Raw genomic sequence first — 57,671 nt, 5'->3', positions numbered from 1 at the left:
TGAACTTTTTGATGATGAAGTAGATTCAATTCGTTGGTTTGATCCACTCACCGGTAAGATGGTGCGCAAAGTACCACGTGTTACGATTTATCCGAAAAGTCATTATGTAACGCCAAAAGACAACTTAACGCGTGCTATTGATACCATTAAGGATGAACTTCAAGACCAGCTTAAGTTCTTCCGTGAACATGACAAGTTGCTTGAGGCTCAGCGTATCGAACAGCGTACTCGTTATGATTTGGAAATGATGCAGCAGTTAGGTTATACCAATGGTATTGAAAACTACTCTCGTCATTTATCAGGCCGTCCAGCAGGTGAAGCACCACCGACATTATTTGATTATGTACCGGACGATGCTTTACTTATTATTGATGAGTCACATGTAACGGTCCCTCAAATTGGCGCAATGTATAAAGGTGACCGTTCACGTAAAGAAAACTTGGTGAATTATGGTTTCCGTTTACCAAGTGCGCTTGATAACCGCCCAATGAAATTTGAAGAGTGGGAACGTATTGTTCCGACCACTATTTTTGTGAGTGCAACGCCAGCCAAATACGAGTTGGAGAAGTCAGAACAAGTGGTTGAGCAGGTCGTTCGTCCTACAGGTTTGATTGATCCTGAAATTGAAGTTCGCCCAGTACTTACTCAAGTCGATGATGTTCTTTCTGAAATTAATATTCGTAAGAACTTAAATGAACGTGTATTGGTGACGACTTTAACAAAACGTATGGCGGAAGATTTAACATCTTATTTAAAAGAATATGGTGTTAAGGTCGCTTATTTGCACTCGGATATTGATACGGTTGAACGTGTCAAAATTATTCATGAGTTACGTACAGGCGTATTTGATGTTTTGGTCGGTATTAACTTACTTCGTGAAGGCTTAGATATGCCAGAGGTTTCTTTAGTTGCTATTTTAGATGCAGATAAAGAGGGCTTCTTACGTTCAGAACGTTCACTTATTCAGACCATTGGTCGTGCTGCGCGAAATGTGAAAGGTAAGGCAATTTTATATGCAGATAGAATTACCGACTCTATGCAAAAAGCAATTGATGAGACAGAACGCCGTAGAGCTAAACAAATCGAGTTTAACGAGCTGCATGGTATTACACCACGTAGTGCAGTCCGTCAGGCCGTGAAAGAAATTGATACGGGTGAAGTGCTTTCAGATGATCAAATTGATGAGAAAATATTGGAGCAGGCACAAGCACTAAGTGCTGATGACCGTCATATTCTTTCTGACCCTAAATTGTTCAGTAAGCATATTACTAAGCTTGAGAAAGAAATGTTAAAGGCGTCTAAAGATCTACAATTTGAGCAAGCGGCTCGTATTCGTGATGAAATCGTTCGTTTAAAAGCGCAAATGTTGCAATAAATGGATACATAACACTACATGATTTGTTTAAAAAACAAGCTACTGTAGATGTTTAAGTTATTTTTGTATTCACAACTAATAGTTGAGGGCAACAATGGCATTTCGAAATAATGTTCCGCAAGCCAGTTGGCGCTTGGCAAAAATTGCATTGGGCGGGATTGTTCTAACTGGCTTAGCCGTTGGAACATATGCCTATGCCCAGCAGAAGCCTTTACCAACTGTCGATAAAGTTGAATTAGACCGTTATTTAGGTGTGTGGTATGAAGTTGCACGTAAACCGGCATTTTTCCAAAAAAAATGTGCTTACAACGTATCTGCAACTTACACTTTAAATGAAAATGGAAATATCGTTGTAGATAATCGCTGCTACGATAATCAGAAGCAATTACAGCAATCTATTGGCGAAGCTTTTGTAGTCAATCCACCCTATAACACAAAATTAAAAGTAAGTTTTTTACCTGAAGCTGTGAGATGGATTCCGGTTATTCGTGGAGATTACTGGATTTTAAAGCTGGATGAAGACTATCAAACTGTTTTAGTAGGGGAGCCTTCACGTAAGTATCTTTGGGTATTATCTAGAACACCACATCCCAAAAAAGAATTGATTGATGAATATCTAAATTATGCCAAAACATTAGGATTTGATATTCGTGATGTTATTCATACTGAGCACAAAGAATAAATAAATTCTGCTTAATAAAAAACCATGTTTTCGCATGGTTTTTTCTTTTTTATAGTGGATAAATCAAGTATTGTATCGCTTTATTTTTCTTAAAGTGTAAAGAGGTTAGTGATGTTAAAAGGCGTGATTTTCTCTGTCATGGCATCATTAACTTTCGGTGTTCTTTATTTCTATACTCAACTACTTGGTCAACTTGATAGCGAACAAACATTTGGGTGGCGTATTATTGCTACTTTGCCATTTTTAACTCTATTTATGTGGTGGAGTGGTGACTTAAGTCATATTAAAAATATCTATCAACGTATTTTGGCAAAACCTTCTTTACTTTTGTTACTCATAACAACCTCGATTTTAACGTCGGTACAGCTATGGCTCTTTTTATGGGGACCCATGCATGGACGTGGTTTACAAGTATCTTTGGGATATTTCCTTCTACCGCTTGTGCTGGTTTTGGCTGGTAGTGTGCTATATGGGGAAAAAATATCAAAATTTCAGTGGGTCGCTATTATTCTGGCAATAGTTGGTGTCGGCCATGAGATTTTTCGTTTAGGGAGTATTGCTTGGGAAACTGCTTTGGTGGCCATTGGTTACTCAGCTTATTTCTTGTTACGCAAGAAAATTAAAACAGATAATTTAGGTGGTTTTTGGTGGGACCTTTTGATCATCATGCCTGTGGCGATTTATCTAACACATACAGGATTATTGCCATATAGTAAATTTTTCGATCAACCAACTCTTGCCTTAGTAATTGCAGGATTAGGAGTACTTAGTGCTATAGGCTTGGGATGTTACATATTAGCAAGTCGTTTTTTACCTTTAGTTGTATTTGGCTTACTTGGATATCTTGAGCCAGTGTTACTTGCTTTAGCATCCTTAGTGCTAGGGGAAAGCATTGGTCAAGAAGAATGGTTTACTTATATTCCAATTTGGTGTGCTGTATTTGTACTTGTGCTAGAAGGTGCATTCCATCTTTATCAGCAGCAGAAAAAAGCCAAAAATTTGCAATTAAATCTCGAAAAATATCAAAAAAGATTAAAAAATGATGCTCATGATTAGAGCAACAGAATCTAAAAAGTAAGAAAAAGCAAAAATTTAGCTGCTTTAAACAATAAGATAATAAAAAATAATTATAGGTATTTTATGAATTTATGATGAATTTTGGGAAAATCTAGTCACTAACGTCAGCTTTTGATTCATTCTTGCTAATAATTCCATTACAATTACGGGGTTTTAAAAATCACGCCTAGATATAATTAATTAGAGGACGTATCTGTGAGCAAAGACACTATCATCGCCCTGCACGCTGAACACCAAGGCCGTTGGAAAAACCGTGAAGAAATCGCGGAACGTATGATTGCATTAATCGGTCAATTATACCGTGAAAAAAATATTGTCGTATCTGTTTACGGTCGCTCTTTAATTAACCGTTCTGTTATTCAAATTTTGAAAACTCACCGTCGTACACGTGTTGTAGATGTTGAGCTTTCTGTAGTAAATACTTTCCCAATTTTAGAAGCTTTAGCAAAAGTTGAAAACATTGGTTCTGCAGAAGTTGATATCGGTAAACTTGCAGTTGAATATAAAGAAAAAGGCGGTGATGTTGACGCTTTTGTTGCTCAAGCAGTTGAGTCAATTAAAGGTAGCGCAACTTCTGAACAACCTAAAGATGTAGTTCTTTACGGTTTTGGTCGTATTGGTCGTATCTTAGCTCGTTTAATCATTAGCCAATCAGGTTTAGGTCGTGGTTTAAGCCTTAAAGCGATTGTTGTTCGTAAGTCTTCTGACGGTGACTTGGCAAAACGTGCTTCTTTACTTCGTCGTGACTCTATTCACGGTACTTTCGCTGGTACAATTTCAGTTGATGAAGAAAACGAAGCAATCATTGCTAACGGTAACTTCATCAAAGTGATCTATGCATCTAGCCCAAGTGAAGTAGACTATACTCAATACGGTATTGAAAACGCGCTTTTAATCGACAACACTGGTAAATGGCGTGATGCTGAAGGCTTAAGCCAACATTTGAAATGCCCAGGTATTGCACGTGTTGTATTAACTGCACCAAGTAAAGGCGAAATGAAAAACGTTGTATTTGGTGTAAACAACTCTGACATCTTAGATGAAGACAAAATCATCTCTGCTGCAAGTTGTACAACAAATGCGATCACTCCAATTCTTAAAGTATTGGATGACAAATATAAAGTTCTTAATGGTCACGTTGAGACAGTTCACTCATTTACAAATGACCAGAACTTAATTGATAACTATCACAAAGCTGATCGTCGTGGTCGTGCTGCTACATTGAACATGGTTATTACTGAAACTGGTGCTGCTAAAGCTGTTGCTAAAGCATTACCTGCATTAAAAGGTAAGTTAACTGGTAACTCTGTACGTGTTCCTACACCAAACGTATCTCTTGCAATCTTAAACTTAACACTTGATAAAGAAGTTGATCGCGAAGAAGTGAACGAATACATTCGTCAAATTTCGATTAACTCTAAACTTCAAGGTCAAATCGGTTATACCAACTCTACAGAAGTTGTATCGAGTGACTTTATCGGTTCTCGTACTGCTGGTGTATATGATGCTCAAGCAACAATTACTTCAGGTAACCGTTTAACTGCATATGTTTGGTACGATAACGAAGTAGGTTATAGCTGCCAAGTATTACGTATTGCTGAACAAATGTGTGGCGTAAGCTATACAAAAATCCCTGCAGAAACTAATGCTTAATTTGATTTAACGTTAGATAAAAGTATGTGACAAAAAGACCCAGTTTAGACTGGGTTTTTTTACAACCGTACAAAATATATGCTGATTATTTTTTAGAAATCAATGAGAATAGGATTTAAGGAACAAAAAGAAATAGTAAGGGATTGGAATTGCAGCAGTTTAAAAGATTATTGATAGTCTTCTTTTTCATCATCATCGCGAATATATGTGGTGTGCTCATCGCCATTTGGGTTTTCAAGCATTTTAATATTTATATTCCGCTGAAAAACCAAGCTGTAGCGATTGATTTACAAGAACCATTACAGGTACAGGTCAAAGTAAAAGATGCTTTAAATGTCGATGTAAAAGGCCGAGTAAATGCGAATATTCCTATTAATGAAAAGTTAACGATACCTTTAACACAGACGTTAACTCCTCGTGTCTATTTCGATAATATGGTGCCAATCAGCACAGTTATTCCTGTAAAAGAAACGTTAAAAGTTGATCAAAGCCTACCGATAGACACCAAAGTTCAAGTCAGAGTATTGGGTAAGGATATTACTTTACCATTAAAAGGGAATATTCCCTTAAAGCTTGATGTACCTATTGATATTCAAGTACCGCTCGATCAAAAAGTTCATTTGAAGTTTGATGCTCCAGTTAAAACGGTTTTAAAAGAAGATCTTCATATTCCACTAAATGCCCAATTAAAAACAAATATTCCAATTCAGGGTAGTTTAAATGTACCTGTAAAAACTGCTTTAAATGCTTCAGTAGATGTCAAAAATACTTTGCCAGTTAAAATTGAGCATGGCGAGTTAAAAATACCTCTATCAAGCATGAGCCTTAATCGTGTTAAAGATGATAATGCTACATCTTTACCTGCACAGAACCAGAATAAGTAGGAAGGTGACTTATGCTGGGTTCAATAAAAAGTACGCTCATCAGTTTCTTTCTGATTATGGTACTCACGGCAATTTTATTTTGGCTCTATTTAAATATACAAGCTTCGGTGGTGGTTTCTGCGCACGAATCAGATATTCGATTACCAGAATCATTAGAAACTAAAATACATGTTGGTAATAATTTACAGGTCCAGTCCATAGGTAAACTAGATACATCAATTGATATTAATCATCAGATTTCGGTGCCTTTAAAGGGGAGATATTTGGCTGATTTAGCGTTTGAAGTTGAGACTCCAATTACAGTAAGTGTTGATTATGCAACAACGCTGAAAGTTGATCAGGTGATGCCTTTGGAAACAACAACCGATTTAATATACCAAAATAAGTTGTTACCTAGGTTTCCACTAAAACTAAATATACCCATCAATCTGGATATTCCATTTCAGTTAAAACGTAGCTATACCATTCCTGTTAAGATTGCTTTTAATGGTCCAGTTTATTTCGAGTTCGATGAATCGGTAAATTTACCGATTAAACACCAATTTAATCCAAGCTTAAAAATTAATGATGCAATGGAAATGGGCAATATCTCAAGCTTTAATGCCATTATGTATAACTCTGTGCAACACACTAAAGCTAATTTAGATATGAAGATGGATTTACCTCTGCGTAATGTACATCCTTAAGGAATAAATACATAAAGAGAGGCTATGTTCTGCTATAAGTTTTTATCAATATAAAAAGTAATAAAATAAGACCTGGGAAAGTAGAATTCTCTCGATTTTCTATTCGAGAATTTTATGAAAATATGGCAGAATAGGCGGTTTTAGAGTTTTTAGAGGATTGGCAAATGCGCTTTGTTGATGAAGCAGTCATTACCGTAGAGGCTGGCGACGGTGGCAATGGCGTAGCCAGTTTTCGCCGTGAAAAATTTGTACCATTTGGTGGCCCAGATGGTGGTGATGGCGGACGTGGTGGAAGTATCTATATTCAAGCCGATGATGATACAAGTACCTTAGTCGATTACCGTTACACCCGTAAATTCCGCGCTGAACGTGGTAAAAACGGTGCAGGTGCTAACTGTACCGGACGCGGTGGTGAAGATGTGGTTTTAAAAGTACCTGTTGGTACAACAATTGTTGATACAGATTCTGGCGATATTATTGGCGACTTGGTTGAAGACGGCCAAAAAATTCTGGTTGCAGGTGGTGGTGAAGGTGGTTTGGGAAATACACACTTTAAATCATCAACTAACCGTGCTCCACGTAAATGTACTACGGGTACTAAAGGTGAATTTCGTGAAATTCGTCTTGAGTTGAAAGTGTTGGCAGATGTTGGCTTATTAGGTATGCCAAATGCTGGTAAATCTACTTTCATTCGTGCTGTAAGTGCTGCAAAGCCAAAAGTGGCAGACTATCCATTTACAACCATGGTTCCAAACTTGGGTGTTGTAGATGCTGACCGTCATCGTTCATTTGTAATGGCCGATATTCCGGGCCTTATTGAAGGTGCGGCAGAAGGTGCAGGTCTAGGAATTCGTTTCCTTAAACATTTGGCGCGTACTCGTATTCTTTTACATATTATTGATGTACAACCAATTGATGGTTCAGATCCAGCTCATAATGCAAAAGCAATTATGAATGAGTTGGTTAAGTTCTCACCTACTTTGGCGAAACTACCAGTTGTTTTAGTGCTCAATAAACTGGATCAAATTGCTGAGGAAAGCCGTGAAGAGTGGTGTCAGCACATTCTAGAGGAATTAGAGTGGACTGGACCTGTCTTTAAAACATCGGGCTTATTAAGTGAAGGTACAAAGGAAGTTGTGTACTACCTGATGGATCAGATTGAACAGCAACGTGAACGCGAAGTTGAAGATCCTGAGTACGCAGCAGAAGTAAGAGCTTTCCGTGAACAACTAGAAGTTGAAACACGTGAACAAACCATTGCGGCAAAAGAAGCATATCGTGCAATGCGTCGAGCACAACGTCTTGAAAGCATGATGGACGATGATGATGATTTTGACGATGATGAAGACGACAATGATGTAGAAAGCATCTACGTTCGTGACTAAAAAACCGAGGAAAACATGATAGAAGTGGTCGATGGGCAACGTAAGCTCAGTGAGTGTAAACGAATCGTTGTTAAAATCGGATCATCTTTACTCACAGCAAATGGGCAGGGGCTAGATCTGGATGCTATTTCGCATTGGGCGAAACAGATTGCAGATTTACACAATGCTGGGCATGAAATTATTTTAGTGTCTTCAGGAGCTGTAGCAGAAGGTATGGTTCGTATGAAGCTTGCGAGTCGACCCACCGATCTACCCAGTTTACAAGCATGTGCCGCAATTGGGCAGATGGGCCTAATTCATACATGGTCTAGCGTGCTTGAAAATCATAGTATTCGAACAGCTCAAGTGTTATTAACACATGACGATTTGGCAGATCGCCGTCGTTATTTGAACTCATGCGATGCGTTGCAGAACTTGATTGACTGGCGTGTTATTCCGGTTATTAATGAAAACGATACAGTCTCTACTGACGAGATTCGTTTTGGTGATAACGATACCTTAGCGGCAATGGTTGCTGGTCAAGTACATGCTGATTTACTGATCATTTTAACAGATCAGCAAGGCATGTTTGACTCAGATCCACGTCACAACCCTGATGCAAAGCTGTTATCAACTGTTCGTGCCATGGATGATGTTTTATTTGAAATGGCTGGCGGTGGTGGTGTACTTGGGCGAGGAGGCATGGTCACTAAAGTCCGTGCTGCCCGTTTAGCGGCTAAGTCGGGCTGTCCAACACTGATCGCTAGTGGTGAAAGTGATAATGTATTGTCACGAGTCATGGCTGGTGAAATGCTTGGTACATTGTTCACGACTGATAAAGACCGTATGACAGCACATCAACAGTGGCTTGCTGCACATTTACAAACAGCAGGTCGTCTGGTCATAGATGATGGCGCGGTTGATGCGATTAAATCTAAACATCGCAGTTTATTACCTGTTGGGGTAAAAACTGTTGAAGGACATTTTGATCGTGGTGATGTGGTTGAATGCGTTGATAAGCAAGGTAAACGTATTGCGGTTGGACGAGTAAACTTTAGTTCTCGTTCAGCTGAAATTATTAAGGGCCTCTCTTCAGATAAGGTTTATCAAGTACTTGGAGAAGCCCGTTCGCTTGAAATGATCCATCGCGATCATATGGCGATTTATTAAGTAGTGATCTACAAAAAAAAGCTCGCTTTATGCGAGCTTTTTTTGTGGTGTTAACGATGGCAAGATTCTATCTTCGCCGACCATAAAAGGGTGGGTGGCAAGGCTCAGCATATCTAAATCTTCTGAGCTATTTCCATAAGCATAAACTTGATAATAATCCTGCAAAGAATATTGTTCATGTATTCTTAACTTCTTTTGTTCACTACTACAATCTGGCGTTGAGTAATAACCCGTCATCATGCCATTTTTTACTTGAGTTTCAGTACAAATTAATTCGATATCGAGTAATTTGCAAAGTGGAGCAAGATAGATATCGATTGAAGCCGAAACTAGTACTACCTGATCACCAAGTAACTGATGTTGTTGTAATTGTGCAAAAATTTCAGGTGAAAGAGTTGAGACGAGTTCTTGTGCATATTCTTCGCCTAATCTTTGCAGCTCAATTGCTGGGGTATTGCGAAACATGCTTCGAAAAAGTTTGGCACGCATCGCATGGGCGGGATAAAAATTAAGATAATAGGCTTGAATCCATGGCAGGATTTTCAAGCCTTGCTTAACTATGTGGCGCTTAGATAACGCATAAAAGATGAACCCTGTAAAACTGTCTTTACTACACAAGGTCCCATCAAAATCAAACAGGGCGAGATTTTTTATTGTCTTATTCGTTTCGCTCGTTGCATACATGATTCATATCGTCCGTTTACGCGGGTTGCATACCAGTTAGTATTATAGTCACGACTTAATTTAGGCCCAGAAATTACCACTTGAGGCATAATAGCATAGATAGGTTCTTTGCCTGTTTTTGCCTTATAGAGTTTAGTTAAGGCAATATAAGTTTGTGTATTCTCAAACTTTTTCTCTTTTTCTAATTTAAGATCATCGCGAAGTTGTCTTGGTGTAATTAAGACATTATTTGCAGTAAATAGTTTCATTAACTCTTTTTCTGACTGACTCTGAACTGCGAGTGGACTACCAGCTTTATCGTAAAGTAGTAAATCACCATCTAAGGTGAGCTCATTATCAGTAAGGGCATCGAGCATGCTTTGAAAAGCAGCATTACGGCTAGAGTACATACCTGAGTTATAATCGGCAAAACGATAAATGGCCTTATCATAGTCTGCTGGGTATACCATCAAGCGATGAATGCCATAATATAGACCACCATATTGCGTATAAAGATCATTTCTAAGGTCTGCAATATTCATGCTAGAACGTTTATGCGCTTTAGCATAATTAATATGAACTTGCATTGAACCCAATGTGGTGATTGGATTCATTTTTTCACCAATATCTTGCCCAACTAGTTTAGCTGCACCAGTTAACGCACTGACATGATAATGTTGAGTCATAAAATCAAAAATTTGACGATAAAGTAAGTCGAGATCTTTTTCAGTTTTGACTTTACGCATCTGACTCATATAGTTGTTGTCAGGAGAGGGTTGGGTTTTCAATACTTCTTCAAAATAACCTGCGACAGTACCACCCACTTTCTGGCCAAGTTTGTCTTCAAACTTTTCATTTAAACGGGTACTGACTTCGTCAACTGCCTTTTTGCCTAGGCCTGGTACTACAGGGTTAGCAACAAAGTTAGATTCCTGATCTACAATCGCGACAATACTACAAACATTTTGTTTGGTTTTAGGAATTTTTAAGTCCTGCATAATATCGTCAATATCTTTAGCCCATGACTCCCGATCATGCACACGTGCTGGAATTAACTTTTTAATTTGCTGACTTTCTAAATCGGGCTCATCATTTTTTGACCACCAGGCTTTATCTCCACAAGCAGCTAAACTCATGCATACGGTGACTACACCGAATGATTTTAATAAAAAACGGGAAGACAACGGTTTGTTCATGGCGAGGAAAGCACCTGCAAAAAAGATGAGCTGATCAAGCGGATGAAGTATACTATGTTGATCATCAATTGTATGAATATATATGTATATTGGTCCCTATCAACTGTCAAATAATTTAATTGTTGCTCCTATGGCCGGTGTAACTGACCGTCCATTTAGAACGTTGTGCAAGTATTTTGGTGCGGGTCATGCGGTCAGTGAAATGATGACTGCTGATAAAACTTTACGGATGACTAAAAAAAGTCTTTATCGTGCTAATTTTGATGGAGAGTTAGCTCCTATCTCTGCGCAAATCGCGGGTTCTGACCCAGAACAGTTGGCTGAGGCTGCTCGCTATCAAGTTGCAAATGGGGCACAAATTGTTGATATCAATATGGGATGTCCTGCAAAAAAAGTATGCAATAAATTAGCAGGTTCAGCATTATTACAAGATGAAGACTTGGTTGCTCGAATACTGGATGCAGTTATTGCAGCAGTTGACGTTCCTGTGACTTTAAAAACTCGTTTAGGATTTTTAAATGGCCAAGAAAATATTTTAAGGGTGGCGAAACGTGCAGAAGAGGCGGGGATTGCTGCGTTAGCATTGCATGGCCGCACACGTGAAGACATGTATTTAAATACAGCGCGTTATGAATTAATCAAACATGTTAAAGAGTTAATCAATATTCCAGTAATTGCCAACGGTGATATTGATAGTCCTGAAAAAGCAAAATATGTACTGGACTATACTGGCGCCGATGCAATCATGATTGGGCGGGCTGCACAAGGTCGTCCATGGATTTTCCGTGAAATTGCCCATTATTTAAAAACTGGTGAGCATTTGGCTGCTCCAAATATTGAAGAAGTCAAAGATGTACTTTTAGGGCATCTGTCTGAGTTATATCAATTTTATGGTGAATATTCCGGATGTCGTATTGCTCGTAAGCATATTGCTTGGTACACCAAAGGCTTACGTTCAAGTAACGAGTTCCGACAAAATATGTATAAAGTTGAAACCACTGCTGAACAAGCATTAGTGGTCGAGAGTTATTTTAATCAATTACTTGCAGAAGGTAATTTGATGAGCGATGTTCAGGTTGAACAAGTTAATTTATTAGCTACTCACTAAAATAAAGCAACCAGTACACGGGCTGGTTGCTTAAAATCTTTATCTATTCATTATCTAACATTTCAACGACGAGTTGATTGACCAGATCTGATGCGCCTAATTCGCGTATTTGTGCAACATTACTTCCTGCCCAAAATGCACCAAAACCATAGTCATGGTGTTTACTCGCAAGAGCATTGAGTTGCTTTGCTAAATCGTAAGCGTATGGATATTCTGGTTGGGCAGGTCGAGTAGGTGAATCGATTTTGGTATGCCAATGGTTGAATAAACCGCGAGCAGGACGCCCAGAAAGGCTCGCGCTAATTTGCGTTACAGGTTCAGTAAATAATGCTTTGCGATATTCAGCAGAAGCATTTGAAGTTTGGCATTGAACAAATGCTGTACCTAGCTGGACTGCAGTTGCTCCTAAGCCCAACATATGTTTGGCTTGTAAACCAGTCATGATACCACCTGCAGCTACAACAGGAAGCTTACAATGCTTCACAATCAATTGGACCAAGTCACTGGTTTTAATCGCTGCATCAAAAGTCTGGTTGAGAATTCCTCGATGTCCACCTGCTTCAATACCTTGAGCAACAATAATATCGATACCGGCTGCCTCAATCGCTTGTGCTTCAATCAGGTTGGTAGCCGTGACCATGGTCAAAATACCAGCTTCTTTCAAAGCTTTAATTTGATGCGGATGCGGAATACCAAAATGGAAGCTCACCGCTTTAGGTTTAGTTTCTAAAACAACATTTAAAAAGTCATCATTGTCTAAAAAACTTGGATAAATACAGTGCAATTCTTGAGGTGGTTGAACACCAAATTTTTCGAAATGAGGACGTAGATATTCAATCCATTGTTTTGCTTTTTCTAGATTAAGTTCTGTAGATTGATGACAGAAAAAATTAACCTGAAATGAGTTTTCAGTGAGTGCTTGAGTTCTTAAAATTTGTTCACGTGCACTTTGTGGAGTATTTGCTCCCAAGCCTAATGATCCAAGGCCTCCTTGATTTGAAACCTCGGCTGCTAGTTCTGGTGTAGAAACCCCTGCCATGGGAGCCAGAAAAATTGGATGTTTAATTGCAAGTTGTTGTAATAGGCTCATTTTATTCACCTCACTTCTTTCACTTCACCATAACGTGAAAATAGAATGAAGAGCAAATAATATTGGCTATTTAATTTTTAAATATTCTAGAGGACTATTTTAAAAATCTTTTTATAAAGGAGTGACGTTAAATAAAGAACCGATCCAGCTTGAAAAAGCCATTGCTAAAATTCCCCATAACGTAATACGTAAACTACCTTTAAGTTTAGATGTACCAGCAAAGTAACTTGAAAGTGCACCTAAAATCGCTAATGAAAGAATTCCTGTGGCTAGGACAGCAGGTATAATCCATTGATTCGGGCTGAGTAATATAGCCAGCATGGGGAAAAAAGCCCCAAAAGAAAATGATGCAGCAGATGATAGTGCGGCCTGTACAGGATTGGCTGCGGTATTTTCATGAATGCCGATTTCATCCCGAGCATGTGCACCCAATGCATCATGAGTGGTTAGCTGCAAAGCAACTTCTTGAGCCAATTCTTTAGATAGGCCTCTAGAAATATAAATTTGAGTTAGCTCATCTAACTCTTTTTGAGGGTGCTTTGAGAGTTCTTTTGCTTCAATCGCTAAATCTGCTTTTTCAATATCTTCTTGAGATTTTACAGAAATATATTCTCCGGCAGCCATTGATGTAGCCCCAGAAATTAGTCCAGCAATGCATGTAATTAATAAAGTATGTGAGTTAGCTCCACTTGCAGCCATACCCATAATTAAACTAGTGACAGAAATAATTCCATCATTGGCTCCTAATACTGAAGCTCTTAACCAACCTGAACGGTGAATTGCGTGATGCTCTGTATGATGTGGAAAAGCCATGTGTTTTGCCTTATAAATGTTTTATAGATGCTATGAAATTTTACAAATTATTGATCAAAAAATATGTCATCATTATAGGGAATTTAGGGATACTAAAGAATAGATCAATAATAAAAATGGAGACTAAACTATTTATATTAAATCATCCTTAACCTAACTTAACGATGTAACTCATTATTTTAAATTATGATATTTATTGATCATTCTAACAAATTACCCTTAATAACTCTAATTTACTGTAGAGGTGATAATGAGAAATAGCAAAACAATAAACTCTATAACGCATTCGATATTACTTATGGGAGTAGTCATTTCTTCAACGGTAGTAAGTGTGTGTTCTGTTTATGCACAAGACCCAGTTACCTCTGAATATAAACCTGGAAATCTCATTTATGATAAATGGGACAGATTCTATAAAATAGAGCAGTCTCAACCTCAAGAAGCAGAAAAAATATTAGTTGAGCTGAGTAAGCTGACCCCTACAGATATTAAAGTCTGGAAAAGCCTTACTTATTTACAAATTCGGCTCGAAAAAAGAGATGAGGCTTTACAAAGTTTAAGACAAGCAAGAGCTTTAGCTCCTCAAGACGACACTTTAAAATTACAAGAAGCATATTTGCTGAATCAACAGAAAAAAAATCGTGATGCACTGGTTTTATTTAAAGAACTAACTTCATCTTCAGATCCAGCAATTGCTGCGAAGGCAACTCAAGCGGTTAAAAATTTAAGTGGAGGTGAGGTTAAGCCATATTTTGGGGATATCTATTTTGCACCCTCTTATGAGTCACGTTATGACGATGTTATTTTTCCTTTAAAAGTTCGGTACGGTAAAAACATCGACAATGGTCGTACTCAAGTCTACGGTTTTCTTAATTTAAACCGTGATACTAAATCTCAAGGTGGAGTACGACCTGAAATTATTGATGAAAATGCAGTTACTCTTGGGGTAGGTGCAAATTATCAACCATGGACTTCTATTCCTGTTCGAGCTTATGTCGAAGTTGGCGGAAGTTATGACTTGATTGATCGAAATCGAAAAAAATTTCGTGAAAGTGTAGTTGGAGGGGTAGCAGGTTATCAAGAGTGGTATTCGCAATCTAACTGTAATCATACACTTTGTTTAGATAATTACTTTACTGACCTCTATGGCAATGTCGCGACTTATTCAAGAGAAGACTATAACGTTATTGGAGATTTGCGCTTACGCACAGGTTTAAATTTATATAAGGGAGACAATGGAACTGTGCAGGCTTATGTGAAATTGCATGGCTTAGCAGACAGTAAAAATGAATATTACAATAATTTATTTGAATATGGGCCAGGGATTTCATGGCAGCCTTTTAACTATCAACCCATAAAACTACGTGTTGAACGTCTATATGGCAACTATTTTAAAGACGTGCCTGTTAATACAAAAGATCATTACAACAATACCCGAGTAGAACTTGTTTTTTATAAGGACTTCTAATAATGAAAAAAAATTTTATTTCGATTGTATTCGGTACTCGTCCAGAGCTAATAAAGCTAGCTCCGGTAATTTTATTAGCAAAACAAGACTCGCGATTTCAGGTTGAAGTTATTTTCACGGGTCAGCATGATGAATTAGTGCGAGATGCTATAGATTTTTTTGGGGTTGAAATTGACCACCGACTTAAAATTATGAATGCAGGACAAAGCCTAAATCAGCTATTAATTCATGGTTTGACACAACTTGAACATGTCTACACCGATGGTCAAAAAAGAGATGCGATTGTCATTCAGGGTGATACTACCACTGTATTAGCTGCTGGGTTAGTCGCATTTTCAATGAAGATACCTGTTGCCCATGTAGAAGCAGGTTTACGTTCTTATGATTTAGATCATCCTTTCCCTGAGGAAGGTAACCGTCAGTTAGTCTCGCGTATTACTAAATGGCATTTTGCTCCGACTGAACAATCAAAAAGAAATCTACTTAATGAGCAAATCAAGCCTTCGTTAATTACAGTGACAGGCAATACAGTAGTCGATGCTGTATATTTAGGCAGAAAGTTAATTTCTGAAAAAGCTGGTTTAAAAAATCAGCTCGAACCTTACGGAATTGAGTTAAAACAAAACGATAAAGTCGTACTTATTACCGCTCACCGCCGTGAAAATTTTGGTGAGGGAATTCAAAATATTTGTAATGCAGTTAAATATTTAGCTAATCATCATCCTGATTTACATTTTATTTGGCCTGTGCATTTAAACCCAGCTGTACATGATGTAGTGCATGATAAGTTTAAAAATCATGCTCAAATTCACTTGGTTAAACCACTTGATTATCCAAGTTTATTAGCCGTCATAAACCGTTCTATCTTCATTTTAACGGACTCTGGTGGTTTACAAGAGGAAAGCCCTTCGTTTAATAAGCCTGTATTAATTTTACGAGACACCACTGAACGACCTGAAGTCGTGGAAGTCGGGGCAGGAGTACTTGTTGGAACAAATCAGCAAAAAATTATTGATGAGGCTGAAAAACTTTTAACAGATTCGCAGCATTACCAAAAAATGGCAAATGTTGAAAATCCGTTTGGTGATGGGCGTGCTGCCCAGCGAATATTAGATGAAATTGCCAGAACTTCTGAATAAAAAGTATTTATTTTGAATTTTCTGATTCACTTATGGTGGCAGGAATGCTGCCATAAGTCAGACGATACCATAAACCGACGATATAAACCGACCAGCGTCCCATATAGTGGGGACCATCAAAAATATAAATTGTTTTGCCTTCATACGCTTTAATCTGAGAAATAATTTCCCAAGGATAGGCTGCTCGAAATTGTCCATTTTTTTTGGTACGAAATGCTTCTAGCACAATAACAGTTTTATCTTTTCCAAGAGTTTGTTCAAGTTGGTCTAAAATACGTCTGGCTTGTTGAGGGGTTCTTACACCGACACCTACACCATCTTGGAAAAAGACACCAGCTTGGCTAGGTAGCCAACTTTTAACCCATAAATTATAATTTTCAGGTTCTCTTTCACCACTATAAATGCTCACCCAAATAGGTGCTGGCAGTTTTTCTAGAACATGACCTAGTGTGCTTACCCTTAACCAAGTTGGATCAGCTTCAACTGGAAAATAGTAACCTTTTAAAGATGCATCATTTTGTTCTTGAATAATTTGTGCAGATTTTTCTCCTAGAGCAACAACATTTGCACGTGCTGCTGGTTCATTATATTCACCAGCTAAACCTAATATGAGATTTTTAGCCCAAGGTTGTTGCTTAATTTTCTGTATATCAATGGCTTTTTCCCACTGTGGGAGGTTGGAGTTTGTCCACCACGATTTAGATTCAACGACTGACCACTGGGGAACAAAAGTGTTGACTCCTAAATAATGCCAGTTTCCTTTTGGAGGAGTGGTATTGTTATCTGGTTGCCAAAAAATTCCTTCGATGATTGGTGGTTGTCCATGATTTTTGAACAACCCCGCATAAGCCACTACACTACATATAATTAAAATAATAAAAGCAGTTATTTTAATTGGTATCTGTTTTCTCATTATTACGTCGTAACCAATACCACAAGAAGATCACTATTATCATAATTGCAGAGATAATCACAACCAGTAAAAAGAATGAAGACTGCTGAACTAATGGAGCTTTTTGATTACCTACAATTAATTTTTGGAGAACATAGATATTGCCGTTTTCTGAAACCAACATTTTGGTCACATTATTTGGAATTTTATGCTGTATTTTTCCCCATAAATGCATAAAGGTGAGTGCACCGGTTTCAGAATCGGTAATCACATCAAAGCGGTTATTGTTATAACTCACAATAAAACCGTTGGCTGCCGCAGGCGCATAAATAATATTTTGATGCATTAAGATTTGTTGCTGATAAATCTCTTTATTTACTCTCACATTGACCGCTTGAGGAGCGTTTGGTGAGAAACGTACCAGATTGAGAGGCATTGGTGCCTGTGTAAGCAGCATATTTTTAGCGACTTGTCCCAAAATGATGGCAATATTTAATGCCCCTGATTGGTCATCAATTGCAATTGTTGGTTTGGTTGCTAATGTCATTGAAAGCGCTGCCACACCATTTTTGAGTTTATGTGGAAGTTTTACCGTTGATTTGGCGGTATCTACCCAAAGTGAACCATGAGCATTTGGTAAACATTGAGAATTTGCAATAACTGAGTTTTCCAGTTTTAAGCTAAAGTTTGTTGTATTTGAAATTTCCTTAGCAAAGATGTTGAACTGTCGGTTTACTGGGTCAGAAGCAAGATCTGCTGTTTTCATACTACCGGCAAGGCCACCATCAAGCCATGCTGTAATACTAGAGCCTTGTAATAAACCACTTTGAATACGAAGTGCAATTTGTCCCTGTAAAATATCAGTAGGCTGCCATACTGCCGGAAAATCAAGGAATAGATTCTTTTCAGCATGGTTGAGTCTGAAGTCATCAATACCTAAATCTGCAAGCGTATCAATTTTTCTAAATTGAGCCCATGCTGGTGGTGAAATTGTAGTGGGAAAAATAGCACTACCTGTATTAAGCTGCTGTACGTATGCCGGATTAATTAGACCATTAATCGCAGCAGTAAGCTCTTGGGCGGTATGGTAAGTGATAGAGAGAGTAGGTACCCCATCTGCAGGTTTTGAAATTTGTACAAACGCTCCATTTTTAAGTGGAGCTGTGGATTTGATCACTTCAATAATAAAGTTTGTTTCAGGATTCAGGTTCGTTTGACCTGAATCAACCCATTCAATAGGAGTTACTGAGCTCCAAGAACTTGCCAAACGAGCTAGCATGGATGCTTCGGTAATTTCCTTACGGTTATATTTTAAAATTCCAACAAATGGGGTAGGACGTCTAGCTTGGGGGTTAAATAGAGCATCTGGTAAATCTTTTAAACGGTATATATTTCGAACAGGAGTAAAGTCGAGTTGAGAATTACTCAAATAGGTTAAATGGTCGATATCTTCGGTACAGAAAGTCTCTTTTGTCTGGTTGAGAGTCGTTGGTTTAGCATATTGTTGAATAATAAAATCTAAACGATGAAAGCCACTTGGACTGGCAGGAATATTGAATTTAAACTGGCCATCACCATTTAAGGTCGTGTTATAGATCAGTTTATCATCATATTTCACCAGTAATGTTGTGTCATTCTCAGTTGAATAGTCACTAGAGAACTGAATATTCTGCCATTCAGCTCCTTTTCCAACATAGAAAAAATGAGGCTCGACTGTATATTTGGTCGAGGTACTTATATCATCAAGTTTCCATGTATATGCATGAGCAGATATGGCAAGTAAAAAACTGGTGCTGGCAAGGAGCACTTGAGCTGTCTGGTAAAGATCGAAAGTCTTTTTCATTTATTTTTTCTCCTTGCTACGTTCTGTTTTGTACCATTGAAGGGAGTTGCCCTGTATTTTATTTTTTAGCATGTCAAATGCGGCTTTAAAGACAATAAATAAGAAGATTTGTGAGTAACTGACGTAAGATAAGACAGAGTAAAAATAGAGTTCCGGTTTAACTTTTTCTAAGGAAAGAGTAAACCACATTTGTGCCACATAGAGACAAAATGAAAGGCCCCACAAGAGCGTAAATGGTCCCGGAACGGAAATACCTGCGATATCAAGTAACCCAAGCGTTAAAGTAATATGACTCCAGAATAGAGCTGGTACGAAAAGGATATAGCACATAATGTTATTCAGAATTTCAATCCCGATTGGGAAAGGTGTTCTAAGTGCTACAGGTAAATATTTACGTGTCACATAAAAGTTACCTTGGGTCCAACGTGAGCGCTGTTTAACAAATACACTTAACGATGGGGGATCTTGTTGCCAACCTATGGCATAGGGAACCCATTTAATTCGTTTTTGTCCAATAAAAATTCGGAAACTCATTTCTGTATCGTCAACTAACGATTTTTCATCAAAACCGCCTAAAGTCTCTAGTGCATCGCGCCAAATGACGTAGTTGGTTCCCATTAATGTTGATAACTCAAAACGTTGCCAACGCCCACCTTGGAAGATCCATTGGAAAAAGATGAATTCAATCGCAATAAAACGAGTCAAAATACTATCTTGCCAGTTACGGGTTCTTACTTTGCCATTTACAGCAACTAACTTTTTGTCTGCCAATAAAGTTTGAGCAAGTAAACGAACGCAATCGGGTTCAGGAGTACTATCGGCATCATAGACAACAATTAGCTCACCTTTGGCATGAGGAAGGCCATTATTGAGGGTCCGTGATTTACCTTTACCGCCCATTCCCTTGGGAACGTTGACAATTTTTATGCATGGATAAATTTTTGCGAGGCTTTCTGCGATTTCAAGGGTGTTATCTTTGGAGCCATCATTGATCAATAAGACTTCATAAGACTCTGCTGGATAATCCTGTTGAGCAATGGCATGCAAAGTGTCTTCAATCACCACGCCTTCATTATAAGCAGGGATCAAAACACTTAAGATGGGCCATCTTTCAGGTATTGGTAAGTTTTGCAGCTCTTTTTCAGCTGTTTTGGAATACTTCCACGCTTGATAACTTAACCATGCCCAAAATGCTTGTGGAATCCAAATACCTAAAAAGCCAAATAAAAACAGGATATCAATTGGAGCCATTTTTACGGACCCTCCTAATAATAGAAGAGATGAGTACTAATAATAGAATTAATCCCACTACTAAGGAGATCCATGAAATATAGCTACCAAATGTACCCAGAAGATCTGGATAAGTTGTTGTTAAAATCAGATCAAGAGGAACTACAACAACACTTAAACCAATAAATATATAACCTATAAGACTCGTATTCACATGTTCAGAAGTACTGGCATAATCAATATTATTAAATTTCCACGAAATACCGAGTTGAGGATAACGAATATTAGATAGGGGTAAGTCGGCAGGAGGATTAATAATAATTTCATAACCTGATACATGGCCGTTAAAGTCTTTGGCCGAATAAAATAAATGCTGACCTTGTCGGATTTCTCTAGATGGTAAAGGGACGGCTGAAGAATTTAACTGGACAATATAACTTCCAGCTGGCTGTGAAATTAAATTTTCATCCCATCCTGTACTTACGAAAGCAGCCATTGGCCTTAAACCAATAGCAGTTGAAAAAGTAGCCTTTGCGGCAAAATACTGAGGTTGTTCAGTTTTAAAAAGCACGATGGGGATAGCACCTTGGCTCACGGCTTCTTTTAATAAAAAATAGTGAGGGAAACCAAATACTTCATCTGGCAAGATAATGCCGGGGCGAACTCCGTTGTGAACAAACTTTTGAAAACTTTCGGAACTAATCTGATCAAGGGTGAAGACAGGCCACCATGTATCTTGATAAGGAAAAAACATGGAAAGATCGTTAGAACTTTGCACTTCAGTTTTTATTTGTTCTGCTTTAATTTCGCAATGATAATATTGCCGATAGAACTGCTGTAGAGTGGCATCTGGATATTGGCTAGATGCAATCACAATTCCACAAATGTTAAGAAGATTAGACATTAATTTATCTCCTCAGGTGGAATTGGAATAATTTTATATTCCACCTCAAGACGCAACGTCATAATTTCTCTTAACTTTTTAATAAAGTCAGGTTCTTGTTCAGTTTTTTGCTGACGAATCATAATACTGTATATATTTTCGAGATCATCATCTGCAAACTGAAAAACAATTTCATTGGGCTGATGCTGACTCAAAATTTTGATCATTTCGTTTTGAGTAGTTTTCCAGACGTCATCACCTAGCATTTCTTTAATGAGACTACGGTTAAGAATCTTGATTGCAAAGACTTCATAGTCTTGTACATTATGGTGATCAAGAAGCTTAAAAAAGCTACGCTGGAAATATTTCAAAGCGCTGATAGGGAAAATATCGCGGCGATAATTTCGATCATAGCTTTGAATATCTCGATATTTTTGAACATTAATTTCAATATTGTGGCGTACAGCACTTAAAAACAGCGGAATAAGAGGAATAATAAACAGTAAGAGAAGCTGCCGCTCAATATGAGTTTGTGCACCTAAGTCGAGTAGAAAATATACAGCAACTCCAATAAATGCGAGTAAACCAACAATTAAAGACAAGCCAACTTCTAAAAAAGCACCCGAAATTAAAAGAAGAAGAATAAAGATCCAGCTTCCTCTAAAACTAACAGGCAACCACTCATATGCAACCATTCCCATAAATAGATGTGCTGCGATAATCCATAAGACGAGTGTTCTACCTGGGTTCTTTTGTTGCATGCGAGCTATGCTACCTTTTTTGTAATGTTAATTTTTTTATACTTTTATAATGAAAGGTGTTCATTTACGAAGTTGTTGTTGTTTCTGTCCTTTTTAAGTATTTGCTATGTTTATTTGTAGTTGAAAGCCCCTTTATAGTCAAATCCCGTTTTTATTTTTTAATCAAAAATAAACAGATAAGACGCAATTCTTATCTAAATATGCTTGAAAGTTTCAATTGCTTTTAATCGTGTTTCTTTTAAATCTACAATTGGTTTTGGATAATTTAAACTCAAGTTGATTTTGTTTGAGTAGGGGTCATGAATGGATTTATTGTCCAGATGAGCCAGTTCTTTCACCCATTTACGAATATAGTCCCCATTAGGATCAAACTTTTGTGATTGGGAAATCGGGTTAAAAATTCTAAAATAAGGCACAGCATCTGTTCCTGTTGAGGCACACCATTGCCACCCCCCATTATTTGCTGCCAAATCTCCATCAATTAAATGTTGCATAAACCACTGTTCACCAATACGCCAGTCAATCAATAAGTTTTTGCATAAAAACATGGCTGTAATCATACGTACTCGATTATGCATCCAACCTGTTTGTAAAAGTTGGCGCATCCCGGCATCCACAATAGGAATACCAGTTTGTCCTGTTTGCCAAGCTTTTAGATGCTCTGGATTATGGTTCCATTTAATTTTCTGAGTATCTTTCTTAAATGGAAGATGCTTAGAAACATACGGAAAATCAAATAAGATGTGCTGGTAGAACTCTCGCCAAATAAGTTCATCTAGCCATGTTTGTTGACCTTCATTGTCTAAATGAAAGTTGCCGTGTTGATTACGAAAGAGTGCTTGTAAACACTGCCTTACAGATAAGATTCCAATATTTAAATAAGGAGAAAGTTTGCTTGTGCCATGCACATGAGGAAAATCTCGCTCAACTTTATAATGGGATACAGAATCTTCGACAAATTGGTCTAGTTGTTCTAATGCATATGACTCGCCAACAGGCCATAAATCTTGCTGTTCTTTAGAAATAGATGAACAAAATAGTTTTTCAATTTCTGCCAAGTCCACACTTTTTTCATCTAAAAACTCTAATGAAATTTCATTTTGCTTATGTGGTAAAGGGAAGCATTGAGGTAAACCGCTGGTATTTAGTTTTGCATAACATGCTTTTTTGAATGCACTAAAAACCTGATAGGGTTGTTGTGATTGATTGCGAATGGAACGTAAAGGGAAAATTGTACGATCATGAAATAAAAAAAGCTCTTTGCTTTCCTTATTTAAAGAATCTTGTACTGTTTTATCTCTTTTTAATTCATTTGCACCCATTTCAATATTGGCATAGACATTTTCAATATTATATTTCTTGCTGAAATCAGAAATAAACTTAGCAGTATCTTCCCAATAAGGAATGACTTGGATAACAAGTGGAATATGAAGTGATGCTAATTCTTTTTGAAGCTCTTTGAGCTGCCGTAAATAAAAACTAATTTTTATTGGAGCATCGTCGTGTTGTTTCCATTGCTCTGGCGATAAGATGACTAATCCAATTGAAGGCCCTTGCTGACAGGCATGCCATAAAGCTGCATGATCATGTATTCGTAAATCTTGTCGGAACCAAATCAATTGATAAGCATTTGACATGCATAGTCCAATAATAAATTAACTTACTGAATATTATATAAAATAAATACATAAAAAAAGCAAAGCTGAAGCTTTGCTTTTTATCATCTTGCGAAAGATGAATTAGTGGTGGTGACCACCTGCACCGTGTACATGACCGTGATCTAACTCTTCTTGAGAAGCTTCACGGATTTCTACGATTTCAACTTCAAAAGTTAAATCTTGGCCAGCAAGTGGGAAGTTAGCATCAACTACAACGTTGTCGCCTTCAACCGCTTTAACAGTAACGATTTGAACGCCGTCATCTGTTTGAGCTTGGAATTGCATACCAGGTTGAATGTTATCAACACCTTGGAACATTTGAGCTGGAACTTCTTGTACTAGGTCTGGGTTGTATTCGCCATAACCTTCAGCAGCTGGTACGTTTACAGTGAATTTATCACCAACAGTTTTACCAGTTAATGCATTTTCTAAACCTGGAATGATATTGCCTGCGCCATGCAAATAGGCAAGTGGTTCACCTTGAGATTGATCAAGTGTTTCACCCTCAGCGTTTGTTAATTTATAGTGGAATGAAACCACGTGGTTATTTGCAATTGCAGTCATGTTTTTGATCCATTCAATCAATTAAAGCGTACATCATAAAGTGAAAAATAAATTTTGTAGACTACAAAATCTCAATCTTTAACACTTTTTCTAATGCGTTTTTATCTATATAGGGATGAACTTAAAAAATTCAACTCAATACAGCTTAATTTTTGGACGTACTCGTCTTGTAAGTAAATCTTTCACTGTGAGTAGTCCAGCTTGAGTGTATCCATGAATTGTTGCTTGATGTAAACGATATAAAGATACGTACATCGTTTTAGCAATATATCCTTGTACACTGACATCCCCTAGCAATTCTCCAACGGCTTTATTACGACTTAAAGACACAAGCGAACCTTTGTCGTTAAATGTAAACATTGGCTGTGAGCGGCCATTCAGCCGAGCAGCCATTGCATCGACTAAAAAGCTTGCTTGTTGACTGGCAACTTGAGCACGTGGTCCGAGTGGGGGATTTCTTGCGTCGAGTTGACAGTGTGAACAATCACCGAAAGCAAATACATTTGGATCGGAGTAAGTTTGCAGAGTTGCGTAGACCATTAAACGATTAATATTGTCACGTTCGAAATCAGTAAAACTTTCAAGAACTTTTGGCGCTTTTACGCCAGCTGCCCATACCGTAATATCACTTGTGAGTTGATTACCGTTGCTGAAATAAATGCAGTGTTTATCAACTTTTTCAACGCGGTGTTGAGTTAAAATTTCGATGCCCATTTTTTGGAGCTGTTTTGCACTATGCTCAGCCGTTTTTTCACTTAAAGCAGGCAGGATTCGTTCTGATGCTTCAATCAGTGTGATTTTGACCTGTTTAGGATGGATCTTTTTCAAACCATAGCGATAAAAGTTTTTGGTTGTTTCAATCAGTTCTGCTGCAAGTTCAACCCCAGTTGCACCCGCACCAATGATTCCAATATTTAACGTGCGTTGATCTGGTTGATTTTGCGCTTCGATATATAAATGTAAAAGATCTTGCTGGAAAATATCTGCTTGTTTTCGGCTATCGAGGAAATGACAGTTTTCGCGTACCCCAGGTGTGTTAAAGTCATTTGACACTGAACCAAGCGCTAAAATAAGCGTGTCATAATTCAGTTGTTGAACATGCGTGTTTTGTTCTTTGGATACTTGAGGTGGTACGACATCTATTATTTTTTGATCTTTGTGTATCGCAACAAGTGTTCCTAATACAAACTCGTAATGATGTTTTTCTGCATGGGCAAAATAATTGGTTTGTTCTTCGTGAGGGTTTAAGGAACCCGCAGCAATTTCATGAAGTAGAGGTTTCCAGATATGAGTCAAATTTTGGTCGACTAATGTAATTTTAGCTTTACCACTTTTCCCAAAAGTTTCACCGAGTTGTGTGGCAAGTTCTAAACCACCCGCACCACCACCGACAATAACAATATGATGTAAACTTTCGGCCATTTTTATCACCTAATTATTTTTCTATAAAAAAAGATGGCTAAATTATGCCATCTTTTATTTATAAAATTTATTGTGCCTCTGTGCACAATTTGATGTTTTTAGTGCGAATCTACCGGGTAAAGTTTTGCGGCACTATGGTTACTCGATGAAAAAATAGAGAACAAATTTGAGAACCACATCACGATTCTTTGGAAAATATTCGCTTCTTCAATATGCACATCATTTTCAATTTGTAAGCTGCGAATCAGCTGATTATTTTGATAAATTGAAACAGTTGCCAAGTTCATGGCTTTCATTAAAGGCGCAGTTAACTTTTGCTCATTTAACTGAATATTTACACGAGTTTGGGTTGTTTCAAGTGGAACAATAGTCTTCGGTTGCTTATTGCTATCAAGAACTTGAATTCGCTGTGTAGCGTAGTCAAATGTATTTAAATCAATTGGTGCTGGCTCAGCATATAAAGAAGTTGTGACAATGGTCGGCTGCTTAGTTTCTACTTTAAACATTTTTAAAGTTGATTTAATGACAGGTAGTTCAGCAATCAATTTTTGTTCAGGAATAACCACTTCATCACGTGTATAAGCATAAGCAAGGTTCATTAATTTATCGGCAATTTCAGCACGTTTCACGGCACTTGGTGTACCTAAAACAATAACCAGTAAACGTCTTTGCGGTAAGTTGGGTGAAAATGAAGGACGTGAAGCCGTTAGAGCCAAGTTATAACCTGCTGCTTTGGTATAGCCAGTTTTTAAACCATCTACAGATGGATCATATTTCAGAGCAAGGTTAGTTGCATGGTGAAAACGTTGATTGTAGCTAAAGCTTGGCATTTTTGAATAATGTAAATATTCAGGAGTTTGGTGAATCACTGCCTGACTTAATAAGCTTAAATCATGCGCTGTCGTGTAATGATCAGGCATTGTAATCCCGGCAGGATTACTAAAATGCGTGTCTTTCATGCCTAAAGCTTGAGCTTCTTGGTTCATACGTTGTACAAAATGAGGCACATCACCAGAAATTTTTTCGGCTAAAGTCACAGCTGCATCATTTGCCGACATCACAATTAAACCAGCCAAAAGCTGATCAACTGAAATTTGCTCGCCCGCTTTAAGGTACATTTGTGATTCATCCCACTGCACCACGCTTACGACTGGTGTTGCGGTAATGACTTCGTTCAGTTTTAGCTTTCCAGCCTTAATCTCTTTTAATGCAATGTAGGCAACCATCATTTTGGTTAAAGATGCTGGCGCACGTTGTACATGACTATTATGCTCAGCAATGATTTGTCCAGATTGAGTGTCTACAATTGTCCATGCAGCGGCTTCAACACTTTCAGGAGCAATATTAAGTAGAGCAGCATTGGTAAGAGTAGTACAGAAAATACTAAACAGTGTAAAAAGAGATAGGAAGAATTTCACTAGGTGACCTTGACGTTTACTGGCAAATACGGAACACAGATGCCCAGCATGCTATGCCTTTTTTTTGTAGAAGGCTAGTGTGAATTGTTGCCAAAAAATACATCTACGCAAGTCGATACAAAAAAGTGATAATCTAATGTGAAACCGTTCTTATTTTAAATTGAAGAATTTATGTTGCATTATCAAATAGAGTTCGATGATTACAAACAACACCTTGTTCACGTAACAATTCGTTTTTTAGCGAATCCAAATCAGGAACTATGGTTACCAACGTGGATTCCAGGCAGTTATTTAATTCGTGAGTTTTCTAAGCATATTGAGGCTGTAAAGGCCTATGATGAAGCTGGACGCATGCTCAATATTAAAAAAACTGAAAAAAATCGCTGGCGGTTATTTAATACCGATCATGAGTTAATTACTGTTGAATACGATGCGTATGCTTATGATTTGTCGGTACGTGGTGCTTATGTAGATCAAACGCGTCTATATATTAACCCTGCCTGTGTGTGTCTAGGCTTGGAAGGTCAAGAGCAATCTGCTTGTGAAGTAGAAGTCTTTTTGCCTGATGAGCTGAAACACTTTCAATTAGCAACTGGTTTAGCTTCAAAAAGCTTAGTTAAGGGACGTTTTACCTTAAAAGCTGATCATTATGATCAACTCATAGATAGCCCATTTGAACTTGCGGAGCAAACACGTTTTAGCTTCGAAGCTCATGGAATTGAACATGAGTTTGCAATTTCTGGACAGCACAATACCAATGTAGAACGTTTAAAAACAGACATTGAAAAAATTTGTGCAGCCGAAATTGAAATGTTTGGTTCAGCTCCATTTAAAAACTATACCTTTATGACGATGGCTACAGGAAATAGTTATGGTGGCTTAGAGCATTGCAACAGCACAAGTTTGATTACACCACGTGATGATTTACCAAAATCGAATGAACCAACTGAACCTTCGAAAGACTATCAACGTTTCTTGGGTTTATGTAGCCACGAGTATTTTCATTCTTGGTTAGTGAAGTTTATCCGTCCAGAAAACTTTGCAAACTACAATTTGCATCAAGAAGGGTATACCTCGCTACTGTGGATCTTTGAAGGGTTTACTTCATATTATGATGATCTCATTTTATTACGTAGCGGTGTGATCTCTCAGAAGTCTTATCTAGATTTGTTGAAGTCACAGCTTGATCGTTATTTACAAAATCCGGGGCGCTTTGTTCAAACAGTAGCTGAATCAAGTTTTGATGCATGGATTAAGTTTTATCGTCCAGATGAAAATACGAATAATGCCGGTACGAGCTATTACAACAAAGGCGCATTAGTTGCCTTATGTTTAGATTTAGGCTTACGTTTACGTGGTTCTAGTCTAGATGCCTTAATGCGTCGTTTGTATGAAAATACGCAAAATGGTATTCAGGTCAATGAGCGTACTGTTTTTGATTTATGTGAAGAGTTAACTGGCGATAGTTGGGTTGAGCAGATTAATCATTTGATTAATACCACCGAAGAATTGCCGCTTGATCAGTTATTCCCTGAGTTTGGTTTAAGCTATACGCTTAAAAATGATAAGACCTTGGCTTATGGCTTAAAGTTAACTGATAAGCCAGAGGGCGTATTAGTACAAAATGCTCACCGTGAAGGAGCTGGTGCAAAAGCTGGTATTTCTGCCAATGATGTCATTATTGCAATTGATGGATTAAAAGCGACCACAAAACTTATTGAAAAATATGCTAAACAAAAGGGCAGTTACCCAGTCTTGGCTTTCCGCCGTGATGAGTTGTTATCATTTGAGGTTACAGGCGACAGTATCAACTTAACTGAAGTTGAACTTGTTGTTGAAGATCAAAGCAAAGCTGATAAATGGTTAAAAGCCTAAATAACAGTGAATTAATTTATAAAAAACCGATGTTTCGTACATCGGTTTTTTACTTTTTAGTAGATTATAAAAATTGAAATAGGTGTTATCTTTGAGTTTATTTTGAATGAAAAGTATAATATTTGTCAGAACTCTGAAAGATATCTCATGTAATTTAACAATGTCCTATATCTAAAAAGTTGGTAATCGTGCATGTATTACCATAAGTTAGGTATGAGATTATTATCAATAGATTTAAATTATGTATTATTTCGCTGCGAAATGTCGTTATCACTGGATATTTCGTTGACTGAAAGCCAATGAGAGCCGATACTCTCAGGGTTTTATTTAAGCATATCGGTTCGTAGGTACTGGGCCAAAAGCTCGGTCCTCAAAACTCAATTCAACGGAAGGGGCTATATATGGCTGGTGAAAAGTCAACTATCATTTACACACTGACTGACGAGGCGCCATTATTGGCGACTTATTCGCTACTGCCGATCATTGAGACCTTTACTAAGCCAGCAGGTATCGAGATTGTTAAAAGTGACATCTCTGTAGCTGCACGTGTGCTCGCAGAATTCGCTGACTACCTAAGTGAAGAGCAAAAGGTATCCGACAACCTTGCTGAGCTAGGTCGTCTTACACAAGATCCAGATACTAACATTATCAAACTCCCAAATATTAGTGCCTCTGTTGCGCAATTGACAGCATGTATTAAAGAACTTCAATCTAAAGGTTATCCAATTCCTGACTATCCGGAAAACCCAGCGACTGAAGAAGAAAAAACAATCAAAGCTCGTTATGGCAAATGCCTAGGTTCAGCAGTAAACCCTGTCCTTCGTGAAGGTAACTCAGACCGTCGTGCTCCTGCTGCCGTTAAAAATTACGCTAAGAAACACCCTCATTCAATGAGCGAGTGGAAACAATGGTCTCAAACTCACGTTTCACACATGGAAGAAGGTGACTTCTACCACGGTGAAAAGTCAATGACGCTTGACCGCCCACGCAACGTAAAAATGGAACTTATCACAAACAGTGGTAAGAGCATTGTTCTTAAGCCAAAAGTTGCGCTTCAAGAAGGCGAAATCATTGACTCAATGTTCATGAGCAAGAAAGCACTTTGTGATTTCTATGAAAAAGAACTTGATGATTGTAAAGAAGCAGGAATTTTATTCTCTTTACACGTTAAAGCGACAATGATGAAAGTTTCACACCCGATTGTTTTCGGTCACTGTGTGAAAATTTACTATAAAGAAGCTTTCGAAAAACACGGTAAGTTGTTTGATGAATTAGGCATTAACGTAAATAACGGTATGGCTGGGTTATACGAGAAAATCGAAACTCTTCCAACATCATTACGTGAAGAAATCATTGAAGACTTACATGCTTGCCAAGAACACCGTCCTGCACTTGCGATGGTTGACTCAGCAAAAGGTATTACTAACTTCCATTCGCCTAACGACATTATCGTAGATGCTTCTATGCCTGCAATGATCCGTGCTGGTGGTAAAATGTGGGGTGCTGATGGTAAGCAATACGATGCTAAAGCAGTAATGCCAGAATCAACATTTGCCCGTATTTACCAAGAAATGATCAATTTCTGTAAATGGCATGGTAACTTCGATCCGAAGACTATGGGTACAGTGCCAAACGTTGGTTTGATGGCTCAAAAAGCTGAAGAATACGGTTCTCACGATAAGACTTTTGAAATTCCTGAAGCAGGTATCGCAAACATTACCGATCTTGACACTGGTGAAGTGTTATTGACTCAAAATGTTGAAGAAGGTGATATCTGGCGTATGTGTCAGGTGAAAGATGCTCCGATTCGTGACTGGGTAAAACTTGCAGTGACTCGTGCACGTAACTCAGGCATGCCTGCGATCTTCTGGCTTGACCCATATCGTCCACACGAAAATGAATTGATCAAGAAAGTACAGAAGTACTTAAAAGATCACGATACGACTGGTCTTGATATCCAGATCATGTCTCAAGTACGTGCAATGCGTTACACACTTGAGCGTGTAGTTCGTGGTCTCGATACAATTTCTGTAACTGGTAACATTTTACGTGACTACTTAACTGACTTGTTCCCAATTATGGAACTTGGTACTTCTGCGAAAATGTTGTCTATCGTTCCGCTTATGGCGGGTGGTGGTATGTACGAGACTGGTGCAGGTGGTTCAGCACCTAAACACGTACAGCAACTTGTTGAAGAAAACCACTTACGTTGGGATTCGCTTGGTGAGTTCCTTGCGCTTGCAGTTTCTTTAGAAGAAATGGGCATTAAAGAAAATAATGCTCGTGCCAAGTTACTTGCGAAAACACTTGATGAAGCGACTGGTAAATTGCTCGACAATGACAAGTCTCCATCACGCCGTACAGGCGAGCTTGATAACCGTGGTAGCCATTTCTACTTATCACTTTACTGGGCAGAAGCACTTGCGGCTCAAGACGAAGATGCTGAGTTGAAAGCTAAATTTGCTCCACTTGCAAAAGCATTAGCTGAAAACGAACAGAAGATCGTTGCTGAGCTTGCTCAAGTACAAGGTAAAGCAGCTGACATCGGTGGTTACTATGCAGTTGATCCTGCGAAAGTAAGCGCTGTAATGCGTCCAAGTGCTACATTTAATGCAGCGCTTTCAACTGTTCAAGCTTAATAACTAATTCGTTAGTAAATAGCTGAAAAGCCGGTGCATATGTGCCGGCTTTTTTATTTTTATAAATAATAGCTATTAAAAAAGCCCACTTATGTGAGCTTTTAAAAATTAAATGTTTTTATCGACCATTACGGCTACGACCACGAGGTGCTTTAGTATTTGGACGAGTTGTACCGTTAGTTTTACGACGTGGCTTTTCACTTTCATCCATTTGCCAGATACGTTTTGTACCAGACTTTTTAACAGAACCATCTTTATTCTTACGAACCATTGGTTTGCCACCTGTACCCCCAGGTTTTTTCACATACGAGCGTGAACGATAAGGTTGTTCAGCGGGAACATCTTTAAAGTCTGGGTAGAGTAGAGGTTCGATTTCTTTGGTCTCGCCTGGCTGTAATCCTAATTGGACTAAATCAATTGAACCGATTTTAGTACGAATGAGACGTAAAGTCGGGAAACCTACCGCAGAGGTCATGCGACGAACTTGGCGGTTACGACCTTCACAAATAGAGATTTCAATCCAAGATGTTGGAATACTGGCACGGTAACGTACAGGAGGGTCTCGGTCCCATAACCATTCAGGTTCACTTACCTTAATCGCTTTAGCTGGTAAAGTCATACCATCATTAAGCTCTACACCTTTGCGCAGTTGCTCAAGCGCTTCTTCGGTTACATCGCCATCAACTTGAACTAAATACGTTTTGTATTTTTTATTCGCAGGGTTAGTAATGAACTGATTCAAACCACCATGATCGGTTAAAAAAACTAAACCCTCAGAGTCCATATCAAGACGGCCTGCTATGCGTAAAGTCGGGTCATCTATAAAGTCAGACACCGTCATATGCGCTTCGTCTTTACGAAACTGGGAGAGCACGTCATAAGGTTTGTTGAGAATGACGATTTTCATAAAAAATGACTTCTTCTTTCAAATAAGAGGTAAAAACATTGAGCAATATTTAAGTGTGAAATTTGCTTATTTCCCACATAAATCTCAAAAAGGATTAAATTCGATTAAGCTATTATGCGTGAATAAAAGTTGAAAGTATTGTTTATCGATAATTATTTTTGTTTGGTTAGTTAAATATTATAAAAGGGAGAATCTACACAATGGGTTATCAGAAGATCGTTGTTCCTGCCGACGGTGATAAAATTACAGTAAAAGCAGACCTGTCACTGAATGTACCGAATCATCCAATTATTCCTTTTATTGAGGGTGATGGTATTGGTGTAGATATTACACCGACAATGAAAAAAGTTGTTGATGGGGCAATTTTAAAAGCCTATGGCGGCAAACGTTCCATTGAGTGGATGGAAGTCTATTGCGGTGAAAAGGCAAATAAAATTTATGGCACTTATATGCCGGAAGAAACTTTTGAAGCCCTGCGTGAATTTGTCGTTTCAATTAAAGGCCCCCTAACTACTCCAGTTGGTGGCGGTATACGCTCACTTAATGTGGCGCTACGTCAAGAATTAGATTTGTACGTATGTGTACGGCCAGTACGCTGGTTTGAAGGTGTTCCTTCACCTGTTCAGCATCCTGAATTAACCGACATAGTTATTTTTCGTGAAAATTCGGAAGATATTTATGCCGGTATTGAATGGAAAGCCGATTCGGAAGAAGCTAAAAAAGTTATTAAATTCCTTCAAGAAGAAATGGGGGTCACAAAAATTCGTTTCCCTGAAGGATGTGGTATTGGTATTAAACCCGTTTCCAAAGAAGGATCACAACGTTTAGTTCGTAAGGCCATCCAGTTTGCCATAGATAATGACAAACCATCGGTGACTCTTGTTCACAAGGGCAATATTATGAAATATACCGAAGGTGCATTTAAAGAATGGGGATACGAGTTAGCACTAGATCGTTTCGGCGGTGAACTCATAGATGGTGGCCCTTGGGTTAAAATTAAGAACCCTAAAAATGGTAAAGACATTATTATTAAAGATGTAATTGCAGATGCTTTCTTACAGCAAATTTTGATGCGTCCTGCTGACTACTCTGTGATTGCAACCCTTAATTTAAATGGTGACTATATTTCCGATGCATTAGCAGCAGAAGTAGGGGGGATTGGAATTGCACCCGGTGCAAATATTGGCGGCGCTATTGCAGTTTATGAAGCAACACATGGAACAGCACCTAAATATGCTGGGCAAGATAAAGTAAACCCGGGTTCAATTATTCTATCTGCTGAAATGATGCTTCGAGACATGGGATGGACTGAAGCGGCTGATCTGATCATTAAAGGAATTTCAGGAGCGATTGCAGCTAAAACGGTAACTTACGATTTTGAGCGTTTAATGCCGGGCGCAACCTTATTGCGTTGCTCTGAATTTGGTGATGCCATAATTCAACATATGGAAGATTAAACTTAAATAAAAAGGCCCTCGAACGAGGGTTTTTTTATGTATATAAGTATTTATACATTTTTATGCTATTAAAAATTAAAGCTAAGAGTGGGCAGTGTATACCCATAATAAACAAGCCAATACTGTAAAACTTAGCAATATTAAACCTTGTCCGTGATGAGTAGCATACAGAGGTACATTACCAATGCTATGCGTCATTTTATAGTTCAAAACAGGCCTGATACAAAAGAAAAAAAGAGGTAATGATAAAATCACTGTATTACTAATTTTAATGCTATAGCGGAAATAGTAACTAAATAGCCCTATCGTAGCCGCATATAGCAGTGTTTTGAAAAGCACTTCACCACTGGTATATATATCTATGCCAATATAAAAATTAAGCTTCCATATAAGAAGGCTAACTGTAGCAATTATTGTAATAATGCCGACAACAACCGCATTTGCTGGGTTTGATACATTGTACATTTTTAAAGTTTTTAATTGGTATAAATTAATTTGAATAAAATATATATTATAAAAAAGTATAGTACATTGACTATTTTTAACTTTATAAAACTCCTCAAAAAATCTGATTTAGACATTTTGCGACTCACGCGAGTTTGAACTAGTCTCTTTAAATACCCATAAGGCAAAACAGAATATAATGACTATTAGTAGACCTAAACTTTGACCATGACCCGAGAGATAAAACGGAACATCTGGGATGGTTTGAAGGGCTTTATAATCAAGAATTGGTTCTAGCCAAAAGTACGCGAATGGAACAGCAATTAAAAATTGTGTTGTAAACTCAATATGATCGCGTGTTAAAAAGCCAAGAATAGCTGCTGTGGCAATATAGATAATGATCTTTACAGAGACCTCATAGGATGTTGTGATATCCAGTGCAAAAATGGTCCGGCATTTAAATGCCAGTAATGAAACACAGATAAAAGCAAACATCGCCAAGAGCTTTAAAAGCTCATCAATATAATTGTTATTGCTCATGTCTTACTCTATTTTAAGTATTAAAAATTATAAATTTTTATCGAATATAGATCAGAAAATAACACTCTACATTGACATAATATGACATTTTTTGTCAGTTGAGCTTACTGAGTAGGCGTATAAACATAGGTGTTATGCAGTTAGCTCTACTGATCTACTCATTAATTTTAATTTTGACAAACTACGATTACTCAATGAAAAGCCCCTTGTGTATAGGGGCTTTTTTTATTGCATAAATTCGGGATGTTTAGCAGTTTTAGGTAGCCCGATTTTCTTTTGATAGCTTTGGTCTAAAGCCTGAATAATAAGTACAAAGACAATTAAAAAGAGAGGAAAGTACAAAGTTTTCATAGTTTGGTTTCTCCGAGAGAATTTGGTATAGAAGAATGGGTACGAATTAAAAGGCTCAATGCAAATAACAAAACAATGCCTCCCATTAAAAACAGATGGGCATAAGACCAATGCAAGTGGTGTAAAGTACTAATGACAACGCCACCTAATAGCTGAGTGCTGGCAAACCCAATGGTGGCAAGGCTCCAGATTTTTTGATAACGCTGCTCATAAATCTGTAGCAGACTATAAGAGCTAATAAATACGGTGGCAGGTGTGAGTAAACCTGTAAGAAAGGACGATAAAGTGAGCAAAGCGGTAGCATGTGAAAAAAATGGTAGGGCAACTGCCAAGCAATAGACACCGTATAGACATTTAATTGCCTGCAAATATCCAATAAGGCGGCTTAAACAATACGCCACAAAGGCGCCAATACAGCTTCCAACCCCATAAAGAACCCAAAATAAATTTCGTTGTTGCAAGGGAAAGTGTAGGGTTCCCGATAAGTAGTCCATCCAGAACAAAGAGTGGGGAATATAAGCAAAAGCACTGCACATATAAGCAATAATAATGACAAGCCCCAAACGTGAGTGTTTGAAGTTTTGAGGAGCTTGCGTTGTGACTTGTACGGCCTGAGTAGACTGATATTTTAATAAGCGGAAAAGAACGAAACTGCCAATAATAGAGAGTACTGCAAAAATGCTCCATACATATTGAACAGACATGTTTTTGAGTGCAGGAATAATGAGAGTAGCAGATAACACGCCTGCGCCAATACCACTAAATCCTAAAAAATTAACTTTAAGTCTTTGGCTAATTGCAATATTTTTCATAGCAAAGCTAGGTGCTAAAATCATGAGTAGGCCACCCGCGACACCTGAAATAGTACGCCAGAGAACAAACCAAGCCATAGGCATGTGTATAAACGAACAGCAGAGCAGGCTTAAACTGCCTAAGACAGCTGAACTTGTGATCAAAGCGGGAATAGATCTTTCTTTAATGCTAAACAGTGCCAATAGTGCGCCAACCAGATAGCCCAATAAATTTGCACTTCCTAAGTAACTTGCAAAATCATGAGTCCATCCATATTGCACAATCATAATAGGCATGAGCGCAGTATATGAAAATCTAAAAATACCAATTCCTAGACAAGTCGCTAAAAAGACAAGCAGGCTCATTCGATAGAACGTAGACATGGGAAGTCTCTCAATTTTTTTATTATTAAAAGCGAGTTTATTTATCATTAGAAATGATTTAATATGATATTAATTATCTTGTTTTGAGATAGTGGCATGTTGCTTAAGTCTTTAGAGTTTTTTTTAGCGGTTGCAGAGAGTGGAAGTTTTTCACTGGCTGCACAAAAAATGTGTACGGTTCAATCGAACATCACAAGTCATGTGAAAAAGCTTGAAGAAGAGTTAGGCGTGGTTTTATTAAATCGTCATAACCCCGTTACATTAACTAATGCAGGACAGCAGCTACATAGTTATGCTGTGCAAATGATCGCACTGCATAATAAAGCGAAAAAAATTTTTCAAGAAGGTGATATTGACCCGAATGAAACCATTCGTTTGGGCAGTATGGAAACGACAGCAGCTATACGACTTCCTCAATTGCTTAATCAATGTATTCAGCAATATCCGAATTTACCAATTGAGCTTCAAACTCACCCAACCCGATATTTGTTAAACGCGGTGCAACAAGGAGAAGTCGATTGTGCGTTTGTTGCTTCTAAATATGTAATTCCAGAGTTATATAGTTTTCCAGTGTGGCAAGAACAACTGGTTTTAGTTTGCCCAAAACAACAAACTCACTTTCCCGACATTACCACCCTCGCAAAGACTCGTTTTATTGCATTTCGACAAGGTTGTTCTTATCGGCATGCAATTGAGCTGTTTTTAAATGATCATAGTGTTCCACCTTCACAAATTATGGAAATGGGTAGTCTCGATGGCATTGTGAGCTGTGTAGAATTAGGAGTCGGTTTTGCTTTGTTGCCCAAGTCATATCTGAGCAAAGTAGCCGATAAAGTCTCATTAAGTTGTTTTGAAATTAACACTGAATCTGCACATTTCACTACTTATTTGGTTGCTCAGCCTCCTGAAACATGGGGCAGTAATTTAAAGCAATTTATTTGTTTTATTGAGCAAAACTTTATACAGAAATGCGCTTAATTTTTATACATAAATATCCTACTTATCTTATGTTTTAAAAGTGATATATATGTATTTAAAAGTCATTTTATATTCTCATTCAGATCAGTAATGATCTGCATGCTAGAAAATTGTTGAAAAGGGTAGTTTATATAGGCCGGCTATGGTCAAATATGCCCCCTTAAAAGATGACACAAGCAATAAGTTGGAGTTTGGGAATGAATATACCCTTAATCATCAATATTGTGGTTTTTGTCGGGTTAATATTTTTACTCGCCCAAACACGTAAAACGGACTGGAGCTTGTCTAAAAAAGTTCTTGCCGGCTTAGTTCTAGGTGTGGTGTTTGGCTTAGGACTACATTTGATTTATGGCGGTGGCCATCCGATTCTTGCTGAATCTATTAGCTGGTTTAATATTGTTGGTAACGGCTATGTAAAACTTTTACAAATGGTCGTGATGCCTTTGGTCTTTGTTTCGATTTTAGGTGCGGTAGCGAAGCTGCACCAAGCTTCTTCTTTAGGAAAAATCAGCTTCTATACCATCGGAACTTTGTTATTTACGACACTCATCGCTGCGCTGGTTGGGGTATTTGTGACGAACTTATTTGGTTTAACTGCCAAAGGTTTGGTACAAGGGGCTGCAGAAACAGCTCGACTTACCGCGATTCAGACTGACTATGTGGGTAAAGTAACAGACTTAAGCGTACCGCAATTTATACTTTCTTTTATTCCGAGTAACCCTTTTGCTGAGTTAACGGGTGCAAATCCGACTTCGATTATTAGCGTGGTTATCTTTGCTGTATTTTTAGGGATAGCAGCACTCAACTTGATGAAAGATGATGCAGAAAAAGGTCAGCGTATTCTGACGGCTATTCAGACTTTACAGTCATGGGTCATGAAGCTTGTCCGTTTAGTAATGACGCTTACACCGTATGGTGTTTTTGCTCTCATGACAAAAGTTGTGGCAAGTTCAAATGTTGCGGATATCTTGAATCTAGGCGGTTTCTTGGTCGCGTCTTACTTAGGTTTGGCGATTATGTTTGTCGTACATGCCATTATTTTGACTTTGACTGGTGTTTCTCCACTTAAATTCTTCAAGAAAGTTGCTCCAGTTCTAACATTCGCGTTTACGAGTCGTTCAAGTGCAGCAAGTATTCCATTGAGCATTGAAGCGCAAACTCGTCGTTTAGGCGTGCCTGAGTCTATTGCAAGTTTCTCTGCTTCTTTTGGTGCTACCATTGGTCAAAACGGCTGTGCGGGTTTATATCCAGCCATGCTTGCAGTCATGGTTGCGCCAACTATGGGTATTAACACCCTAGACCCAATGTGGATTGCTTCGTTAGTGGGTATTGTGACTTTAAGTTCAATTGGTGTGGCTGGTGTTGGTGGCGGTGCAACTTTTGCTGCGCTGATTGTGCTTCCTGCGATGGGCTTACCTGTAACTTTAGTTGCGCTTCTTATTTCAATTGAACCACTCATTGATATGGGACGTACTGCATTAAACGTAAATGGTTCAATGACTGCTGGTGTGGTTACAAGCCAATTTATGGGGCAGACCGACAAAGCTATAATGAATAGCGAAGATGAAATTGAATTAACTCAACATCATTAAAAGTTAATATTAAAATGGCTCATCCAGTCTGGATGAGCCGTTTTTTTATATGCGTAAATTGCTACTGTGATGTTAATTTTAAAAAAACTGTATCTGTTTTTCTTTTAAATAATTTTTAAAAGTGAGCTTATTAAGAAAGAGAGCACTAACATGAAAATGTATCAAGTCGATGCTTTTACCAAAGAGTTATTTCGTGGAAACCCTGCTGCTGTAGTAGTTGAAAAAGAGTGGCTAGATGCAGATTTAATGCAAAAGATAGCGCTTGAAAATAACTTATCCGAAACTGCTTTTGTAAAAATTATAGACTCTGAAAATTATGAAATCCGTTGGTTTACTCCAACAGTTGAAGTTGATTTTTGTGGACATGCGACTCTTGCCAGTGCGTTCGTATTATTTAAAGATTTTACCGAGAAAAAGACTCTTAATTTTCATGTACGAAACTTAGGCCTATTTGTCGTTCATCAAGATGAAGACGGCAAAATCAGAATGAATTTTCCAATTCGTAAGGCTCATCAAGTTGAAGATTATCCGGCTGTTTTACGTCAAGCATTAACAAAACCGTTTAAAGCGGTTTATCAAAATGTTCAAGCCTACATTGTTGAATATGAATCAGTTCAAGATGTATTGGATGAGAAGCCTGACATGAACTTGCTTAAAGCCTTAGGTAAGCGGACTGCGATTACCGCCAGTGGTCTTGATGTAGCAATAACGTCAAGAGCAGATCAAAACTATGATTGCGTATCGCGTTATTTTGCTCCTGTCGCAGGTATAGAAGAAGATCCTGTTACAGGTTCAATTCATACCGCAATAGCACCGCTATGGGCAGAGAAACTCGCTAAAAATAATATTACTGCTTATCAGGCTTCTAACCGTGGAGGCGTTTTGTATTGTAATGTGCTGAACCAGGAGCGTATTGAAATTTCAGGCTATGGCAAACTTTATATGCAAGCAGAAATTTTTCCTTAAAATATAAGGCCGTTTAAATAAACGGCTTTTTTTTCAAATCTTTACTATTAATGTCAGCTTAAATTTCCTACTATAGTCCCACAACTATTGATTTTTTATTATTCAAATTAATTGGTATTTATATGTTTATGCAGTTTAAACAACTGACTCTCTCCCTATGTATTCTTGGTTTAAGTGCTGCGTCTTTTGCACAAACAACATTAGTAAAAAGTAAGCAAAATATTGAGGAATATAAATTAGATAATGGTTTTCGGGTCGTACTTGCCCCGAATGACAAAGAAAATAAAATCTTTATTAATACCATTTATTTAACAGGTTCTTTAAATGATCCGCAAGGTAAAGGTGGCTTAGCACATTTACTTGAGCATTTGGCCTTTAAAGGCACGCAAAATGTAAAAGGTGAAGAATTCCAACGCCGTTTAGATCAATATACATTAATGACGAACGCGAGCACGGATTACTATTCAACTAAATACACGAATATTGTCCGTCCAGAAAAAACTGCACTTGATCAAGTACTGTATCTTGAATCTGAGCGTATGGACAAATTGGTTTTACAAGAAAAATTTGTTCCTTCTGAAATTGAAATCGTAAAGCGTGAACGTGAAGTCCGTATGGATCAGCCTTTTGCTGTTTTAATGGATCAAATGTGGAAATCGGCTTATGGAAACCAGTATTTAGGACGATTACCGATTGGTGATTTGCCAGAGCTTAAGTCAATTAAAATGCCGGAATTGAACCAGTTCTACCGTAGTTGGTACGCACCTAATAATGCGGTCATGGTGATTTCAGGTAAGTTTGATAAAACTGATGTTTTAAAAACGATAGACCAATATTTTAGTCCAATTCCTGCGCGAGCTGTGCCTAAGCGCGTTCAGGTGCCTGTGTTAGATTCTACAAAAATAAAGAATCGTGAATTTGTGGTGAAAAAAGGCAGTGATTTAGCCAAATTTCATATTTATATGAATGGAAAAAACGTCAAAATTCAGCCGACACTGGCTTTAGCGCCTATGTTATATACCATGCAGCCAAGCGGTCATTTGTACCAGAATATGGTTGAAACAGGCATTAGCACAGACGTTCAGGCATCAACTTGGTTAGACCAAGATTTTAATGTTGTATTTTTAGGTGCGGTTTACTCACCAAAAAATGATCCTAACAAAGTTGAAAGCGCTTTGCTCTCTGGAATTGAAAAGGGTAAACCTTTTACTGAGACTGAGCTAAAACGTGTAAAAAGTTTAATGAAAACACAAAGCGAGTTAGTCAATAAAGACGCCGTTGCTTTGGGATCTCGTTTAAGTGATTACAGCGTAGCTGGTGGGCAATGGGATCAATATTTCAAAGATTTAGATGCAGTTGAGAAAGTGAAGCTCAATGACCTAAATCAAACCTTAAAACAGTTCCTTATTGCTGGGCATCGTATTGATGGCGATATTTTGCCAACACCTGAAGATCAAAAGAAAGCATTGCAACTCGACCCAAAAGATAAACCTAAAACTTTAGATCAGACAGATGTTAAACCAGAACCTTTAAAAGACCCGAAAGTTTATCAAGAAGAAGTTAACGAGTTTTTAAAAACTTCTAAGCAATATGCTGAGAGTAATGAGAAAAAGATTATTCGTGGAAAACTTAAAAATGGAATGAAGTATGCTTTGTTCCCTGTGGAAACCCGTGATGATCGTACCTATGCCACCATTACTATGGATTTCGGTACAGAAAAATCTTTATTTAATAAAGGCACGGTAGTTGATTTAACTTCGTATTTATTACTCCGCGGTTCTGATAAATATAGCCTGCAAGATATTGCCGATAAATCGATTGATGCTGGTGGCGCGGCTTATGCAAGTGCCGACGGCAATGGCATGACCATTAATATTCAATCTAAAACTGAAAAGTTTGATGAATTCTTCAAGTTTGTTCTAGAGGTTATGAAAAACCCTAAATTTGAACAATCTCAATTCGATTTAATTAAATCTCAAAGCTTATCCAGTCTTGATCGTCCTTATACAGAACCTGATGTAGTTGCAGGTTTAACGTTGTCACGTTTAGTTGAAGAATATCAGCCAGGTGATTTACGCTACCACTTTGAACCTGAGTTAGCTAAAAAACAGTTAAAGGATGTGACCCAAGAACAAGTCAAAGAGTTATATCAGCATTTCTTTGCAATGAACCATGCCCAAATTGCAATTACCGGCGCATTTGATGCTAAGAAAATGAAAAAACTATTAAATCAGGAGTTTGGTAGTTGGAACAGTAAACAACCATATGAAAAAATCTTAATTCAACACGTCGATTTTCCTGCTCAGCAAGTACATGCTTTATCTGAACAACGTGAGTTTGGTAGTTATCAAAGCGTACTTGCGATACCGGTTGGAAAAAATCATCCGGATGCATCTGCCTTAATTTTAATGAATTATATTTTAGGTGATTCTCAAATTTCTTCGCGTTTGGCTCAAGAGCTTCGTGAAAAAAATGCATTAGTTTATGGTTTTGGAACAGGACTGCAACTTGATCAGGACACCAATGTGGGTGCATTAAGTATTAGTGCAAACTATACGGCGGGGCGTTCGGCACAAGTTTCTGCTTCAGTTCATAAGGTATTAAATGACTTATTAACCAATGGTATTACCGAGCAAGAGCTTGCAGCAGCTAAAGCAGATCTCATGAAAAAACGTGTTACTGCATTAGAGGATGAGCGTAATATTCACGGTATGTTAAATATTGAGCTTGAGTCAGGTAAAACATTACTGGATCGTGTTAAGCATGATCAAGATTTAACAAAGCTAACTGTTGCTGATGTGAATGCAGTCATTAAAAAATATATTAAACTTTCCAATCTCGTTGAAGTGATGGCTGACCAATATGGTCAACCGCAAAAGCAATAAATGACTTGCCAAATAAAAAGCCACATGAAGTGGCTTTTTATTTGGGTATTTAAAATTTATTAATGATCATGGTCATGCTTGTGAGTATGAAAATCTTCATTCTTACGGAAACGTAAATAGTTTTCGAACTGTTCACAGTACTCATCAAAGTTATCTTCAAGCATCATTTGAAATTGTTGAAGCAGATAAGACATCACTTGCTCTTTTGCATCACGCATTTCATTGCCATCTTTAAAATTATTGGCAGCGACCCATGTATTAAAACGGGCAGTTGCAAATAACATCGCAGCACTCACTTGTCCGCGAAGCTCAGCTGGATCAGGTTTTTGGCCTTTAGGCGGGCGACAAAAATCATTCGCTTGTTTAATGAATTCATCCGCACGCTCAAAGAAAACAGCATTTAACGCTTCTTCTTCAGTAATATCTGTTGCATTAATCTTTTGAGACATGACTTATTCCCGCAAAAATAGAGCTGCTTATTATAGGCAAAGCCTTGCGGAAACAAAACCTTTGCCTTAGTCTGTAAATAGCCTAAGTATTGGGAGTTATAATATGCAAGATGCAATTGCCGTTCAAAGTCTAAAAACAGACATTGCTTTATTACGTCAGCATGTTTTTCCGCCCCAGTATTTGGAGCATGTCGAAGGGCTGCCAATTTATTATGGTTTGCAAGAAGAAGTCTTAGCCTATTATCAACAATGGAAAGATTTAATAGAAAGGGCACAAGAGCTTTTTCAGCCTTTTATGGAAGATGAATTACCAGATGCGATTCATTTACCGAGTCATTTAAATTTACCTTTATTCTTTTTCCATGTAGACCGAATTCGTATTAATAAAACACGCGCAAAAGAATCGAAAACTTTCCGTGGTGTGGCCAGTCTTATTGAAAAATGTGGACAGTTTGACACAGACCAGATTTTTACCATGCAAGAATGGTTGCAAAGCGACGACACGGCAGCATTAGTTGCACACCGCGAATTTATCGATTTAAGAACTTATGTATTCCAGCATGGTCAAACTGAATATACGCGTTCACGGTTTTATACCAATGGTATTGTGTTGGGGGTAGAGCCACACTTTAAACTTGTTGACGCTCGTGATAAGCCAAGAAAACAGCGTAGTGATAGCTATAGCGACCCATTAGCAGATAATGGTGTATGGAAAGTATTTGGTAAATACCGCTAAAAAGTCGCGGCATATTTGTCGCGACTTCAAGATTCTTACCAAAATATTTTTGCCTGTTTAAATTTTTGCAAAGCTTCAGCAGACTGATTTTGTAAATAAGGCTGTTTGGCCTTAATCCATCCTAATGCAAACCAAAAATGTGGGTCATGTTCAGTTGCTTTATTAAAGAGATCTTCGGCAATAAACAAGTCGTTATAAAGTCCTAAAGTATTTTGCACAGGTTGTAATTTTTTTAAAAACTGCTGAACATTTTTACGTGGATATAAGCTTGATATAAATTCGATACAGTAACGTAATTGCTTCGCTTTTTTACGTATTTTGTGCTGTTCAGTGACTTCAAGTTCTATGAAATGATCGGCATGACTTATGACTTGGTGATGTAACTTGTCTAAGCTTTTTTCTATCTGTTTTTTCAATTTTCCTTTAGCGTTTTGGTTATCTTCTTCTGAATAAACAAATGCCAGTAATGCGAGCACGAGCTTAACGGTTTCTGCAGATTTAAACAGTGTGGTTAGGTCTTTTAATGGCTGCTCAGAAATAGGTAGCAAAAGTTCAGGTGAACCATGCTGCACAATCATCGGTAAAATTTCAGTACGAATGGCATCTTCGTCTCGCGTGTCTCCAAGCTTGCGGAAAAGCTCGGCAATTTGTTCTTCCCACCCAGGGTTTAACTCGTCTGACCATGTTGCAAAATGGTGAAGTGCGCTGCGTAAACGGCGTAAGCTCACGCGTGCTTGATGAATGTGTTCAGCGTCGGCAACACCATCAGCAATTGCAGCCATATTCGGCAAGAACTGTCCCAAACAGTTTTCTACAATTTTTTTGAGTGCCTGTTCTGCTGAAATGTCTTTATCTAAGTTCAGATTTTTTGCGTGAACAGCCGGTGAAGCAGCTTGCCCCAATGCGAGTAAATTACCGCGCTCAGCTTTACTTCTAACATCGAGCCAAAGTTCATAACGATTAATCCATTGCTGAGCAAATTGAATAAGTGTTTTAACTACACCTTGTTTAAGTTCGAACTCAACTTCGCAAATTTTGCTTTGTGCTGTTGCTGTTTTTACGACGCCGTCATCAAGACAGACTTCAATTGCTGTGTCATCTGCTTCAAAAACATGATAAGTACGTTGTACATCAGTCTCAAACTGTAAGCTTAGCTTTTCGACTTCAGAGCCTAAAGCTTGAGTAATCAAATCTGTGACGACTTTATTGTCTTTATATAACTCAAGGTTTAGTTCAGGTTCTTGTTCGCATTTTCCTAAAAAAACTTCTTCTTCAACACGATGTAAATGACTTTGGCCAGCGGCTTTAAAGGTTTGTACCCACAGGTCATTTTCTTTACGTAAGCGTAAGGCCATACCATTTTTTGCAAGTAGGCGATCTGGGGTATCGTAATACTTGGCCTGTAAATGAATATGCTGTGCTTTATGTTTTTTTAAATATTGCTGGACGGTTTTTTTCTTCGATTCAGGTAACTGAAACTTAAGCTCAACTTCAACCATAATGGATCTCCCTGAATCAGGTATTTAAACTATCTTGAATAAGTATAATAGCTTAGCGCTAAAAATAATGTTTTTGATAGAGAAAGTTACAATCAAACATATGACGCTACACTTTTATTTAGGTGTACAATCAGGTGATGTTTTGATCAAATAAAAATCAGGAAGATGATCGTGAATGCACCAGTAAACTTTAGCCATGAAACTCAGCCAGAGTTTGAGTTACCGATTAAAAACTATCAGGAATTTTATCGTTTTTATTTAACTGAACACCGTAACATCATGAGCAGACGTTTGCATGTGGTGGGTAGTAGCATTGGTCTATACTTTTTTTCAAAAGCGATTCGTAAGAAACAAGCCAAATATGTGCTCTATGGTTTGGTAGCGGGTTACGCAAATGCATGGGTTGGACATTTTGTGTTTGAAAAAAATAAGCCTGCCAGTTTTAAACAACCTTTCTATAGCTTTATTTCTGATTGGCGAATGCTCTCTGATGTTGCGACTGGTCGATTAAGTTTAATTGATCGCAAGCACGATAAAATTCCAAGTTAATTTATTTATTTTTTTAAATATACCGATTGGTACTGGTAAGCCTATATCAATCGGTACTTATGATGACTTATAAATCCGTTATACTAGCGAAGTTTTCAAAAGCGAGAGTAGAGTATGCGCGGTTTATATCTCATTACCAATGATGATCCAATCGAATTATTATTAGAAAAACTAGACGCTGCACTCGCAACCCATCAAATCGCAATTTTACAGTACCGCCGTAAAAAAGTAGACAAAGCTGATCAGCCTGCTGAAGTTGAACAGATCAAAGGTCTATGTGAAAAATATCAGGTTCCTTTTGTCATTAATGATGATTTAAAACTGGCTGCAAAGTTTGGTTTAGGTGTGCATTTAGGACAAAGTGATGGTGAAATTACCGATGCAAAATCGCAGTTACCAGAAGGCGTCATTATTGGCCGTACTTGCCTAAACTCATTAGAACTTGCCCAAAAAGCAATTGCTGATGGCGCAACTTATGTTGCCTTTGGCGCTGTGTATGCAACTGCGACTAAACCGGAAGCAGGTAATGTTGGCATTGAGGTAATTAAGCAAGCAGCAGCTCAGTATGATTTACCTATTTGTGCAATTGGTGGTTTAACAGTTGAAAACTCAAAACCCGTGATTGAGGCTGGAGCTGACCTCTGCGCAGTCATTAGTGATATATTAGGTCGATCAACTGCTGAAATTCCTGCCCGTGTACAAGCATGGGCACAATTATTTTCTTAAGCTTTCAAAATTATTTTTAGATATTTAAGACGAGCATTTCCATGAGTTTATCTCCAAAGCAAGAACAGTTATTTAAACAAGCCAGCAAACACATTCCAGGTGGTGTGAACTCTCCAGTACGTGCCTTTAATGGCGTTGGAGGAACACCAGTTTTCATCGAGAAAGCCAAAGGTGCGTATTTATGGGATGTAGATGGCAAGCGCTATGTAGATTATGTTGGCTCTTGGGGACCAATGATTTTGGGCCATGCTCATCCAGATATTATTAAAGCTGTACAAACAGCAGCAGAAGATGGTTTAAGTTTTGGTGCACCAACCGTACATGAAACAACGCTGGCAGATATTATTTGTGAAATCATGCCATCTATTGAATTGGTACGTATGACCAACTCTGGTACAGAAGCAACTATGACTGCTATTCGTTTAGCACGTGGTTATACTGGCCGTGACAAGATCGTGAAGTTTGAAGGTTGTTACCACGGACACTCTGACTCTTTATTAGTAAAAGCAGGTTCTGGTTTATTAACTAAAGGTGAGGGTGAACCAACATCGAAAGGGGTACCAGCTGATTTCGCTAAACACACTTTAACACTACCATATAACGATATTGCAGCATTAAAAGAATGCTTTGCAAAATTTGGTCATGAAATTGCCGGCGTCATTATTGAGCCTGTCGCAGGTAACATGAATATGGTGAAACCAATTGATGGTTTCTTACAAGCGATTCGTGATGTGTGTGATGAATACAAATCTGTATTTATTATTGATGAAGTGATGACAGGTTTCCGCGTTGCATTGGGCGGTGCTCAGTCAGTTTATAACGTTAAACCTGACTTAACGACTTTAGGTAAAATTATTGGTGCTGGCTTACCAGTTGGTGCATTTGGCGGTAAGCGTGAAATCATGGAATGCATCGCACCTTTAGGGGGGGTATACCAAGCGGGGACTTTATCTGGTAATCCACTTGCTATGCGCGCTGGTATCGAAATGTTCAAACATTTACGTCAACCGGATTTTTACAGCAAATTATCGGCTCAACTTGAAAAGTTACTTGCAGGCTTACAAGCAGCAGCAGATGCAGCGGGTATTCCATTTAAAACTCAGCAAGCGGGCGCAATGTTTGGTCTTTACTTTACTGACCAAGAAGACATTACAAGCTTTGACTCTATGTTGGCATGTGATATTGAAGCTTTCAAAAAGTTCTTCCATGGCATGTTAAAACGTGGTGTAAACTTGGCGCCGTCAGCATTTGAAGCAGGCTTTATTTCATCTGCTCATTCTGATGAAGATATCGAGTTTACCATTCAGGCTGCAAAAGAAACCTTTGCCGAAATGAAGTAAGCAAAAAGGCCCGTTTAAAAACGGGCTTTTTAATTTGAGCTATTTTATATTTGTAGAGAACAATGTTTTATCCCTTACCTCGAAAAATTCAGTTAGCCGCAAGTACTTCAAATTGGCCTATTGAATCTACGCAAAGCATATTGCTCCTAGTCGGGCTAGATGATCTTGAAAATATATCTGATTGGGCGCATCAGCCATTAGCCGATTATTTAGAAATGCTAAGCAAAAGAGCGCAAGCACTCGAAATTCCGGTCATGATGATTCAGTCATCTCAACTTCAACAGGCCATGTTGCAGCTTGGGCAGCACTTGTCATCAAACACTCAGGCACAGGTGATTATGGCGGGGAATTTATCACCGCTATTTAAGCAAGTCATGCAGCTTGTTTTATCCATTACAGATTATGTAGCTGTTGTAAATGATGCGATTTTGGCGAGTAGTTTAGACCAGCATATACAGTGGATTGAAAAAATCAGTTTTGACTCCATTCAACATATAAACACACAGGCATTAATGCGCTTATGGTCTTTAAGTGCACCGTCGTCACAGGTGTTATCCGAGAAAGGAATTTTATTGGCAGTTGCTGAACAGATTGGGCGGCATCCAATGGAAATTCATCCAGAAATAGATTTAAGAAACTACGGTTTAGACACTGCTGGAGTCAATTATCTGGTGGAATTATGGCGTGCGAACGGTGCGAGTCTAAGTGCTGAAGAGCTGATGCAAACACCCACTTTGCAACATATTATGCAGTTATTGAAGCACTAATCGGCTTTAGCCATAAAGTGAATCATAATATTTGCAAATTCTGTTGTTAATTTACCCGAACGGCATTGTAATTCGGACGTAAGCTTTTTATTATTGCCCGCTTGTTTTTCATCTTACCTTGGGAATACAACTTTGAGTGATTTTCTAAGTGAACATCTGATCTATCGTGATGATGATTTTATGGTGATTCATAAACCTTCGGACATTTTGAGTGTGCCAGGGAAAGGTGATTTACATGACAGCGTTTTGACAAGACTGGTGGCAATTGAACCACGAACTTTGCTCATTCACCGCCTTGACCGTGATACCTCGGGTATTTTGGTTTTTGGGTTATCTAAGCGTGGACAAAGTGCGATTGCACGCCAATTTCAAGACCGTCAAACTTCGAAAATATATGAAGCGTTAGTCGCAGGCCATCTAGATGGCGAAGGGACTGTTGATATCCCTGTCGTCTATGACCCGAGTCGACCACCTTTACATATTGTCGATGCTTCTCATAATAAACCTGCTTTAACACATTGGCAGGCGATCGAACATTTCCAGATTCAGGGACAACCGGTTACGCGTGTCAAATTAACACCGATTACCGGACGTTCTCATCAACTCCGTGTACACATGCAATATCTGGGACATCCGATTGTAGGTGATACATTGTATGCAACACCGGAACAATTACTTGTTCCTCGTCTGTGCTTGCATGCCAAACAGTTAAGCTTTAATCATCCTGTCACAGGGGAATCATTAACGTTTAACTGTCCTGTACCGTTTTAATGTAAAAACTTTCAATGAGTAATTTTTGTAGCGAAATAATTTAATTGGTTTCTGCTGCAAAATTTTGCTTTAAAGACTACATAAAAAGATGCAAAAATAAGCTAATTTGCATCGTACAATATGTAGTGCGAACTTGAGAAAAAGGTGGAAAAATTGCAGCAGTATGCTATTGGTCAACGTTGGCTATCAGATACAGAGACTGAGCTCGGTTTAGGCGTTCTTATTGATGTAGATGAAAGATCTGTCAGCATTTTATTCCCCAAGAGTGATGAAACGCGTGTCTATGCACGTAATAACGCACCATTATCTCGTATCATCTTTAACACAAACGATGAAGTTCAAGATCAAGAAGGCCAAAAGTGGACTGTTGAGTCGGTTGAAGACCGCCATGGCGTTTTGCGTTACAACGTAGTTCGTACCTTAGAAAATGGCGAACAAGAACGTAAAGCGCTCAATGAAACTCGTATCGGTGCACAAATTCAGTTATCAAAACCTTTAGATCGTTTGCTGGCAAGCCAGATCGATTATAAAGAGTGGTATGACTTACGCATTGAAGCCATGCTAATGCAAGCGCAAATGCAAACCAGTCCATTACGCGGCTTGGTTGGTGCACGCGTTGGTTTAATCCCACATCAACTCTATATTGCGCATGAAGTCGGTAAACGTTTCGCACCACGTGTTTTACTTGCTGATGAAGTAGGTTTAGGTAAAACAATTGAAGCTGGTTTGATTATCCATCAACAGCTTAAAACTGGTCGTTCAGAACGTATCCTCATCTTAGTCCCTGATTCGCTGCAATATCAGTGGATGATTGAAATGCGTCGCCGTTTCAACTTGCAATTTTCTCTGTTCGATTTAACCCGTACTGCGTCTATTAAAGAACATGATCCAGAGCTTAACCCGTTCTTAACTGAGCAATGTATTATTGCCAGTGTAGATTTGATGGTGGACCATGACGATTTACGTGAGCAAGCACTAGAAGCTGGTTTCGATTTACTCGTTGTCGATGAAGCGCATCATTTAATGTGGAGCGAAGAAGAAGGCGGTAATGATCGTTACGATTTAGTTGAAGAGCTTGCTGAAAATACGGCTGGTGTATTACTTCTTACAGCAACACCTGAACAGCTTGGTGTAGAAAGTCACTTTGCACGCTTACGTTTGTTAGATCCGCAGCGCTTTAGCAGTTTAGAGCGTTTCTTGGATGAAGAAGCGCAATATCAGCAAACTGCTCAAGTTGCAGAAGTATTGATGTCAGATGAACCTTTAACTCAAGAGCATTTAACTGCTTTAGAAGGTTTATTGGGTCATTCAATTGAAGATCAGCCTGAACAACGTTTCAGAGCGATTCATGAGTTGTTAGACCGTCATGGTACAGGTCGTATTTTATTCCGTAATACGCGTGAAGCGATTCAAGGTTTCCCAGGCCGTGATTGCCAACCAGCACCTTTGCCAGCGCCAGAAGATTGGTCAAAAGACGGTAAACTACGTGAGCAAATGTGGCCAGAAGAAGCACAAATTGATGGATCATGGATGCAAAATGACCCACGTGTGCCATGGTTAATGGAAATTCTACGTAAAGAACTTAAACATAAAAAAGTTCTTTTAATTGCACGTAGTGGTCCTGTAGTTGAATCTTTAGAAAGCGCACTTCGTTTGCATGCAGGTATTCGTACTGCTATGTTCCATGAAGGCATGAGTTTACTTGAGCGAGACCAAGCAGCTGCTTACTTTGCAGAAGAAAGCTATGGTGCTCAAATTTTACTGTGTTCTGAAATTGGTTCAGAAGGTCGTAACTTCCAGTTTGCGAGTGATCTCATTTTATTTGATTTGCCTGCAAACCCAGATGTTTTAGAACAACGTATTGGTCGTTTAGACCGTATTGGTCAAGAAAATCGTATTCAAATTCATGTACCTTACTTAATGGGCACCGCTCAAGAGCGTATGTTCCGTTGGTACAATGAAGCATTAAATATTTTTAGCAATATTTCTCCAACAGCTCAAACGTTGCAAGAAAACTTTATTGTTGAATTAAAAGACTGCTTACTTTCAGATCAAGGCCAAACATTTGAAGATTTACTCGAAGAAGTCAATGTTCAACGTCAAGCTTTGGAAACAGAGTTACAAGCTGGTCGAGATCGCTTGCTTGAATACAACTCATGTCGTCCTATTGTTGCACAAGAAATTGTTCAAGCCTTAGAAGACTACGATGACAACACAACATTACCTATGTTTGTGAAGCGTTTTATGTCTTCAACCAATATCGATTTTGATGAGCAAAGTAACGGTACTGTTATTATTCGCCCAACAGACCAAATGCAAGTTCAAGGTTTGGCACTAGACGAAGAGGGCATGACTGCGACGTTCTATCGTGATCAAGCACAAATGCGTGAAGACGCTCAATACCTGACTTTAGAGCATCCGTTCATTGAAAGTGTAATGGAAATGATCCGTACACAATCATTTGGTAGTACTAATGTTGCTGTTCTTAAGTCAAATGCATTAAAGCAAGGTTCTGTATTACTTGAAGTTTGGTTTAAAGTTGATGTAGTTGCACCAAAATCTTTGAACTTGCCATCAAGCTTACCGAAACAGCTCATTCGCGTGTTGTTAAGTGAAAATGGTCAGGACTTATCTGAAAAGATCGATCCAACCATTTTAAAACCATATTTGCACCATTTAGATGGCAATAGCTGCCGCCAAGTGGTTAAAGCTCGCCGTGAAGTAATTGAAGAGCGTTATAGACAAGCGCTTGATATTGCTAAAGTCGGCTTGCCACAGTTACAACAGCAGGCAAAAGAGCATTATGGTAGTAAATGGCAATACGAGATTGACCGCTTAACTTATTTAAAACAGTTCAACCCAAGTATTCGTCAAGACGAAATTGAGCGCTTACAGAAGTTGCAAAAAGAAGGCTTGAGTTTACTCGATGGCTTAACTGTAACTCCGGAAGCGATTCAAGTACTTGTGGTTGTTAAACCATAAGTAGGAAATCATAAAAAAGCGCCGTAACGGCGCTTTTTTATTGAGTAAAATTTAATTAAATCATTCTGGCATCTTTTAATTCTAGTTTTAAATACGCATAAAAGATTGGTGCTGCAATCAATCCACCTAAACCAAAAATTGACTCAAAAATTAACATTGCCAATAAAATTTCCCATGCATTGGCATTAATTTTATGTCCAATAATTTTCGCATTAATAAAATATTCTAACTTATGTACTAATACGAGATAGAGCAGAGCAACGCCTGCTAGACCGAGTGAAACCGTCAATGCAGCAATAAAAGTGAGCGTATTTGAAATTAAGTTGCCTAAAATTGGAATGAGACCAAACAAAAAAGTAAGAATGGTTAAGGTTTTGGCGAAAGGGAGGTGAACACCCCAAATCGGCAATATTACAAATGCAAATAATATAAAGAGCAGCGTATTAATTGCTGAAATTTTAATTTGAGCAAAAACGACGTTTCTAAAAGAAATTGATAACTTTTGAATACGTTGAATGAGTAAAGACTTAAATATAGGCTGTGGTGTTCGACGGTGAAAGCCATGAATAGCTACCAAAATACCAATAATAAGGCCCATAATCATCGTTACGAAGTTATGTAAGATATCGGAACTGGCATTTTTTAATGTCGTCACGTTATCTTTCATAAACGCAAAAATTTCATCTTTTAGTTCTGTAACGCTGTCTGGAATATAACCGGGAAGATATTTGCCAATTTCGGTTTGTAAGTGTAATAGCGTTTGATCGACTTTATTGTTGATATTATGGATACCTACACCTTTTAAGTCATAAACCACAAAGCTAATTAAACTTGTAATGAAAAAGGCGATGAGTGAAACCGTGATAATACTGAGTAAAATACTAATAAAAATGCGGGCTCTTTGACCATCAATATAACGTTCAACAATAGAGCTTAAACTAATAATAATTTCATAAATGAGAAAGCCAGCAAAAAAGCTTGCTAAGAGATGCAAGGGGATAACCGAAAGCAAAAAAATGCCCATCAGAATATAACTTGCAATCAGGCTTTGACGATTACTCAAACTTTGCATGTGAATCCCTAAATATCGTGGGGAAATATGGGTATGTATTGCTAGAATAATAATTACTTATACTCTTGCATGTTGGTTGCTTCAATCTACGAATTATATTTTTATCAAGAAACTGGTATATCTGTATAAAAAATGGCTTGTAAAATCACAAACCATTTTATGTTGAATTTATCGTATTTTTGCTTCGTCTAGATGACGGGCACCTTCTAAAATCATTCTTATCATAATCATGGTTTGTTCTGCGACTTCTGCACGTTGATGAACCGGAAGATCAATCACCTTAGCACCCATATGAAATACAAGTTGCGTAATTGCTTTTGCAACGAGTTCTGGATGGTATAGATGGTTGTTGTTTAATCGCTCTAGACGGATTAAATCTTCTTGTAGTTCTTGCTGGAAGAAGTTGAGCTGGCGGTCTACAGCAGCTTTATAAGATGCAGAACCTGTAAAACCTTCGCGTAACAATAAACTTAAATTACCTTCATCTGCATCAAGCTGCTGAAGAAAAATCTCTACAGAACTACGAATAATACTGTCTTGAAAAGATGCCCGTAGACGAGCTTGACGAATAATCTTACGTAAAACGATACCTGCACGGTCAATGAGTGAAATGGCTAATTCATCAATATCTTTAAAGTGGCGATAAAAGCTGTTTGGTGCGATACCAGCTTCTCTCGCAACTTCACGTAAGCTGAGTGAGGCGATACTTTTTTGTGGACCAATCAGGTTAAGTGCAGCCTGAAAAAGTTCCTCTTTAGTAATCGTCGCTTTTCTTCCAACAGAACGCGTTACTGTTTTTATTTCAATGACATCTTGTGAAGAGCTTGTGTCATTTTGGCTCTGAGAAAGTGAGGTTTGGGTCATGCTTTTCAATATATTCTTAAACTCTCTGGATTATAGCGTTAGACAAGGAACTTGTGAAATTGTAATTAAAAGTACGGGTGTATATACAAATATATATACATGTGTATAATAATTAAAAAAGAGCGACAGAGCCCTCAGTTATGCAAGCAATCGAAAAGAGAAATTCTCTATTCAATTCATTAACACAAGCCGTATTTGATAAAGATATGGCGAGTTTCTGGCTACAAAAAATAAATCCCTTATGGTCTGTACAGCACGGACTCGTTCAAATTGTAAAAAAAGAATTCGTAGCTCATGACACTGTGAGCCTTACTTTAAAATGCAACCGTTTGGTCAAAATGGGAGCAGCAGGTCAGCATCATCCAGTGATTGTTGAAATTGCGGGCCGCCGTTATGAACGTACTTATAGCTTGACACAAATCGATGCAGAGCACTTACGTTTAACCGTTAAAAAAGTTGCTGATGGTGTTGTTAGTAATTGGTTCATTGCTGAAAGTAAGATTGGTGATATTTTTGAGCTTGGTCAACCTTATGGTGATATGCAACAAAATATCCAGACACCAAAATTAATTATGTTAGCTGCTGGTAGTGGTATTACACCAATGTTGAGCTTAATCACAGCAATTAAGCAAAGCCAGCAATTAGAAAAAGTGCAGGTTCAGCTTTTATATTGGGTAAAACAGCGTTCTGATGCTGCTTTTACAGAGTATTTCGAGCAAGTGGCTGAACAAAACCCAAATTTCAGCTATCAGGTGTTTTACACACAAGAAACACCAAATGATGAGCGCTTAAATGCTGAACATCTTGCTTTGGTTGATGATATTGAAAAAAGCACGGTCTACGCATGTGGTCCATCTGGCTTTGTTTCAACTGTCGAAGAGCTTTTTGAAAAAGCACCAGCCGTGCTTACTGAAGCGTTTAGTTTAAGCAATGCAAGTTCTGCAGATGATGTCGGTTATGTGAATGTCACATTAACTCAGTCTAATAAAGTGATTGCAATTCCTAAGGGACAATCGATTTTGGTGAGCCTTGAGCATGAAGGTGTTAAGCCAACACACGGTTGCCGTATGGGAATTTGTAATAAATGTGTTTGTAGTAAAACGCAAGGTTCTACACGTAACCTACTAAACGGTAGTCAAAATACAGAACCAAGCCAGTTACTTAAAATTTGTGTGAATTCAGCACAATCCGATCTAGTTATTGATCTTTAAGAGAGACCTCTTATGAATATGCCAGTGAAAGTCGAATATTTTAAAAATCCTAAAAATCGCGATTTGACTCCAGCAGAACTTGAAGCATTTGCAAAAGAGCTTGACCAGATCAAACAAGAAGTATTGGATGATTTGGGTGAAAAAGACGCAAAATATATCCGTCGTGTTTATGCTGCAGTTCGCTATAGCAGTCTTTTAGGACGAGCATGCTTATTCGCAGGTTGGTTCCCACCAGCATGGATTTTGGGTACAGGTCTATTAGGTTTCTCTAAAATTATGGAGAACATGGAACTTGGTCATAATGTTATGCATGGTCAATATGACTGGATGAATGATCCAAAATTTAATGGCCAAACTTATGAGTGGGACACGGTAGGAACATCTGATAACTGGCGCCAAACTCATAACTATAAACATCATACTTATACCAATATTAAAGGTATTGATGATGATATTGGTTATGGCTTACTCCGTTTATTCCCAGAGCAACGTTGGAAACCAGGGTTTTTACTGCAACCGATTTATAGTATTCCATTTTGCTTATTGTTCCAGTGGGGCGTAGCAATTCAGAATCTTGAAATTGGGCGTGTGCTTTATAAACGTAAGACCAAGGCACAATTTTTAGAAGAGTTAAAACCAGTGAATAAAAAAATTGGTAAGCAACTTTTTAAAGACTATGTTTTCTTCCCTCTCATTGCAGGGCCAGCAGCTTTACCAGTATTTACGGGTAACTTAGTCGCTAATGGTCTTCGTAATATCTGGACATTCAGTATTATTTTCTGTGGTCACTTCACAAAAGATGCAGAAGTATTTCCAAAATCTGTTTTACAAGAAGAAAGCCGTGGACACTGGTATATGCGCCAAATTCGTGGTTCTTCTAACTTAACAGGTTCAGAAGCATTTCATATTTTGTCTGGTCACTTAAGTCATCAAATCGAACATCACTTATTCCCAGATATTCCTGCTCGTCGTTATCGTCAAATGGCTCCAAAAGTTGAAGCAGTTTGTAAAAAATATGGTTTGAACTATAACAATGCCAGCTTTGTTAAACAGTTCGGTCAAGTGGTTGGGCGTATTGCAAAATATGCTTTCCCATTTAAAAAATAATATGAAAAAGCCCTGAGAGTTCAGGGCTTTTTTTATTTCTTTTTAGAAATCCACATCGTAATAGTGGCATGGAATACCTTGTCTTTGTGAGTGTCGTAAACATCTACATTAACTAAATATTCTCTAGCCTTTTCCCAGTCATAATTCGCGTGTACAGGCGCCGCTACAGCAATAAGGTCTGTTTCTGCCTTTTTTAAATATTCAACAGTCATGCCTTTTGGAATCCAGCGATGAGTAGAAGGGACAGTAACTTCTGTCATTGTTCCACCCGCCAGTTCAGCCATATTACACATGGCAATTGCATGTACTGTTCCAATATGGTTAAGCACAGAACGCTTCTTTTTGATGGAAATTTCACAATAATTTGGCTTTAGCTCAATAAAAAGAGGTGAAATACTGCCGAAATAGGGTGCTTTTAGGCACAGCATGCGAGAGAAAGTCCACTTTCCTTTAGGAAAAGCACTGACTTTATTCCAGAGTTCTAATGTTGTTGCCATAATTAATTTTCCTTTAATTTGAAAATACAGAATATTATTCTGTTAAAGAATATAGTTCTGTTTACAAATATGCGTCAAGTCATTCAAAATAACTCCGATGACTGGTCAGAGAATACAAAATGGTGTCTGCTCAAAATTTATTAGAACGTTTGTATCCCGGAAGAAGGGCTGCGTTAAAACGACAAATATTGTTAGATGCTTTAGATTGTTTTTTAGAGCATGGCATTGAAGCGACCAGCATTGAAATGATTCG

51 protein-coding genes (2 of these 51 cut by a window edge) are annotated in these 57,671 nt (G+C 38.1%); 28 read left to right on the top strand and 23 right to left on the bottom strand.

Annotation, left to right across the window (positions count from 1 at the left end):
* The 8 genes from uvrB to proB all read left to right on the top strand — a co-directional run.
* Positions 1-1,375: the 3' portion of an excinuclease ABC subunit UvrB gene (gene uvrB, locus HMPREF0014_RS16240; protein ID WP_004707569.1), read on the top strand. 647 nt of this gene lie to the left of the window's left edge; the window shows 1,375 of its 2,022 coding nt (coding positions 648-2,022); its start codon lies beyond the left edge, outside the window; the stop codon is at positions 1,373-1,375.
* A 94-nt stretch (positions 1,376-1,469) separates the two neighbouring features.
* Positions 1,470-2,057 carry a lipocalin family protein gene (locus tag HMPREF0014_RS16235; RefSeq protein ID WP_002052730.1) on the top strand — a complete coding sequence of 196 codons (588 nt, stop codon included), beginning with the start codon at positions 1,470-1,472 and terminating at the stop codon, positions 2,055-2,057.
* Between the two features lie 108 nt (positions 2,058-2,165).
* Positions 2,166-3,113 carry an EamA family transporter RarD gene (rarD, locus tag HMPREF0014_RS16230; RefSeq protein WP_079376984.1) on the top strand — a complete coding sequence of 316 codons (948 nt, stop codon included), beginning with the start codon at positions 2,166-2,168 and terminating at the stop codon, positions 3,111-3,113.
* Between the two features lie 216 nt (positions 3,114-3,329).
* Positions 3,330-4,787 (top strand): glyceraldehyde-3-phosphate dehydrogenase, encoded by a 1,458-nt coding sequence (locus tag HMPREF0014_RS16225; RefSeq protein ID WP_004885861.1) that lies wholly within the window; start codon positions 3,330-3,332, stop codon positions 4,785-4,787.
* A gap of 149 nt (positions 4,788-4,936) precedes the next feature.
* A complete protein-coding gene (locus HMPREF0014_RS16220) occupies positions 4,937-5,671 on the top strand; it encodes a hypothetical protein (protein WP_004885863.1) in 735 nt (244 codons plus the stop codon).
* Positions 5,672-5,682: 11 nt separating this feature from the next.
* On the top strand, positions 5,683-6,357 hold the full coding sequence (locus tag HMPREF0014_RS16215; protein WP_006581331.1) for a hypothetical protein: 675 nt from the start codon (positions 5,683-5,685) through the stop codon (positions 6,355-6,357).
* A 164-nt stretch (positions 6,358-6,521) separates the two neighbouring features.
* A complete protein-coding gene (cgtA, locus tag HMPREF0014_RS16210; RefSeq protein WP_004885869.1) occupies positions 6,522-7,742 on the top strand; it encodes an Obg family GTPase CgtA in 1,221 nt (406 codons plus the stop codon).
* Positions 7,743-7,757: 15 nt separating this feature from the next.
* A complete protein-coding gene (gene proB, locus HMPREF0014_RS16205) occupies positions 7,758-8,891 on the top strand; it encodes a glutamate 5-kinase (RefSeq protein WP_002052602.1) in 1,134 nt (377 codons plus the stop codon).
* Positions 8,892-8,918: 27 nt separating this feature from the next.
* Here the strand turns inward: proB and HMPREF0014_RS16200 are convergent, their stop codons facing one another.
* Both HMPREF0014_RS16200 and HMPREF0014_RS16195 read right to left on the bottom strand, forming a co-directional pair.
* Positions 8,919-9,575 (bottom strand): HAD-IB family hydrolase, encoded by a 657-nt coding sequence (locus tag HMPREF0014_RS16200; RefSeq protein WP_004885875.1) that lies wholly within the window; start codon positions 9,573-9,575, stop codon positions 8,919-8,921.
* Complete coding sequence (locus HMPREF0014_RS16195; protein ID WP_002052526.1) at positions 9,542-10,750, bottom strand: DUF1615 domain-containing protein; 1,209 nt, start codon at positions 10,748-10,750, stop codon at positions 9,542-9,544. Before HMPREF0014_RS16195 ends, HMPREF0014_RS16200 begins: the two co-directional genes overlap by 34 nt.
* 82 nt (positions 10,751-10,832) lie before the next feature.
* On the opposite strand from HMPREF0014_RS16195, the gene dusB reads away from it, so the two are divergent.
* Positions 10,833-11,858, top strand: coding sequence for a tRNA dihydrouridine synthase DusB (gene dusB, locus HMPREF0014_RS16190; RefSeq protein WP_004885882.1), 1,026 nt, complete (start codon positions 10,833-10,835; stop codon positions 11,856-11,858).
* A 43-nt stretch (positions 11,859-11,901) separates the two neighbouring features.
* On the opposite strand, the gene HMPREF0014_RS16185 is transcribed toward dusB, so the two are convergent.
* The gene (locus HMPREF0014_RS16185; protein WP_004885885.1) at positions 11,902-12,948 is read right to left on the bottom strand and encodes a nitronate monooxygenase; all 1,047 of its coding nucleotides are present in this window, start codon (positions 12,946-12,948) and stop codon (positions 11,902-11,904) included.
* 111 nt (positions 12,949-13,059) lie between these two features.
* Positions 13,060-13,761: a VIT family protein gene (locus HMPREF0014_RS16180; RefSeq protein WP_004700019.1), complete on the bottom strand. Its 702-nt coding sequence runs from the start codon at positions 13,759-13,761 to the stop codon at positions 13,060-13,062.
* A gap of 250 nt (positions 13,762-14,011) precedes the next feature.
* Here HMPREF0014_RS16180 and HMPREF0014_RS16175 point away from each other — a divergent pair, with 250 nt between their 5' ends.
* Both HMPREF0014_RS16175 and wecB read left to right on the top strand, forming a co-directional pair.
* Positions 14,012-15,229, top strand: a complete 1,218-nt coding sequence (locus HMPREF0014_RS16175; RefSeq protein WP_004885893.1) for a hypothetical protein — start codon at positions 14,012-14,014, stop codon at positions 15,227-15,229.
* A gap of 2 nt (positions 15,230-15,231) precedes the next feature.
* The gene (gene wecB, locus HMPREF0014_RS16170) at positions 15,232-16,368 is read left to right on the top strand and encodes a UDP-N-acetylglucosamine 2-epimerase (non-hydrolyzing) (protein WP_004885895.1); all 1,137 of its coding nucleotides are present in this window, start codon (positions 15,232-15,234) and stop codon (positions 16,366-16,368) included.
* Between the two features lie 7 nt (positions 16,369-16,375).
* Here the strand turns inward: wecB and HMPREF0014_RS16165 are convergent, their stop codons facing one another.
* The 9 genes from HMPREF0014_RS16165 to HMPREF0014_RS16125 all read right to left on the bottom strand — a co-directional run bounded on the left by HMPREF0014_RS16165 (position 16,376) and on the right by HMPREF0014_RS16125 (position 27,039).
* Entirely contained in the window at positions 16,376-17,281 is a 906-nt protein-coding gene (locus HMPREF0014_RS16165; RefSeq protein ID WP_004885897.1) for a hypothetical protein, read from the bottom strand.
* Complete coding sequence (locus HMPREF0014_RS16160) at positions 17,259-19,103, bottom strand: hypothetical protein (protein ID WP_004707591.1); 1,845 nt, start codon at positions 19,101-19,103, stop codon at positions 17,259-17,261. Before HMPREF0014_RS16160 ends, HMPREF0014_RS16165 begins: the two co-directional genes overlap by 23 nt.
* On the bottom strand, positions 19,104-20,354 hold the full coding sequence (locus tag HMPREF0014_RS16155; protein ID WP_004885899.1) for a glycosyltransferase: 1,251 nt from the start codon (positions 20,352-20,354) through the stop codon (positions 19,104-19,106). It lies immediately after the preceding gene.
* Positions 20,341-21,237: a hypothetical protein gene (locus HMPREF0014_RS16150; RefSeq protein WP_004885902.1), complete on the bottom strand. Its 897-nt coding sequence runs from the start codon at positions 21,235-21,237 to the stop codon at positions 20,341-20,343. The genes HMPREF0014_RS16155 and HMPREF0014_RS16150 overlap by 14 nt, the downstream gene beginning before the upstream one ends.
* Positions 21,237-21,977 (bottom strand): membrane protein, encoded by a 741-nt coding sequence (locus HMPREF0014_RS16145; protein ID WP_004885904.1) that lies wholly within the window; start codon positions 21,975-21,977, stop codon positions 21,237-21,239. The genes HMPREF0014_RS16150 and HMPREF0014_RS16145 overlap by 1 nt, the downstream gene beginning before the upstream one ends.
* A gap of 194 nt (positions 21,978-22,171) precedes the next feature.
* The gene (phrB, locus tag HMPREF0014_RS16140) at positions 22,172-23,614 is read right to left on the bottom strand and encodes a deoxyribodipyrimidine photo-lyase (protein ID WP_004885907.1); all 1,443 of its coding nucleotides are present in this window, start codon (positions 23,612-23,614) and stop codon (positions 22,172-22,174) included.
* Positions 23,615-23,716: 102 nt separating this feature from the next.
* A complete protein-coding gene (gene slyD / locus HMPREF0014_RS16135) occupies positions 23,717-24,199 on the bottom strand; it encodes a peptidylprolyl isomerase (RefSeq protein ID WP_002052512.1) in 483 nt (160 codons plus the stop codon).
* A 135-nt stretch (positions 24,200-24,334) separates the two neighbouring features.
* Positions 24,335-25,621 (bottom strand): NAD(P)/FAD-dependent oxidoreductase, encoded by a 1,287-nt coding sequence (locus tag HMPREF0014_RS16130; RefSeq protein ID WP_004885910.1) that lies wholly within the window; start codon positions 25,619-25,621, stop codon positions 24,335-24,337.
* 98 nt (positions 25,622-25,719) lie between these two features.
* Positions 25,720-27,039 carry a D-alanyl-D-alanine carboxypeptidase PBP6B gene (locus tag HMPREF0014_RS16125; RefSeq protein WP_002052978.1) on the bottom strand — a complete coding sequence of 440 codons (1,320 nt, stop codon included), beginning with the start codon at positions 27,037-27,039 and terminating at the stop codon, positions 25,720-25,722.
* 171 nt (positions 27,040-27,210) lie between these two features.
* Between HMPREF0014_RS16125 and HMPREF0014_RS16120 the strand changes: the two genes are divergently transcribed.
* On the top strand, positions 27,211-28,914 hold the full coding sequence (locus tag HMPREF0014_RS16120; protein ID WP_004885915.1) for a M61 family metallopeptidase: 1,704 nt from the start codon (positions 27,211-27,213) through the stop codon (positions 28,912-28,914).
* A 401-nt stretch (positions 28,915-29,315) separates the two neighbouring features.
* On the top strand, positions 29,316-31,553 hold the full coding sequence (locus HMPREF0014_RS16115) for an NADP-dependent isocitrate dehydrogenase (protein ID WP_002052445.1): 2,238 nt from the start codon (positions 29,316-29,318) through the stop codon (positions 31,551-31,553).
* Between the two features lie 118 nt (positions 31,554-31,671).
* Here HMPREF0014_RS16115 and HMPREF0014_RS16110 read toward each other — a convergent pair whose 3' ends face one another.
* Positions 31,672-32,460 carry an rRNA large subunit pseudouridine synthase E gene (locus HMPREF0014_RS16110; protein ID WP_004707608.1) on the bottom strand — a complete coding sequence of 263 codons (789 nt, stop codon included), beginning with the start codon at positions 32,458-32,460 and terminating at the stop codon, positions 31,672-31,674.
* A 200-nt stretch (positions 32,461-32,660) separates the two neighbouring features.
* Between HMPREF0014_RS16110 and icd the strand changes: the two genes are divergently transcribed.
* Positions 32,661-33,917: an NADP-dependent isocitrate dehydrogenase gene (gene icd / locus HMPREF0014_RS16105; protein WP_004885920.1), complete on the top strand. Its 1,257-nt coding sequence runs from the start codon at positions 32,661-32,663 to the stop codon at positions 33,915-33,917.
* Positions 33,918-33,998: 81 nt separating this feature from the next.
* Here the strand turns inward: icd and HMPREF0014_RS25525 are convergent, their stop codons facing one another.
* The 4 genes from HMPREF0014_RS25525 to HMPREF0014_RS16095 all read right to left on the bottom strand — a co-directional run bounded on the left by HMPREF0014_RS25525 (position 33,999) and on the right by HMPREF0014_RS16095 (position 36,427).
* Positions 33,999-34,490, bottom strand: coding sequence for a hypothetical protein (locus tag HMPREF0014_RS25525; protein WP_079376986.1), 492 nt, complete (start codon positions 34,488-34,490; stop codon positions 33,999-34,001).
* Entirely contained in the window at positions 34,491-34,901 is a 411-nt protein-coding gene (locus HMPREF0014_RS16100; protein ID WP_002052664.1) for a hypothetical protein, read from the bottom strand. It lies immediately after the preceding gene.
* A gap of 225 nt (positions 34,902-35,126) precedes the next feature.
* Positions 35,127-35,252: a hypothetical protein gene (locus HMPREF0014_RS25520; RefSeq protein ID WP_004885924.1), complete on the bottom strand. Its 126-nt coding sequence runs from the start codon at positions 35,250-35,252 to the stop codon at positions 35,127-35,129.
* Positions 35,249-36,427 (bottom strand): YbfB/YjiJ family MFS transporter, encoded by a 1,179-nt coding sequence (locus HMPREF0014_RS16095; RefSeq protein WP_004885926.1) that lies wholly within the window; start codon positions 36,425-36,427, stop codon positions 35,249-35,251. Before HMPREF0014_RS16095 ends, HMPREF0014_RS25520 begins: the two co-directional genes overlap by 4 nt.
* Before the next feature lie 96 nt (positions 36,428-36,523).
* On the opposite strand from HMPREF0014_RS16095, the gene HMPREF0014_RS16090 reads away from it, so the two are divergent.
* The 4 genes from HMPREF0014_RS16090 (at position 36,524) to HMPREF0014_RS16075 (ending at position 42,848) form a co-directional block, all read left to right on the top strand.
* Positions 36,524-37,405 (top strand): LysR family transcriptional regulator, encoded by an 882-nt coding sequence (locus tag HMPREF0014_RS16090; protein ID WP_002052908.1) that lies wholly within the window; start codon positions 36,524-36,526, stop codon positions 37,403-37,405.
* Positions 37,406-37,602: 197 nt separating this feature from the next.
* Positions 37,603-38,997 carry an L-cystine transporter gene (locus HMPREF0014_RS16085; RefSeq protein ID WP_002052703.1) on the top strand — a complete coding sequence of 465 codons (1,395 nt, stop codon included), beginning with the start codon at positions 37,603-37,605 and terminating at the stop codon, positions 38,995-38,997.
* 150 nt (positions 38,998-39,147) lie between these two features.
* On the top strand, positions 39,148-39,963 hold the full coding sequence (locus HMPREF0014_RS16080; RefSeq protein WP_004885929.1) for a PhzF family phenazine biosynthesis protein: 816 nt from the start codon (positions 39,148-39,150) through the stop codon (positions 39,961-39,963).
* A gap of 122 nt (positions 39,964-40,085) precedes the next feature.
* Entirely contained in the window at positions 40,086-42,848 is a 2,763-nt protein-coding gene (locus tag HMPREF0014_RS16075; protein WP_004885934.1) for a pitrilysin family protein, read from the top strand.
* Positions 42,849-42,907: 59 nt separating this feature from the next.
* On the opposite strand, the gene HMPREF0014_RS16070 is transcribed toward HMPREF0014_RS16075, so the two are convergent.
* Positions 42,908-43,297 carry a DUF3144 domain-containing protein gene (locus tag HMPREF0014_RS16070; RefSeq protein WP_002052603.1) on the bottom strand — a complete coding sequence of 130 codons (390 nt, stop codon included), beginning with the start codon at positions 43,295-43,297 and terminating at the stop codon, positions 42,908-42,910.
* Positions 43,298-43,400: 103 nt separating this feature from the next.
* Between HMPREF0014_RS16070 and HMPREF0014_RS16065 the strand changes: the two genes are divergently transcribed.
* Positions 43,401-44,033, top strand: a complete 633-nt coding sequence (locus tag HMPREF0014_RS16065; RefSeq protein WP_004885938.1) for a hypothetical protein — start codon at positions 43,401-43,403, stop codon at positions 44,031-44,033.
* A gap of 35 nt (positions 44,034-44,068) precedes the next feature.
* Here the strand turns inward: HMPREF0014_RS16065 and HMPREF0014_RS16060 are convergent, their stop codons facing one another.
* Positions 44,069-45,532 carry a CYTH and CHAD domain-containing protein gene (locus tag HMPREF0014_RS16060; protein ID WP_006580651.1) on the bottom strand — a complete coding sequence of 488 codons (1,464 nt, stop codon included), beginning with the start codon at positions 45,530-45,532 and terminating at the stop codon, positions 44,069-44,071.
* 165 nt (positions 45,533-45,697) lie between these two features.
* On the opposite strand from HMPREF0014_RS16060, the gene HMPREF0014_RS16055 reads away from it, so the two are divergent.
* The 6 genes from HMPREF0014_RS16055 to rapA all read left to right on the top strand — a co-directional run bounded on the left by HMPREF0014_RS16055 (position 45,698) and on the right by rapA (position 52,667).
* Positions 45,698-46,081, top strand: a complete 384-nt coding sequence (locus HMPREF0014_RS16055; protein ID WP_079377149.1) for a DUF962 domain-containing protein — start codon at positions 45,698-45,700, stop codon at positions 46,079-46,081.
* Between the two features lie 114 nt (positions 46,082-46,195).
* Positions 46,196-46,807: a thiamine phosphate synthase gene (gene thiE / locus HMPREF0014_RS16050; protein WP_004885946.1), complete on the top strand. Its 612-nt coding sequence runs from the start codon at positions 46,196-46,198 to the stop codon at positions 46,805-46,807.
* Between the two features lie 41 nt (positions 46,808-46,848).
* Positions 46,849-48,147, top strand: a complete 1,299-nt coding sequence (gene hemL, locus HMPREF0014_RS16045; RefSeq protein ID WP_004885950.1) for a glutamate-1-semialdehyde 2,1-aminomutase — start codon at positions 46,849-46,851, stop codon at positions 48,145-48,147.
* A 62-nt stretch (positions 48,148-48,209) separates the two neighbouring features.
* Positions 48,210-48,914: an isochorismatase gene (locus HMPREF0014_RS16040; RefSeq protein WP_004885953.1), complete on the top strand. Its 705-nt coding sequence runs from the start codon at positions 48,210-48,212 to the stop codon at positions 48,912-48,914.
* Between the two features lie 132 nt (positions 48,915-49,046).
* A complete protein-coding gene (locus HMPREF0014_RS16035; protein ID WP_004700090.1) occupies positions 49,047-49,685 on the top strand; it encodes an RluA family pseudouridine synthase in 639 nt (212 codons plus the stop codon).
* Between the two features lie 144 nt (positions 49,686-49,829).
* A complete protein-coding gene (gene rapA / locus HMPREF0014_RS16030; RefSeq protein ID WP_002052446.1) occupies positions 49,830-52,667 on the top strand; it encodes an RNA polymerase-associated protein RapA in 2,838 nt (945 codons plus the stop codon).
* A 55-nt stretch (positions 52,668-52,722) separates the two neighbouring features.
* Here rapA and HMPREF0014_RS16025 read toward each other — a convergent pair whose 3' ends face one another.
* Positions 52,723-53,739 (bottom strand): AI-2E family transporter, encoded by a 1,017-nt coding sequence (locus HMPREF0014_RS16025; RefSeq protein ID WP_002052593.1) that lies wholly within the window; start codon positions 53,737-53,739, stop codon positions 52,723-52,725.
* 168 nt (positions 53,740-53,907) lie between these two features.
* A complete protein-coding gene (fabR, locus tag HMPREF0014_RS16020) occupies positions 53,908-54,603 on the bottom strand; it encodes an HTH-type transcriptional repressor FabR (RefSeq protein WP_004707630.1) in 696 nt (231 codons plus the stop codon).
* A 140-nt stretch (positions 54,604-54,743) separates the two neighbouring features.
* On the opposite strand from fabR, the gene HMPREF0014_RS16015 reads away from it, so the two are divergent.
* Together HMPREF0014_RS16015 and HMPREF0014_RS16010 are read left to right on the top strand one after the other, a co-directional pair.
* Entirely contained in the window at positions 54,744-55,814 is a 1,071-nt protein-coding gene (locus tag HMPREF0014_RS16015) for a ferredoxin reductase (protein WP_004885957.1), read from the top strand.
* 12 nt (positions 55,815-55,826) lie between these two features.
* Positions 55,827-56,921 (top strand): acyl-CoA desaturase, encoded by a 1,095-nt coding sequence (locus tag HMPREF0014_RS16010; RefSeq protein WP_002052591.1) that lies wholly within the window; start codon positions 55,827-55,829, stop codon positions 56,919-56,921.
* Positions 56,922-56,953: 32 nt separating this feature from the next.
* On the opposite strand, the gene HMPREF0014_RS16005 is transcribed toward HMPREF0014_RS16010, so the two are convergent.
* Positions 56,954-57,418 (bottom strand): hotdog fold domain-containing protein, encoded by a 465-nt coding sequence (locus HMPREF0014_RS16005; protein ID WP_004885959.1) that lies wholly within the window; start codon positions 57,416-57,418, stop codon positions 56,954-56,956.
* Between the two features lie 119 nt (positions 57,419-57,537).
* Between HMPREF0014_RS16005 and HMPREF0014_RS16000 the strand changes: the two genes are divergently transcribed.
* Positions 57,538-57,671: the 5' end (the start) of a TetR/AcrR family transcriptional regulator gene (locus tag HMPREF0014_RS16000; protein WP_004885962.1), read on the top strand. Its footprint extends 499 nt past the window's final position; the window shows 134 of its 633 coding nt (coding positions 1-134); its start codon is at positions 57,538-57,540; its stop codon lies off the right edge, out of view.

The organism is Acinetobacter sp. RUH 2624, assembly GCF_000162375.2.
GTDB lineage: Bacteria > Pseudomonadota > Gammaproteobacteria > Pseudomonadales > Moraxellaceae > Acinetobacter > Acinetobacter nosocomialis.
The sequence above is the reverse complement of the archived record's forward strand: the minus strand, read 5'-3'. Positions and strand labels throughout refer to the sequence as shown.

Coding starts and splice junctions, on each gene's coding strand:
- phrB (WP_004885907.1), bottom strand. CDS start 23,614: ATGTCAAATGCTTATCAATTGATTTGGTTCCGACAAGATTTACGAATA.
- HMPREF0014_RS16075 (WP_004885934.1), top strand. CDS start 40,086: ATGTTTATGCAGTTTAAACAACTGACTCTCTCCCTATGTATTCTTGGT.
- fabR (WP_004707630.1), bottom strand. CDS start 54,603: ATGACCCAAACCTCACTTTCTCAGAGCCAAAATGACACAAGCTCTTCA.
- HMPREF0014_RS16010 (WP_002052591.1), top strand. CDS start 55,827: ATGAATATGCCAGTGAAAGTCGAATATTTTAAAAATCCTAAAAATCGC.
- wecB (WP_004885895.1), top strand. CDS start 15,232: ATGAAAAAAAATTTTATTTCGATTGTATTCGGTACTCGTCCAGAGCTA.
- HMPREF0014_RS16120 (WP_004885915.1), top strand. CDS start 27,211: ATGTTGCATTATCAAATAGAGTTCGATGATTACAAACAACACCTTGTT.
- proB (WP_002052602.1), top strand. CDS start 7,758: ATGATAGAAGTGGTCGATGGGCAACGTAAGCTCAGTGAGTGTAAACGA.
- hemL (WP_004885950.1), top strand. CDS start 46,849: ATGAGTTTATCTCCAAAGCAAGAACAGTTATTTAAACAAGCCAGCAAA.
- cgtA (WP_004885869.1), top strand. CDS start 6,522: ATGCGCTTTGTTGATGAAGCAGTCATTACCGTAGAGGCTGGCGACGGT.
- HMPREF0014_RS25520 (WP_004885924.1), bottom strand. CDS start 35,252: ATGAAAACTTTGTACTTTCCTCTCTTTTTAATTGTCTTTGTACTTATT.
- HMPREF0014_RS16175 (WP_004885893.1), top strand. CDS start 14,012: ATGAGAAATAGCAAAACAATAAACTCTATAACGCATTCGATATTACTT.
- HMPREF0014_RS16060 (WP_006580651.1), bottom strand. CDS start 45,532: ATGGTTGAAGTTGAGCTTAAGTTTCAGTTACCTGAATCGAAGAAAAAA.
- HMPREF0014_RS16160 (WP_004707591.1), bottom strand. CDS start 19,103: ATGAAAAAGACTTTCGATCTTTACCAGACAGCTCAAGTGCTCCTTGCC.
- HMPREF0014_RS16195 (WP_002052526.1), bottom strand. CDS start 10,750: ATGAACAAACCGTTGTCTTCCCGTTTTTTATTAAAATCATTCGGTGTA.
- HMPREF0014_RS16180 (WP_004700019.1), bottom strand. CDS start 13,761: ATGGCTTTTCCACATCATACAGAGCATCACGCAATTCACCGTTCAGGT.
- HMPREF0014_RS16065 (WP_004885938.1), top strand. CDS start 43,401: ATGCAAGATGCAATTGCCGTTCAAAGTCTAAAAACAGACATTGCTTTA.
- slyD (WP_002052512.1), bottom strand. CDS start 24,199: ATGACTGCAATTGCAAATAACCACGTGGTTTCATTCCACTATAAATTA.
- dusB (WP_004885882.1), top strand. CDS start 10,833: ATGTATATTGGTCCCTATCAACTGTCAAATAATTTAATTGTTGCTCCT.
- icd (WP_004885920.1), top strand. CDS start 32,661: ATGGGTTATCAGAAGATCGTTGTTCCTGCCGACGGTGATAAAATTACA.
- HMPREF0014_RS16185 (WP_004885885.1), bottom strand. CDS start 12,948: ATGAGCCTATTACAACAACTTGCAATTAAACATCCAATTTTTCTGGCT.
- HMPREF0014_RS16090 (WP_002052908.1), top strand. CDS start 36,524: ATGTTGCTTAAGTCTTTAGAGTTTTTTTTAGCGGTTGCAGAGAGTGGA.
- HMPREF0014_RS16115 (WP_002052445.1), top strand. CDS start 29,316: ATGGCTGGTGAAAAGTCAACTATCATTTACACACTGACTGACGAGGCG.
- HMPREF0014_RS16055 (WP_079377149.1), top strand. CDS start 45,698: ATGATCGTGAATGCACCAGTAAACTTTAGCCATGAAACTCAGCCAGAG.
- HMPREF0014_RS16040 (WP_004885953.1), top strand. CDS start 48,210: ATGTTTTATCCCTTACCTCGAAAAATTCAGTTAGCCGCAAGTACTTCA.
- HMPREF0014_RS16235 (WP_002052730.1), top strand. CDS start 1,470: ATGGCATTTCGAAATAATGTTCCGCAAGCCAGTTGGCGCTTGGCAAAA.
- HMPREF0014_RS16015 (WP_004885957.1), top strand. CDS start 54,744: ATGCAAGCAATCGAAAAGAGAAATTCTCTATTCAATTCATTAACACAA.
- HMPREF0014_RS16095 (WP_004885926.1), bottom strand. CDS start 36,427: ATGTCTACGTTCTATCGAATGAGCCTGCTTGTCTTTTTAGCGACTTGT.
- HMPREF0014_RS16165 (WP_004885897.1), bottom strand. CDS start 17,281: ATGAGAAAACAGATACCAATTAAAATAACTGCTTTTATTATTTTAATT.
- HMPREF0014_RS16025 (WP_002052593.1), bottom strand. CDS start 53,739: ATGCAAAGTTTGAGTAATCGTCAAAGCCTGATTGCAAGTTATATTCTG.
- HMPREF0014_RS16005 (WP_004885959.1), bottom strand. CDS start 57,418: ATGGCAACAACATTAGAACTCTGGAATAAAGTCAGTGCTTTTCCTAAA.
- HMPREF0014_RS16080 (WP_004885929.1), top strand. CDS start 39,148: ATGAAAATGTATCAAGTCGATGCTTTTACCAAAGAGTTATTTCGTGGA.
- HMPREF0014_RS16200 (WP_004885875.1), bottom strand. CDS start 9,575: ATGTATGCAACGAGCGAAACGAATAAGACAATAAAAAATCTCGCCCTG.
- HMPREF0014_RS16155 (WP_004885899.1), bottom strand. CDS start 20,354: ATGGCTCCAATTGATATCCTGTTTTTATTTGGCTTTTTAGGTATTTGG.
- thiE (WP_004885946.1), top strand. CDS start 46,196: ATGCGCGGTTTATATCTCATTACCAATGATGATCCAATCGAATTATTA.
- HMPREF0014_RS16110 (WP_004707608.1), bottom strand. CDS start 32,460: ATGAAAATCGTCATTCTCAACAAACCTTATGACGTGCTCTCCCAGTTT.
- HMPREF0014_RS16150 (WP_004885902.1), bottom strand. CDS start 21,237: ATGTCTAATCTTCTTAACATTTGTGGAATTGTGATTGCATCTAGCCAA.
- HMPREF0014_RS16145 (WP_004885904.1), bottom strand. CDS start 21,977: ATGCAACAAAAGAACCCAGGTAGAACACTCGTCTTATGGATTATCGCA.
- HMPREF0014_RS16100 (WP_002052664.1), bottom strand. CDS start 34,901: ATGAGCAATAACAATTATATTGATGAGCTTTTAAAGCTCTTGGCGATG.
- HMPREF0014_RS16215 (WP_006581331.1), top strand. CDS start 5,683: ATGCTGGGTTCAATAAAAAGTACGCTCATCAGTTTCTTTCTGATTATG.
- HMPREF0014_RS16085 (WP_002052703.1), top strand. CDS start 37,603: ATGAATATACCCTTAATCATCAATATTGTGGTTTTTGTCGGGTTAATA.
- HMPREF0014_RS16130 (WP_004885910.1), bottom strand. CDS start 25,621: ATGGCCGAAAGTTTACATCATATTGTTATTGTCGGTGGTGGTGCGGGT.
- HMPREF0014_RS16070 (WP_002052603.1), bottom strand. CDS start 43,297: ATGTCTCAAAAGATTAATGCAACAGATATTACTGAAGAAGAAGCGTTA.